Source organism: Agromyces sp. CCNWLW213 (genome assembly GCF_037199545.1).
GTDB lineage: Bacteria > Actinomycetota > Actinomycetes > Actinomycetales > Microbacteriaceae > Agromyces.
In genome coordinates this window covers 225954-282323 of the sequence record NZ_JBBBDX010000001.1, presented here as the reverse complement: position 1 = coordinate 282323, position 56370 = coordinate 225954, and the positions used below count along the sequence as shown (strand labels likewise).

The 56370-nt window shown below is 71.5% G+C and carries 55 protein-coding genes and 1 tRNA gene (2 of these 56 running past the window's edge); 33 read left to right on the top strand and 23 right to left on the bottom strand.

What is annotated here, in order from left to right; translation table 11 throughout:
• On the bottom strand, nucleotides 1–183 hold the beginning of the coding sequence (locus WBQ80_RS01365) for a trans-sulfuration enzyme family protein (protein WP_336570254.1). The gene continues 1038 nt to the left of window position 1, outside the view; 183 of the gene's 1221 nt are visible here — the first part of the coding sequence; it begins with the start codon at nucleotides 181–183; its stop codon lies beyond the left edge, outside the window.
• A gap of 109 nt (nucleotides 184–292) precedes the next feature.
• Here WBQ80_RS01365 and WBQ80_RS01360 point away from each other — a divergent pair, with 109 nt between their 5' ends.
• From WBQ80_RS01360 to WBQ80_RS01350, 3 genes are all read left to right on the top strand, one after another.
• Nucleotides 293–769, top strand: a complete 477-nt coding sequence (locus tag WBQ80_RS01360; protein WP_336570255.1) for an Lrp/AsnC family transcriptional regulator — start codon at nucleotides 293–295, stop codon at nucleotides 767–769.
• A gap of 196 nt (nucleotides 770–965) precedes the next feature.
• Nucleotides 966–2060 carry a VIT1/CCC1 transporter family protein gene (locus WBQ80_RS01355; RefSeq protein ID WP_336570256.1) on the top strand — a complete coding sequence of 365 codons (1095 nt, stop codon included), beginning with the start codon at nucleotides 966–968 and terminating at the stop codon, nucleotides 2058–2060.
• An 8-nt stretch (nucleotides 2061–2068) separates the two neighbouring features.
• Entirely contained in the window at nucleotides 2069–2821 is a 753-nt protein-coding gene (locus WBQ80_RS01350; RefSeq protein ID WP_336570257.1) for an SDR family oxidoreductase, read from the top strand.
• 55 nt (nucleotides 2822–2876) lie between these two features.
• Here WBQ80_RS01350 and WBQ80_RS01345 read toward each other — a convergent pair whose 3' ends face one another.
• The 5 genes from WBQ80_RS01345 to WBQ80_RS01325 all read right to left on the bottom strand — a co-directional run bounded on the left by WBQ80_RS01345 (nucleotide 2877) and on the right by WBQ80_RS01325 (nucleotide 9884).
• The gene (locus WBQ80_RS01345) at nucleotides 2877–3740 is read right to left on the bottom strand and encodes a DUF3097 domain-containing protein (protein ID WP_336570258.1); all 864 of its coding nucleotides are present in this window, start codon (nucleotides 3738–3740) and stop codon (nucleotides 2877–2879) included.
• Between the two features lie 133 nt (nucleotides 3741–3873).
• Nucleotides 3874–7329: an error-prone DNA polymerase gene (locus tag WBQ80_RS01340; protein ID WP_336570259.1), complete on the bottom strand. Its 3456-nt coding sequence runs from the start codon at nucleotides 7327–7329 to the stop codon at nucleotides 3874–3876.
• Nucleotides 7329–8885: a DNA polymerase Y family protein gene (locus tag WBQ80_RS01335; protein WP_336570260.1), complete on the bottom strand. Its 1557-nt coding sequence runs from the start codon at nucleotides 8883–8885 to the stop codon at nucleotides 7329–7331. Before WBQ80_RS01335 ends, WBQ80_RS01340 begins: the two co-directional genes overlap by 1 nt.
• A complete protein-coding gene (locus WBQ80_RS01330; RefSeq protein ID WP_336570261.1) occupies nucleotides 8882–9631 on the bottom strand; it encodes a hypothetical protein in 750 nt (249 codons plus the stop codon). The genes WBQ80_RS01335 and WBQ80_RS01330 overlap by 4 nt, the downstream gene beginning before the upstream one ends.
• Before the next feature lie 169 nt (nucleotides 9632–9800).
• A tRNA-Leu gene (locus tag WBQ80_RS01325) sits at nucleotides 9801–9884 on the bottom strand.
• Nucleotides 9885–9987: 103 nt separating this feature from the next.
• Between WBQ80_RS01325 and WBQ80_RS01320 the strand changes: the two genes are divergently transcribed.
• Nucleotides 9988–11355 carry a M20/M25/M40 family metallo-hydrolase gene (locus WBQ80_RS01320; RefSeq protein ID WP_336570262.1) on the top strand — a complete coding sequence of 456 codons (1368 nt, stop codon included), beginning with the start codon at nucleotides 9988–9990 and terminating at the stop codon, nucleotides 11353–11355.
• An 82-nt stretch (nucleotides 11356–11437) separates the two neighbouring features.
• Nucleotides 11438–12262, top strand: a complete 825-nt coding sequence (locus tag WBQ80_RS01315; protein WP_336570372.1) for an undecaprenyl-diphosphate phosphatase — start codon at nucleotides 11438–11440, stop codon at nucleotides 12260–12262.
• Between the two features lie 59 nt (nucleotides 12263–12321).
• Here the strand turns inward: WBQ80_RS01315 and WBQ80_RS01310 are convergent, their stop codons facing one another.
• Complete coding sequence (locus WBQ80_RS01310) at nucleotides 12322–13230, bottom strand: PAC2 family protein (protein ID WP_336570263.1); 909 nt, start codon at nucleotides 13228–13230, stop codon at nucleotides 12322–12324.
• A 77-nt stretch (nucleotides 13231–13307) separates the two neighbouring features.
• On the opposite strand from WBQ80_RS01310, the gene WBQ80_RS01305 reads away from it, so the two are divergent.
• The 9 genes from WBQ80_RS01305 (at nucleotide 13308) to lnt (ending at nucleotide 23264) form a co-directional block, all read left to right on the top strand.
• Nucleotides 13308–13982 (top strand): HAD family hydrolase, encoded by a 675-nt coding sequence (locus WBQ80_RS01305; protein ID WP_336570264.1) that lies wholly within the window; start codon nucleotides 13308–13310, stop codon nucleotides 13980–13982.
• On the top strand, nucleotides 13979–14995 hold the full coding sequence (locus WBQ80_RS01300) for a tRNA (adenine-N1)-methyltransferase (protein ID WP_336570265.1): 1017 nt from the start codon (nucleotides 13979–13981) through the stop codon (nucleotides 14993–14995). The genes WBQ80_RS01305 and WBQ80_RS01300 overlap by 4 nt, the downstream gene beginning before the upstream one ends.
• 39 nt (nucleotides 14996–15034) lie before the next feature.
• Nucleotides 15035–15949, top strand: a complete 915-nt coding sequence (locus tag WBQ80_RS01295; protein ID WP_336570266.1) for an FKBP-type peptidyl-prolyl cis-trans isomerase — start codon at nucleotides 15035–15037, stop codon at nucleotides 15947–15949.
• Between the two features lie 51 nt (nucleotides 15950–16000).
• Nucleotides 16001–17020 (top strand): helix-turn-helix transcriptional regulator, encoded by a 1020-nt coding sequence (locus tag WBQ80_RS01290; RefSeq protein ID WP_336570267.1) that lies wholly within the window; start codon nucleotides 16001–16003, stop codon nucleotides 17018–17020.
• Nucleotides 17017–18006 carry a helix-turn-helix transcriptional regulator gene (locus WBQ80_RS01285; protein ID WP_336570268.1) on the top strand — a complete coding sequence of 330 codons (990 nt, stop codon included), beginning with the start codon at nucleotides 17017–17019 and terminating at the stop codon, nucleotides 18004–18006. The genes WBQ80_RS01290 and WBQ80_RS01285 overlap by 4 nt, the downstream gene beginning before the upstream one ends.
• A 93-nt stretch (nucleotides 18007–18099) precedes the next feature.
• Nucleotides 18100–18402, top strand: a complete 303-nt coding sequence (tatA, locus tag WBQ80_RS01280) for a twin-arginine translocase TatA/TatE family subunit (protein WP_336570269.1) — start codon at nucleotides 18100–18102, stop codon at nucleotides 18400–18402.
• A 48-nt stretch (nucleotides 18403–18450) separates the two neighbouring features.
• The gene (gene tatC, locus WBQ80_RS01275) at nucleotides 18451–19200 is read left to right on the top strand and encodes a twin-arginine translocase subunit TatC (RefSeq protein ID WP_336570373.1); all 750 of its coding nucleotides are present in this window, start codon (nucleotides 18451–18453) and stop codon (nucleotides 19198–19200) included.
• 12 nt (nucleotides 19201–19212) lie between these two features.
• On the top strand, nucleotides 19213–21642 hold the full coding sequence (locus WBQ80_RS01270; protein ID WP_336570374.1) for a DEAD/DEAH box helicase: 2430 nt from the start codon (nucleotides 19213–19215) through the stop codon (nucleotides 21640–21642).
• A complete protein-coding gene (lnt, locus tag WBQ80_RS01265; RefSeq protein WP_337282442.1) occupies nucleotides 21639–23264 on the top strand; it encodes an apolipoprotein N-acyltransferase in 1626 nt (541 codons plus the stop codon). Before WBQ80_RS01270 ends, lnt begins: the two co-directional genes overlap by 4 nt.
• Here lnt and WBQ80_RS01260 read toward each other — a convergent pair.
• The 4 genes from WBQ80_RS01260 to WBQ80_RS01245 all read right to left on the bottom strand — a co-directional run bounded on the left by WBQ80_RS01260 (nucleotide 23261) and on the right by WBQ80_RS01245 (nucleotide 25882).
• Entirely contained in the window at nucleotides 23261–23626 is a 366-nt protein-coding gene (locus WBQ80_RS01260; protein WP_336570271.1) for an RNA polymerase-binding protein RbpA, read from the bottom strand. The two genes, lnt and WBQ80_RS01260, sit on opposite strands and share 4 nt — an antisense overlap.
• A gap of 86 nt (nucleotides 23627–23712) precedes the next feature.
• Nucleotides 23713–24468 (bottom strand): glycerophosphodiester phosphodiesterase family protein, encoded by a 756-nt coding sequence (locus tag WBQ80_RS01255; protein WP_336570272.1) that lies wholly within the window; start codon nucleotides 24466–24468, stop codon nucleotides 23713–23715.
• A gap of 8 nt (nucleotides 24469–24476) precedes the next feature.
• Entirely contained in the window at nucleotides 24477–25391 is a 915-nt protein-coding gene (locus WBQ80_RS01250) for an SPFH domain-containing protein (protein WP_442892658.1), read from the bottom strand.
• Between the two features lie 17 nt (nucleotides 25392–25408).
• Nucleotides 25409–25882 carry an NfeD family protein gene (locus WBQ80_RS01245; RefSeq protein ID WP_336570274.1) on the bottom strand — a complete coding sequence of 158 codons (474 nt, stop codon included), beginning with the start codon at nucleotides 25880–25882 and terminating at the stop codon, nucleotides 25409–25411.
• 126 nt (nucleotides 25883–26008) lie between these two features.
• Between WBQ80_RS01245 and WBQ80_RS01240 the strand changes: the two genes are divergently transcribed.
• The gene (locus WBQ80_RS01240) at nucleotides 26009–26776 is read left to right on the top strand and encodes an SDR family oxidoreductase (RefSeq protein ID WP_336570275.1); all 768 of its coding nucleotides are present in this window, start codon (nucleotides 26009–26011) and stop codon (nucleotides 26774–26776) included.
• Between the two features lie 110 nt (nucleotides 26777–26886).
• Here WBQ80_RS01240 and WBQ80_RS01235 read toward each other — a convergent pair whose 3' ends face one another.
• Complete coding sequence (locus WBQ80_RS01235; RefSeq protein WP_336570276.1) at nucleotides 26887–27495, bottom strand: HdeD family acid-resistance protein; 609 nt, start codon at nucleotides 27493–27495, stop codon at nucleotides 26887–26889.
• A gap of 246 nt (nucleotides 27496–27741) precedes the next feature.
• Here WBQ80_RS01235 and WBQ80_RS01230 point away from each other — a divergent pair, with 246 nt between their 5' ends.
• Genes WBQ80_RS01230 through WBQ80_RS01205 form a run of 6 tightly spaced genes read left to right on the top strand, consistent with a single transcriptional unit; the run spans nucleotide 27742 to nucleotide 33745 of the window.
• Nucleotides 27742–29367: a RecQ family ATP-dependent DNA helicase gene (locus WBQ80_RS01230; protein ID WP_336570277.1), complete on the top strand. Its 1626-nt coding sequence runs from the start codon at nucleotides 27742–27744 to the stop codon at nucleotides 29365–29367.
• Nucleotides 29368–29424: 57 nt separating this feature from the next.
• A complete protein-coding gene (locus WBQ80_RS01225; RefSeq protein ID WP_336570278.1) occupies nucleotides 29425–29868 on the top strand; it encodes a helix-turn-helix transcriptional regulator in 444 nt (147 codons plus the stop codon).
• 10 nt (nucleotides 29869–29878) lie between these two features.
• The gene (locus WBQ80_RS01220; protein ID WP_336570279.1) at nucleotides 29879–30295 is read left to right on the top strand and encodes a VOC family protein; all 417 of its coding nucleotides are present in this window, start codon (nucleotides 29879–29881) and stop codon (nucleotides 30293–30295) included.
• Complete coding sequence (locus WBQ80_RS01215; RefSeq protein ID WP_336570280.1) at nucleotides 30292–32676, top strand: excinuclease ABC subunit UvrA; 2385 nt, start codon at nucleotides 30292–30294, stop codon at nucleotides 32674–32676. The genes WBQ80_RS01220 and WBQ80_RS01215 overlap by 4 nt, the downstream gene beginning before the upstream one ends.
• Nucleotides 32677–32725: 49 nt before the next feature.
• Entirely contained in the window at nucleotides 32726–33172 is a 447-nt protein-coding gene (locus WBQ80_RS01210) for an iron chaperone (protein ID WP_336570281.1), read from the top strand.
• A 9-nt stretch (nucleotides 33173–33181) separates the two neighbouring features.
• Entirely contained in the window at nucleotides 33182–33745 is a 564-nt protein-coding gene (locus tag WBQ80_RS01205; RefSeq protein WP_336570282.1) for a dihydrofolate reductase family protein, read from the top strand.
• Nucleotides 33746–34009: 264 nt separating this feature from the next.
• Here WBQ80_RS01205 and WBQ80_RS01200 read toward each other — a convergent pair whose 3' ends face one another.
• A complete protein-coding gene (locus WBQ80_RS01200; protein WP_336570283.1) occupies nucleotides 34010–34345 on the bottom strand; it encodes a hypothetical protein in 336 nt (111 codons plus the stop codon).
• An 86-nt stretch (nucleotides 34346–34431) separates the two neighbouring features.
• On the opposite strand from WBQ80_RS01200, the gene WBQ80_RS01195 reads away from it, so the two are divergent.
• Both WBQ80_RS01195 and WBQ80_RS01190 read left to right on the top strand, forming a co-directional pair.
• Entirely contained in the window at nucleotides 34432–35076 is a 645-nt protein-coding gene (locus tag WBQ80_RS01195; protein WP_336570284.1) for a MerR family transcriptional regulator, read from the top strand.
• Nucleotides 35073–36068: a hypothetical protein gene (locus WBQ80_RS01190; protein ID WP_336570285.1), complete on the top strand. Its 996-nt coding sequence runs from the start codon at nucleotides 35073–35075 to the stop codon at nucleotides 36066–36068. Before WBQ80_RS01195 ends, WBQ80_RS01190 begins: the two co-directional genes overlap by 4 nt.
• Nucleotides 36069–36110: 42 nt before the next feature.
• Here the strand turns inward: WBQ80_RS01190 and dhaM are convergent, their stop codons facing one another.
• Genes dhaM through dhaK form a run of 3 tightly spaced genes read right to left on the bottom strand, consistent with a single transcriptional unit; the run spans nucleotide 36111 to nucleotide 38479 of the window.
• The gene (gene dhaM / locus WBQ80_RS01185) at nucleotides 36111–36827 is read right to left on the bottom strand and encodes a dihydroxyacetone kinase phosphoryl donor subunit DhaM (protein WP_336570286.1); all 717 of its coding nucleotides are present in this window, start codon (nucleotides 36825–36827) and stop codon (nucleotides 36111–36113) included.
• Nucleotides 36820–37467, bottom strand: coding sequence for a dihydroxyacetone kinase subunit DhaL (gene dhaL / locus WBQ80_RS01180; RefSeq protein WP_336570287.1), 648 nt, complete (start codon nucleotides 37465–37467; stop codon nucleotides 36820–36822). The genes dhaM and dhaL overlap by 8 nt, the downstream gene beginning before the upstream one ends.
• Nucleotides 37468–37477: 10 nt before the next feature.
• Nucleotides 37478–38479, bottom strand: coding sequence for a dihydroxyacetone kinase subunit DhaK (gene dhaK / locus WBQ80_RS01175; protein ID WP_336570288.1), 1002 nt, complete (start codon nucleotides 38477–38479; stop codon nucleotides 37478–37480).
• A gap of 223 nt (nucleotides 38480–38702) precedes the next feature.
• Between dhaK and WBQ80_RS01170 the strand changes: the two genes are divergently transcribed.
• Nucleotides 38703–39476 (top strand): MIP/aquaporin family protein, encoded by a 774-nt coding sequence (locus WBQ80_RS01170; RefSeq protein WP_336570289.1) that lies wholly within the window; start codon nucleotides 38703–38705, stop codon nucleotides 39474–39476.
• Between the two features lie 120 nt (nucleotides 39477–39596).
• A complete protein-coding gene (gene glpK, locus WBQ80_RS01165) occupies nucleotides 39597–41111 on the top strand; it encodes a glycerol kinase GlpK (protein ID WP_336570290.1) in 1515 nt (504 codons plus the stop codon).
• Nucleotides 41112–41224: 113 nt separating this feature from the next.
• Here glpK and trpD read toward each other — a convergent pair whose 3' ends face one another.
• On the bottom strand, nucleotides 41225–42277 hold the full coding sequence (gene trpD, locus WBQ80_RS01160) for an anthranilate phosphoribosyltransferase (RefSeq protein WP_336570291.1): 1053 nt from the start codon (nucleotides 42275–42277) through the stop codon (nucleotides 41225–41227).
• Between the two features lie 135 nt (nucleotides 42278–42412).
• Here trpD and ctaE point away from each other — a divergent pair, with 135 nt between their 5' ends.
• From ctaE to WBQ80_RS01130, 6 genes are read left to right on the top strand one after another with little or no spacing between them, the layout of a single operon-like run.
• Nucleotides 42413–43045, top strand: coding sequence for an aa3-type cytochrome oxidase subunit III (ctaE, locus tag WBQ80_RS01155; protein WP_336570292.1), 633 nt, complete (start codon nucleotides 42413–42415; stop codon nucleotides 43043–43045).
• A gap of 47 nt (nucleotides 43046–43092) precedes the next feature.
• Nucleotides 43093–43884, top strand: coding sequence for a cytochrome bc1 complex diheme cytochrome c subunit (gene qcrC, locus WBQ80_RS01150; RefSeq protein ID WP_336570293.1), 792 nt, complete (start codon nucleotides 43093–43095; stop codon nucleotides 43882–43884).
• Nucleotides 43885–43914: 30 nt separating this feature from the next.
• Nucleotides 43915–44991, top strand: coding sequence for a cytochrome bc1 complex Rieske iron-sulfur subunit (gene qcrA, locus WBQ80_RS01145; RefSeq protein WP_336570294.1), 1077 nt, complete (start codon nucleotides 43915–43917; stop codon nucleotides 44989–44991).
• Nucleotides 44988–46595 carry a cytochrome bc1 complex cytochrome b subunit gene (gene qcrB / locus WBQ80_RS01140; RefSeq protein ID WP_336570295.1) on the top strand — a complete coding sequence of 536 codons (1608 nt, stop codon included), beginning with the start codon at nucleotides 44988–44990 and terminating at the stop codon, nucleotides 46593–46595. Before qcrA ends, qcrB begins: the two co-directional genes overlap by 4 nt.
• A gap of 31 nt (nucleotides 46596–46626) precedes the next feature.
• Complete coding sequence (locus tag WBQ80_RS01135; RefSeq protein ID WP_336570296.1) at nucleotides 46627–47481, top strand: methyltransferase domain-containing protein; 855 nt, start codon at nucleotides 46627–46629, stop codon at nucleotides 47479–47481.
• A gap of 20 nt (nucleotides 47482–47501) precedes the next feature.
• The gene (locus WBQ80_RS01130; RefSeq protein ID WP_336570297.1) at nucleotides 47502–48161 is read left to right on the top strand and encodes a methyltransferase domain-containing protein; all 660 of its coding nucleotides are present in this window, start codon (nucleotides 47502–47504) and stop codon (nucleotides 48159–48161) included.
• Nucleotides 48162–48221: 60 nt separating this feature from the next.
• On the opposite strand, the gene WBQ80_RS01125 is transcribed toward WBQ80_RS01130, so the two are convergent.
• The 5 genes from WBQ80_RS01125 to WBQ80_RS01105 all read right to left on the bottom strand — a co-directional run bounded on the left by WBQ80_RS01125 (nucleotide 48222) and on the right by WBQ80_RS01105 (nucleotide 53420).
• Nucleotides 48222–48665, bottom strand: a complete 444-nt coding sequence (locus WBQ80_RS01125; RefSeq protein ID WP_336570298.1) for a cytochrome c oxidase subunit 4 — start codon at nucleotides 48663–48665, stop codon at nucleotides 48222–48224.
• The gene (ctaD, locus tag WBQ80_RS01120; RefSeq protein WP_336570299.1) at nucleotides 48666–50402 is read right to left on the bottom strand and encodes an aa3-type cytochrome oxidase subunit I; all 1737 of its coding nucleotides are present in this window, start codon (nucleotides 50400–50402) and stop codon (nucleotides 48666–48668) included.
• A 6-nt stretch (nucleotides 50403–50408) separates the two neighbouring features.
• Entirely contained in the window at nucleotides 50409–51302 is an 894-nt protein-coding gene (gene ctaC / locus WBQ80_RS01115) for an aa3-type cytochrome oxidase subunit II (protein ID WP_336570375.1), read from the bottom strand.
• A gap of 198 nt (nucleotides 51303–51500) precedes the next feature.
• Nucleotides 51501–51851: an iron-sulfur cluster insertion protein ErpA gene (gene erpA / locus WBQ80_RS01110; RefSeq protein WP_336570300.1), complete on the bottom strand. Its 351-nt coding sequence runs from the start codon at nucleotides 51849–51851 to the stop codon at nucleotides 51501–51503.
• Between the two features lie 117 nt (nucleotides 51852–51968).
• A complete protein-coding gene (locus tag WBQ80_RS01105; RefSeq protein ID WP_336570301.1) occupies nucleotides 51969–53420 on the bottom strand; it encodes a dipeptidase in 1452 nt (483 codons plus the stop codon).
• A gap of 40 nt (nucleotides 53421–53460) precedes the next feature.
• Here WBQ80_RS01105 and WBQ80_RS01100 point away from each other — a divergent pair, with 40 nt between their 5' ends.
• On the top strand, nucleotides 53461–54039 hold the full coding sequence (locus tag WBQ80_RS01100) for a DUF3043 domain-containing protein (protein WP_336570302.1): 579 nt from the start codon (nucleotides 53461–53463) through the stop codon (nucleotides 54037–54039).
• A gap of 20 nt (nucleotides 54040–54059) precedes the next feature.
• On the opposite strand, the gene WBQ80_RS01095 is transcribed toward WBQ80_RS01100, so the two are convergent.
• Entirely contained in the window at nucleotides 54060–55205 is a 1146-nt protein-coding gene (locus WBQ80_RS01095) for an alkaline phosphatase family protein (protein ID WP_336570303.1), read from the bottom strand.
• Nucleotides 55206–55280: 75 nt separating this feature from the next.
• Between WBQ80_RS01095 and WBQ80_RS01090 the strand changes: the two genes are divergently transcribed.
• Nucleotides 55281–56370 carry the start of a DNA gyrase/topoisomerase IV subunit A gene (locus WBQ80_RS01090; protein WP_336570304.1) on the top strand. 1379 nt of this gene lie beyond the right edge of the window, so the window shows 1090 of its 2469 coding nt (coding positions 1–1090); its start codon is at nucleotides 55281–55283; its stop codon lies off the right edge, out of view.

Below are 56370 nucleotides of genomic sequence, written 5' to 3'. Positions count from 1 at the left end.
CGAGCGACCCTCGGTGAGGCAGCCGCCCGTGGCGAGCTGCTCGTACGACAGTCCGCCGGTCTCGACGTCACCGAGCGGGTTGGTCGTGGAAAGATCGATGGAGGGCACGTGCGAGCCCTGCTCGCGGACGCCCTCCATGCCGGCATGGACGGCGCGGGTCTCGAAGTTCGACGACGATGTCATGCCAGCAGGCTACAGATTCTATCGCTCGCAGGCGTTCGTCGTGAAGATGCTTGCGGAATTACTGTACTACACGCAGAATCTTCACAATAGAAGCGAGAGGATCCTGCCCATGGCGCAGAAAGCCGAACTCGATCGCGTGGACCGCGCACTGCTGGCGGCGCTGTCGAAGAACGCACGTGCCTCCGGCGCGGCGCTGGCCGCCGAGGTGGGCGTGGCGGAGTCGACGGTGTCCCTCCGCCTCCGGCGCCTGCAGAGCCTCGGCACCGTGAAGGGGTACCGCGTCGACGTCGACCTCGCCTCCCTCGGCGTCTCGCTGCAGGCGCTCATCGCGATCCGCCTCGTGAAGCACGATCGCAGCGAGATCGACGCGTTCCGCAATGCCGTGCCGCACCTGCCGGGCGTGCTCGGCGTCTTCCACGTCGCCGGTGCCGAGGACTACCTGCTCCACGTCGCGGCGCGCGACGCCGAGGAGCTCCGCCAGTTCGTGCTCGCGCACCTCACCGGGCACCCCGCGGTCGCCCACACCGAGACGAACCTCATCTTCGAGTACGCCGACGGGGACGGCTGGCAGTCGCTCGTCGGCTGAGCGGGCGGCGTGCCCGCTTCGCCGGGGTGACTCCGTGGCCGCTTCGGCGGTCCGAAATGCTGCCAATCCCGACCCCGGACGCGTCGTCGCGCCGCCCGCGCCGCTAGCCTTTCGGAGGCCCCGCGGGGCCGACATGCGACGAGGCGGGCGCCGGACCGGGAGGTCGCGACCGTCGCCCGCGAACGGATGGAGCTCGATGACCACCCACCAACCGCAGAGCACCCCTGCCGACCGGGCGCGCTGGAAGCGCTACCTCGCAGACGAACGCGCCGAGGCCGCGGTCTACCGCGAACTCGCCGCGCGCCGCGAGGGCGAGGAGCGCGAGATCCTGCTCGCCCTCGCCGCCGCCGAGGGACGCCACGAGGCGCACTGGCTGGCCCTGCTCGGCGGCGATGACGACGGGATGCCCCGCGCCGACATCCGGACCCGCCTGCTCGGGGCGCTCGCGCGCCGCTTCGGCTCGATCTTCGTGCTGGCCCTGGCTCAGCGCGCGGAGTCCCGGTCCCCGTACGCCACCGACCCGCACGCGACGGCGGCGATGGCCGCCGACGAGCGCATCCACGGCGAGGTGGTGCGCGGGCTCGCCGCCCGCGGTCGCCGTCGCCTGGCTGGGACCTTCCGTGCCGCGGTCTTCGGGGCCAACGACGGGCTCGTGTCGAACCTCGCGCTCGTGCTGGGCATCGGCGCGACGGGCGTGCCGGCACCGGTCGTGCTGTTCACGGGCATCGCGGGCCTCCTCGCCGGCGCCCTGTCGATGGGCGCCGGGGAGTACGTGTCCGTGCGATCGCAGCGCGAACTGCTCGAGGCATCGGCCCCCGACCCCGGTGCCCGCGAGGCGCTCGTCGACCTCGACATCGACGCGAACGAGCTCGCGCTGGTGTACCGCGCGCGCGGCATGGCCGAGCAGGACGCCGTCGAGCAGGCGGCCCTCGTCATCGCGCGCGTGCAGGCGGCCGGACGCACGCCGGCACCGACCGACGCGATCGGGGTCGTCGAGCACGACGACGAGGCCGTCGGCACCGGCATGAGCGCGGCGATCTCGAGCTTCCTGTTCTTCGCCTCGGGCGCACTCATCCCGGTGCTGCCGTGGATCTTCGGGATGTCCGGGACCGCGGCGATCGTCACCGCGACGGTGCTCGTCGGCATCGCGCTCCTGCTCACTGGAGCCACGGTGGGCCTGCTCTCGGGTGCGTCGCCGCTCCAGCGCGCCCTTCGGCAGCTCGGGATCGGGCTCGGCGCCGCTGCCGTGACCTACCTGCTGGGGCTCGCCTTCGGCACCACGATCGGATAGGAGCAGGCATGTCGCGACCGGTCGCCCTCATCACCGGCGCCGGGCGGCGCAACGGGATCGCCTCCGCCATCGCGCTCGCCCTCTCCGCCGACGGGTGGGATGTCGCGTTCACGTACTGGCGAGCCTACGAACGTCGCGTGCCGCTCGGCGGCGACCCCGACGCGGACCCGGCCACCCTCGTCGACGAACTCGAGGCCGCCGGATCGCGAACGCTCGCGATCGAGGCCGACCTCGCCGACCCCGCGGTTCCGGAGCGCGTGGTCGCCGAGGCGGGCGGTGCGCTGGGGCCCGTGCGGGCGCTCGTCCTCTCGCACTCGGAGAGCGTCGACAGCGGGATCCTCGACACGTCGGTCGAGAGCTTCGACCGCCACTTCACGGTCAACGCACGAGCGGCCTGGCTCCTGATCCGCGCGGTCGCCGGACAGGCGCCCGACGACGGCGGGCGGATCGTCGCCCTCACGAGCGACCACGTCGTCGGGAACATGCCGTACGGCGCGAGCAAGGGCGCCCTCGATCGGATCGTGCTCGCCGCGGCCGGCGAGCTCGCATCCCGCGGCATCACCGCCAACCTCGTCAATCCCGGCCCCGTGGACACCGGCTGGATGGACGACGCGACGCGCGCGGCGCTCGTCGCCCGGCAGCCGACCGGTCGCCTCGGAACGCCGGAGGACGTCGCGCGGCTCGTCCGGTTCCTCGTGTCGTCCGAGGCGGGATGGGTGACGGGTCAGCTGCTCACGACCGACGGCGGATTCTCGATCTGAGCGCCGGGCCGAGCGACGCGCCGCCTCCGCCGGACGGAGGTCGCGAGCCGGCCGGTCATTCCGAGGCCGTCACGAAGTCGATGAGCTCCTCGACGCGTCCGAGGAGGGCCGGCTCGAGGTCGCCGTAGCCGCGCACCCGGCCGAGGATGCGCTGCCAGGCCCGCGCGATGTCGGCCTGCTCCTCGTTCGGCCAGCCGAAGGCGGCGCAGACGCCGTGCTTCCACGAGGTGCCGCGCGGAACGGTCGGCCACGCGTCGCGTCCGAGGCGCTCGGGCTTCACCGCCTGCCAGATGTCGACGTACGGGTGGCCGACGACGAGGACGTTCCCGCGGTGTCGGCCGCGCATCACGCCGTCGGCGATCCGCTGCTCCTTCGAGCCCGGGACGAGGTGATCGACGAGCACGCCCACCCTGCGCCCCGGACCGGGCCGGAACGCATCGAGCACGTCCGCCAGCACGTCGACGCCCTCGAGGTACTCGACGACGACGCCCTCGACGCGCAGGTCGGCGCCCCAGATCTTCTCGACGAGCTCGGCGTCGTGCCGCCCCTCGACGAAGATCCGGCTCGGCAACGCGACCTTCGCCGGCCCCGCGTTGGTCGCGAACGAACCGGACGCCGTGCGCAGCCGGCCCCGGGGCGCGTCGGCCTTCGGGGCGACGAGCCGCACGGGCTCGCCGTCGACGAGGAACCCGTGGCCCAGGGGGAACATCCGCGTCCGGCCGTGGCGGTCCTCGAGGGTCACCGTCTGCTTCTCGACTCCCACCACCGCACCGCAGTATCCGTCGACGGCGAGCTCGACGACGAGGTCCCGTGTGGCCGAGACCTCCGGAATCGTGCGGCGTCCCGCGGCGCGCCAGTCTCCGGCGAGCACGTCGGCTCCGTAGCGGTCGGGTCCGGATGGGTGGTCGGAGGCAGTCACCGCACGAGGTTAACGGAGCCGCCGGCGCCAGCCTGGACGACACGACGTCGTCGCACGCACGGCTCCTCCGGCGTCGCCCTCGAGGCCCGGTCGCCGCACGGCGTCGCGCCGAGCTGCGCCGCGGCATCCGTCGTCAGCGGAAGTCGCGCGACCGGTTCGAGGTCGACACGGTGAGCGGCTCGAACCGGTCGGCCACGAGGTTGACGACGCCCTCGCGGGAGCGTTCCAGGATGCCGCGGACGACCATCGCGGGCGCCTCCCGGGCGATCCGCCGGTACCGGCTCCAGACCCCGACGCTGGCGATCACGTTGAGCGTGCCGGACTCGTCTTCCAGGTTCATGAACGTGATGCCGCTCGCCGTCGCCGGCCGCTGCCGGTGCGTCACCACGCCGCCGACCTCGATCCGGCGACCCGACTCGGCCTGCTGCAGGCGGTCGATGCGCACGACCCCGCGCTCGTCGAGCCGGTCGCGCACGTGCCGGATCGGGTGGTCGTCGGGGGAGATGCCGGTCGCCCAGAGGTCGTACACGACCTGCTCGGCGTCGTTCAGCATCGGCAGCAGCGGGGGCTGCACGACGACGACCGCCCCAGGCAGGTAGTCGGCGCGATCCTGCGCGGCCTCGCCCGCGAGCCACAGCGCCTGGCGCGGCTGCAGGTCGAAGCACTCGAACGCGCCGGCCGCGGCGAGCGCCTCGAGCTGCGTCGCGTCGAGGTCGGCGCGCCGTGACAGGTCGGCCATGTCGCGGTACGGTCCGTGCGCGTCGCGCTCGGCGACGATGCGCTGGGCGACCTTCTCGCCGATCGAGGTGACGTCGGCGAGGCCCAGTCGCACGGCGAACGCGCCGTCGCGTCGGTGCTCCGCCGAGCGGTCGGGCGCCGCTCGGTCGAAGTCGCCCACGGGCGGCTGGGTCGCGTGGGCGCAGCCCGGCATGCCGGTGGGGCGACGGATGCCGCGTGCCCCCGCCGCGGCATCCGTCGCCGTCTCATCGTGGTCGTCGCCATCGACCGGCTCGAGCCCCGCGTGCACGCCCGACCGTGCGAGGTCGGGCCGGCGCAGCTCGACGCCGTGGCGGCGCGCGTCGGCCGTGAGCGTGTGCGGCGAGTAGAACCCCATCGGCTGCGCGCGCAGCAGCGCCGCGAGGAACGCCGCCGGGTAGTGCAGCTTCAGCCAGGAGCTCGCATAGACGAGCAGCCCGAAGCTGATGGCGTGGCTCTCGGCGAAGCCGAAGTTGGCGAACGCCTCGATCTTCTCGTAGATCGAGTCGGCGACGTCGGGCTCGATGCCGTTGCGGGCCATCCCCTCGTAGAGCTTCGCGCGCAGCCGCTCGATCTTCTCGACGCCGCGCTTGGACCCCATGGCGCGACGCAGCAGGTCGGCATCGGCCGCGTCGCAGTCGCCGACCGCGACGGCCATCTGCATGAGCTGCTCCTGGAACAACGGCACGCCGAGCGTGCGTCGCAGCACGGGCTCGAGCTTCGGGTGCAGGTAACTGATCGGCTCCTCGCCCGTGCGGCGGCGGATGTACGGGTGCACCGCGCCGCCCTGCACCGGGCCGGGGCGGATGAGCGCGATCTCGACGACGAGGTCGTAGAAGCACCGCGGCTTCAACCGGGGGAGCGTGCCCATCTGCGCGCGAGACTCGACCTGGAAGACCCCGATCGAGTCGGCCCGGCACAGCATGTCGTAGACCGCCGGCTCCTCCTTCGGGATGGTCGCGAGCTCCCACTCCTCGCCGGTGCACTCGCGCACGAGGTCGAACGTGTACTGCAGCGCCGCGAGCATGCCGAGGCCCAGCAGGTCGAACTTCACGAGCCCCATCCACGCGCAGTCGTCCTTGTCCCATTGCAGGACCGTGCGGTGCTCCATGCGAGCGTGCTCGATGGGGCACACCTCGCCGACGGGCCGGTCGGTGAGCACCATGCCGCCCGAGTGGATGCCGAGGTGCCGCGGGAACGTCAGCAGCTGCTCGGCGAGTTCGACGACCGCGTCGGGGATGTCGTGGTCCTGCGTCTCGACGACGGCGCCCCAGCGCTCGACCTGGCGCGACCACGCATCCTGCTGCCCGGTCGAGTAGCCGAGCGCCTTCGCCATGTCGCGCACGGCGCCCTTCGGCCGGTAGCTGATGACGTTCGCGACCTGCGCGGCGTTCTGGCGGCCGTACTTGCCGTAGACGTACTGGATGATCTCCTCCCGACGGTCGGAGTCGAAGTCGACGTCGATGTCGGGCTCCTCGTCGCGCAGCGACGACAGGAACCGCTCGAACGGCAGCTCGTAGAAGATCGAGTCGACCCCCGTGATGTCGAGCACGTAGCAGACCGCCGAGTTCGCCGCCGAGCCGCGACCCTGGCACAGGATGCCGCGCCGCCGCGCCTCCTGCACGAGGTCGTGCACGATGAGGAAGTACCCGGGGAAGTCCTTCTGCTCGATCACGTCGAGCTCCTTCGCGAGCCGGTCGCGCACGGAGTCGGGCAGCCCCGGATAGCGTCGCTCGGCGCCGCGCCACACGAGCTCGCGCAGCCACGACATGGGCGTGTGCCCCTCGGGGACCTCCTGCCGGGGCAGCTTCGGCCGGGCGCTGCGCAGCCGGAACGACAGGTCGCGCGCGAGCGTCACCGAGTGGGCGACGGCGCCGGGGTATCGGTCGAACCGCGCGAGCATCTCGGCGCCCGAGCGCAGGTGCAGGCCGTCGGTGGCGGGCAGCCAGCCGTCGAGCTCGTCGAGGCTGCGCCGCGCCCGCACCGCGGCGAGCGCCGACGCGAGCCGGTGCTCGCCGGGGGTCGCGTAGTGCACGGCGTTCGTCGCGAGCACCGGGAGGTGCGCTCGGGCGGCGAGCTCGGCGAGCTCGTCGTTGCGCACCTGGTCCATCGGGTCGCCGTGATCGGTGAGCTCGACGACCACGTGATCGCGGCCGAACAGGGCGACGAGCCGGTCGAGCTCGCGCCACGCGGCATCCGCCCCGCCCTCGCCGGCGAGCGCCCGACGCACCGCACCCTTGCGACACCCCGTCGAGACCACCCAGTGCCCGTCGGCGCGCGCCGCGAGCTCCTCGAGCGAGTAGGTCGGCCGGCCCTTCTCGCCGCCCGCGAGCTGGCCCGCGGTGATCGCCGACGCCAGCCGGTGGTAGCCCTCCTCACGCCCCGCGAGCACGAGCAGGTGGTCGCCCTCGGGGTCGGCCGCGCCCATCTGCGGCTCGGTGAGCCCGAACGACAGCTCGGCGCCGAAGACCGTGTCGAGCCCGGGGTACGCCTCGGCGGCCTCGGCGAAGCGCACGACGCCGTAGAAGCCGTCGTGGTCGGTGATCGCGATGCCGCTGAGCCCGAGCCGGTGCGCCTCCTCGACGAGTCGCTCGGGCCCCGACGCGCCGTCGAGGAAGCTGAACGTCGAGTGCGCGTGCAGCTCGGCGTACGGCACGATCGGCCCGGCCGGCCGCTCGTCCGCGCCCTCCGACGGGCGGTACGGATGCCGCTTCCGGCTCCATCCCGGGCTGTCGCCGCCATCGGCCACGACCTTCGAGCCGCCCGGCCGCTGCCGGTCGGAGAGCCGCCGCTCGAGCTCGGACCACGGGATCTCGGGGTTGTTCCAGCCCATCAGTCGTACCTCGCCTCGGCCCACCAGCCGTCGGCGTCGCGCACGAGCAGCCACGCGCAGCCGTCGTGGTCGACGACCTGGAACCGGTGCACGCGACGGGCCCGCTCGGCGTCCCACCAGCGCTCGACGACGGGCCAGGGCCCCGCCCACGCGCGCACCGGCGCGGGCCGCCCCGCGCCCACGGCGAACGAGGCGGGCGGCGCCGAGACGGCCCCGCGTGCCTCGACGGCGACGGGCGTGCCGTCGTCGTCGACGAGCGCCACCGGAATCCGCTCGCGGAACACGCTCGCGGGCGCGAGCGCCGGCAGGCTGCCTGGCCATGGCGCCTCGGCCGCGGTGCGCTCGGGGGCCCGGTCGCCCCACGGCACGAGCACCTGCCGGTCGGCGAGCATGCGTCCGCCGCCGACCGCCGCGGTCACGACGCCCTCGTGCCCGAGCATGCTCTGCACGCGCGTGAGCCCGTGGTGCACGCGCTCGTCGGGCCCGCCGCCCCACAGGCCCGCCTCGTGGTTGCCGGTGGAGTCGACGCGCTCGGGCACGACGCGCAGCCGCACGATGGGGGAGTCGAGCCCGGCGTCGGCGGTGCCCGCGCCCTGCAGCTGCCATCGGACGCGGTCGACGACGTCGGCGGGAGTGAACCAGTGCGGATGCAGCCAGCTGCGGCTCGAGTGCCCGCCACGCTCGTCGTCGAGCTCGATGCGGATGCCCGTGCACACGAGCCGCACCGCCCGCATGCGCTCGATGAACTCGTCGGCCCGCACCCGGAACGCGAACGCGAGCTGGTCGATGCGGTCGAGCGGCGGCTCGAAGTGCTGCTCGACCTCGAAGTCGGGTGGGGGAGTGCGCGGGGCGACCCGCGACTGCTCGCGGCCCGCCGCGCGGTCGTGGGCGAAGGCGCCCGCGGCACCGAAGCGCCGCCGCACGTCGTCGTCGGGCAGCGCGGCGAAGTCGCCGAGCGTGCGCACGCCGAGCCGATGCAGCAGCGTGGTCGTGCGCGCGTCGACCACGAGCGCCACGGGCAGCGGCGCGAGGAACGCGGCCGACCCCCCGGGCGGCACGACGTGCACGGGTGCCCCCGATCCGGCACCGGATGCCGCGCGCGCCGCCTGCTCGGCCGCGAACGGCCCGTCGGCCACCCCCACCCGGGCGCCGACCACGCCGAGCCCCGCGGCCGCGTCGAGCAGCGCCCGCGCGGCGGCCTCCTCGCCGCCGTAGTACCGAGCCGGGCCGCGGGCGCGCATCGCGAGCGTGCCCGGCCGCACCACCTGCACGCCCGGCACGATGGCCTCGATGCCGCGCACGACCGGCTCGAACGCGCGGTGGTCGAGCGCTGCATCGTACTCGAGCACCGTGAGGGCGGTCGAGCGGTACTGCGCCTCGCGGAGCTTGAGCCCGCGCGCCACGCCGTCGCGTCGGGCTGACATGGAGCACGAGTGCACGAGCCCCTTCTCGGTGAGCGCGACGGCCAGGGCGGGGTCGACGCCGTGCTCGCGGCATGCGGCGAGCACGGGCCAGTCGGGGCACCACAGCACGATGGTGCGCACGGCGGCGCTCACGACGCCCTCGCCGTGAAGTCCGGCCGGTGCACGACGGATGCCGCGCCCGTGCCGACCGCGTCGGGCGCTGCCTCGACCGCAGCGAAGTCCAGGTCGCCAGCCGGAAGGCGCAGGCGCCGGCGGCTGCCCCGGCCGATTTCGCCGCGGCCCGTGACGCGGACGACCACCTCGCGCTCGGCCAGGTGCCCGTGGCCCCGGTCGAGCCCGGTCCACTCGCTCCGCTCGAGCTCGAGCCGCGCGTCGCTGCCGGGCCATTCGCCGTCGACGAGCAGCAGGGCGCCGCGCTGCCGCAGCCGCGCCGCGAACCGCGACGCCTCGGCGGGCGCGAGCCGCCCGGTGGGGCGCACGGCGACCACGGGGATCACGTCGGCGAGCGCCGCCGCCACCGTGAGCCACTGCCGGCCCGGATCGGGCACGAGCACGAGCCGCTCGAGGTCGATGCCGAAGCACGCGGCCGCCTCGACGCCGAACTCGGGGATGCCCGACACCGCGACCCAGCGGCCGCTCCGCGATGGGCCGACGAGCGCGGCCATGAGCAGCGTGATCGATCCCTCGACCTGCACGACCGCGCCCTCGCGCAGGGCGCCGCCGGGCAGCACGGCGGCGAGCGCCGGATGCGTCGGCACCGCCCGTGAGGCGAGCCGCGTGGCCTGCATGCCGCGGATGCGAGCCTGCAGCTCCTCGACCCGCTCGACCCGCCCCGCGGCCGCTGCCGGCGCCGTCGGCGCGGATCGGGGAGCGGTCATCGTCACCACTCAATGTTCGAACACATGTTCGAATACGGCAAGTCCCGGATGCCACGCGTCCACATGTGTCGAGCACCGGATCGCCCCGGGCGAGGGCGAGGATGGACCGCGGCGGGCCCCGGAAACGCGAGAAGGCCGGATCCGAAGATCCGGCCTTCTCGACAACGCGTGCGCGAGGGGGGACTTGAACCCCCACGCCCGTTAGGGCACTAGCACCTCAAGCTAGCGCGTCTGCCATTTCCGCCACCCGCGCGTTGTCTCGACCCCTGATCGCTCAGCGGCCGTAGAAGACATTAGCACGGTTTCCGCAGGGGGTTGAACACCGCCGACCAGGCCCCGGCGCTAGCGTGGAGGCCATGTCCGAGACCCCTCCGACCGACGCCCGACCGCCATCGACGGCGACCCCCACGGGAACCGCCGGCGGTCCGCCGGACGGCCTCGACGAGACCGCGATCATCGCGCGCGACCTCATCCGCTTCGACACCACCAACCACGGCGAGGGCCGCTCCAACGGCGAGCGGGAGGCGGCGGAGTACGTCGAGACGCGACTGCGCGCGATGGGCCTCGAGCCCGCCCTGTACGAGTCGGCGCCCGGCCGCGCGAGCGTCGTCGCGCGCGTCCCGGGCGCGAACCCCGGCAAGCCGGCCCTCGTGCTGCACGGCCACCTCGACGTGGTGCCCGCCGACCCGCGCAACTGGAGCGTCGACCCGTTCGGGGGGGAGATCCGCGACGGCATGCTCTGGGGTCGCGGCGCAGTCGACATGAAGGACATGGACGCGATGATCATCGCCGCCGTCGGCGACATCCTCGCCGAGGGCCGACTGCCCGAACGCGAGCTCGTGCTCGGATTCTTCGCCGACGAGGAGGCCGGCGGACTGTACGGCGCGAGCTGGCTCGTCGACGAGCACCCCGAGCTGTTCGCCGGCGCGACCGAGGCGATCAGCGAGGTCGGCGGATACTCGATCACGGTCGGCGGGCAGCGCGCGTACCTGCTCCAGACGGGGGAGAAGTCGCTCGTCTGGGTGCGCCTCGTCGCGCACGGCACGGCCGCGCACGGTTCCCGCCTGGTGGGCGACAACGCCGTCACGAAGCTCGCCGAGGCCATCGCGCGCATCGGCCGCCGCGAGTGGCCGCTGCGGCTCACCGACACGACGCGCGAGCTGCTCGCGGCGATCGCGGCCGCCGTCGGTGCCGATCCCGAGCAGGTCTCGCCCGACGAACTCGCGCTCGCGACCGGCTCCGCCTCGGGGTTCATCACCGCGACGCTGCGGACGACGTCGAACCCGACGCTGCTCGACGCGGGCTACAAGCACAACGTGATCCCCGACCGCGCGGAGGCGCTCGTCGACATCCGGACCCTGCCGGGCGAGGAGGACGCGGTCCTCGCCGAGATCCGCGACCTCATCGGCCCCGACATCGAGATCCGGACCGTGCACCGCGACGTCGGCCTCGAGGCGCCCACGCACGGTCCGCTGGTCGACGCCGTGACGAGCGCCCTGCACGCGCACGACCCCGGCGCGACCGTCTTCCCGTACCTGCTCAGCGGCGGCACCGACAACAAGTCCCTCTCGCGCCTCGGCATCGCCGGCTACGGCTTCGCTCCACTCCGGCTCCCCGAGGGCATCGACTTCCCGGCGATGTTCCACGGGGTCGACGAACGCGTGCCGCTCGACGCACTAGTCTTCGGTAGGCGGGTCCTGCGGGACCTGCTCCTCTCGTACTGACGTCCTCGTCTCGAAGACGCTCCGACACTCTCGACCACGACGGTCCCGTGCCCTCCGCCGTCCCGGGGGGCGGAAGGGCGACATCCAGTTGATCGAAGCGATCATCCTCGGCCTGGTGCAGGGCCTCACCGAGTTCCTGCCGATCTCCTCCAGCGCGCACCTGCGCATCCTCGGCGAGTTCCTGCCCAACGCGTCCGATCCCGGGGCGGCGTTCACGGCGATCACGCAGCTCGGCACCGAGGCGGCCGTGGTCGTCTTCTTCTGGCGCGACATCGTCCGGATCATCCGGAACTGGTTCGCCTCGCTCGCCGGCCGCGTGCCGCGCAACGACCCCGACGCGCGCATGGGCTGGCTGATCATCGTCGGGTCCATCCCGATCGTGGTGCTGGGCCTGCTGTTCCAGGACCAGATCGAGACGGTCTTCCGATCGCTGTACGTGGTCGCCACGATGCTCATCGTGTTCGGCATCGTGCTGGGGCTCGCCGACTGGGCGGGGGCGAAGCGCCGCAAGCTCGACGAGCTGACGGTGCCGCACGGCATCTACTTCGGCCTCGCGCAGTCGCTCGCGCTCATCCCCGGCGTCTCGAGGTCCGGGGGCACGATCACCATGGGGCTGCTGCTCGGCTACGAGCGGGCCGCGGCGGCGCGGTACGCGTTCCTGCTCGCCATCCCGGCCGTGTTCGGCTCCGGCTTCTACCAGCTGTTCAAGAGCTGGGGCGAGCCGGCGGTGTACGGGCCGCTCGAGACGGCCGTGGCGACCGCGGTCGCGTTCGTCGTCGCCATCCTCGTGATCGCGTTCTTCATGAGCTACATCTCGAAACGCAGCTTCCTGCCGTTCGTGATCTACCGCATCGTGCTCGGCGCGACGATCTTCGTGCTGCTCGGCACGGGCGTGCTGGAGCCCTAGCCCGGCGGATGGCGCCGCGCGAGTCGTCGCCGTGCGGCTGCCGCGCCGGGCCGGCCGGGCTAGGCGCCGTCGCGCGGCCGCCACGGACCGCCGCCGGGCTGGTCGCCGCGGCGGCGCAGGTACCGCTCGAACTCCTGCGCGATGGCCTCGCCGGAGGCCTCGGGCGCGTCGGCGGCGTCGCGCGCCTGCTCGAGCTGCTGGATGTAGCCGGCCATCTCGTCGTCGTCCGACGCGAGCGCGTCGACGCTCGCCTCCCACGCCTGCGCCTCGTCCTCGAGCGAGCCGCGCGGGATGCTGAGGCCGGTCAGCTCCTCGACCTTGCCGAGCAGCGCGAGCACGGCCTTCGGGGAGGGTGCGTTGTGCACGTAGTGGGGGACCGACGCCCAGAGCGACACCGTGGGGATGCCGACGCGCTCGGCCTGGTCGGCGATCACGCTGAGGATCCCGACCGGGCCCTCGTAGGTCGAGCGCTCGACGCCCAGTGCCGCGCGCACCTCGGGGTTCTCGCTCGAGGCGAACACCGCGAGCGGGCGCGTGTGGGGCGCGTCGGCCAGCATCGCCCCGAGCAGCACGATCCCCTCGATGTCGGCCGACAGCGCGGCGTCGATGAGCTCGGCGGCGAAGCCCTTCCAGGTGCGCGCGGGTTCGGCGCCGAGGAGCACGTGCAGCGCGTCGGCGCCGGGGCCCGTCACGCCCTCGTCGTCCGGTTCGGCGGGGATGCCGCTCGGTCCGAGGATCGCCGCGCCGGGCCAGGAGAGCCGGCGCGTGCCGTCGGCCTCGGCCTGGATCGTGGGCCGCGTGAACTGGTAGTCGAAGTAGAGCTCCGGGTCGACCGCGGCGACCTCGACGAGGGCGAGTCGTTCGGCGAGGAGCCGGGCGGCGCCGGTGGCCGCCTCGCCCGCGTCGTTCCACCCCTCGAATGCGACGACGAGGAGTCGTCCGCCCTGGAACCCGGTCGGCTGCTGCACTCGGTTCGCCCCGCTTCCCGAGCCCGGGACCTCCGGGCTCACCTCCACAATAGGCCGTGCGGATAGAATCGCCGGTTGTGACCCCAGCCCTCCCCGCCGCCGTCCTGTGGGACATGGACGGCACCCTCGTCGACACCGAGCCGTACTGGATGCGAGCCGAAGGCGAGCTCGTCCGCGAGTTCGGCGGCTCCTGGACCGACGAGGACGCGCTGCAGGTCGTCGGGGCCGGCCTCTGGGAGGCGGCGGCGGTGTTCCAGCGGGCCGGCGTCGACCTCGACGCCGACACCATCGTGGCGCGACTCACCGCTCGCGTCCGCGAGCAGCTCGCCGAGCACGGGGTGCCGTGGCAGCCCGGGGCGCAGGCGCTCCTGAAGTCGGTCCGCGACGCGGGCATCCCGACCGCGCTCGTCACCATGTCGGTCCGGTCGATGGCGGAGGACATCGTCGCGGCGATCCCGTTCGAGGCGTTCGACCTGCTCGTCACGGGCGACGAGGTGTCCGAGCCCAAGCCGCATCCCGAGCCGTACCTCACGGCCGCCGACCGGCTCGGCGTGGCCATCGGCGAGTGCGTCGCGATCGAGGACTCGGTGCCGGGCCTCCGCTCCGCGGCATCCGCAGGCACCGTCGCCATCGGCGTGCCGCACATGGTGCCCCTCGACCCGGCCGCCGCCCACGTGATCTGGGACTCGCTCGACGGACGGACCGTCGACGACATCGCCCGGGTCGCGGCATCCGCGAGGGAGACCGCATGAGCCGCGGCGAGGCAGGCGGGCCGTTCCGCGCCGGCGACCGCGTGCAGCTGACCGGCCCGAAGGGCCGCCTGCACACGATCACGCTCGAGCCGGGCAAGCTGTTCCACTCCCACAAGGGCGCGATCGCGCACGACGACCTCATCGGCCTGCCCGACGGCTCGGTCGTCGCGAACCAGGTCGGCGTCGAGTACCTCGCGCTGCGGCCGCTGCTCAGCGACTTCGTGATGTCGATGCCGCGCGGCGCCGCGATCGTCTACCCGAAGGACGCCGCGCAGATCCTCGCGCAGGCCGACGTCTTCCCCGGCGCGACCGTCGTCGAGGCGGGCGTCGGCTCGGGCGCGCTGTCGCTCTGGCTGCTCCGTGCCATCGGTCCGCAGGGCCGCCTCATGTCATTCGAGCGCCGCGAGGAGTTCGCCGACGTCGCCCGCGGCAACGTCGCGACCTTCCACGGCGAGGACCCGGCGAACTGGTCGATCACCCTCGGCGACCTCGCCGAGGCGCTGCCCGGGCAGGCGTCCGAGGCCTCCGTCGACCGCGTGGTGCTCGACATGCTCGCTCCGTGGGAGTGCATCGACGCCGTGTCCACCGCGCTGAAGCCCGGCGGCGTGCTGCTCTGCTACATCGCGACCGTGACGCAGCTCTCGCGCGTGGCCGAGGCGATCCGCGCGACCGGCCGCTACACCGAGCCGCAGGCGAGCGAGACGATGGTCCGCGGATGGCACGTGCAGGGCCTCGCGGTCCGGCCCGACCACCGCATGATCGCCCACACCGGGTTCCTCCTCACGGCTCGCCGGCTCGCGCCCGACACGGTCCCGCCCGAGCGCAAGCGCCGACCGTCGAAGACCGAGTTCAGCGACGAGGACGTCGAGGCCTGGACCCCGGGCGCGCTCGGCGAGCGCAACGTGAGCGACAAGGTGCTGCGCAAGCGCGCGCGGGCGGCCGATGCCGCGGCCCGCCATTCGCGCCGCGACGACGACTCCCGACCCGACACCGAGGCGGCCGACGCCGACTAGGCTGTCTGCGCCCGTTCCACCCAGACGAAACGAGGACCCGTGCGACTCCCGCTCGCGCTTCTGGCCACCGCGACCGCCCTCGCGGTCGCGCTCACCGGCTGCACCGCGGCACCCGACCCCGAGGCGAGCGCCGGCCCGTCCTCCGACCTGATCGAGGTCGAGGGCGAGTTCGGCGAGACCCCCCGGGTCGACTTCCCGACGCCCGTCTCGCCGTCGGCGACCCAGTGCACCGAGGTCATCGAAGGCGAGGGCGACCGTCTCGTCACCGGCCAGCAGGCGCTCGTCGGCCTGGCCGTCTACAACGGGTCGACCGGCGAGGAGATCGACGTCACCGGATTCGGCGACGAGGACCCCGTCCCGATCCTGCTCAGCGACGGCGGCCTGCCCGGCATCCGCAAGGGCCTCTCCTGCGCGAGCGAGGGCTCGCGCGTCGTGATCGTCGCACCGCCCGCCGACGCGTTCGGCGAGGAGGGCAACGCCCAGCTCGCCGTCGAGCCCGACGACAGCCTCGTCATGGTCTTCGACGTGCACCGCGCGTTCCTCGTCAAGGCCGACGGCGCGCCCCAGCTCACGCGCGACGGCTTCCCTGCCGTGGTGACCGCACCCGACGGGCGTCCGGGCATCACCGTGCCCGACACGGACCCCTTCGAGGACACCGAGGTCGAGGTCATCAAGCGGGGCGACGGCGAGGAGGTCGGGGCCGGCGACCAGGTCCTCGTGCACTACACCGGCGTGCGGTGGGACGACGGCACCCTCCTCGAGGGGTCGACGTGGGAGCAGGGCGGCCCGACGGCCGTCGTCGTCGGCGACGACGCCGCGGCCCAGGGCAGCCCGCCGTTCGCCGCCTCGCTCGAGGGACGGACGGTCGGCTCGCAGCTCGGCATCGCCCTGCCGGGCGACGAGTCGACGGGCGGCGCGGTGTTCTACGTGGTCGACATCCTCGGCGTCGTGTGAGCGGCGGGCGCGTCATCCGCCCCTCGCACGCCGGTCAGTATGATCGCTGACGTGGCGTCATCCAAGCGCTCGGGGGAGCCGAGGATCCCGGTCGAGGACCGGCTCTTCAGCCTCGTCCTGGCCCTCCTCGCGACCGAGACCGGACTGCTGAAGTCCGAGATCCTGTCGACGGTGCGCGGCTACGCCGAGCGCTACGACGACCGGGGCGGCAACGCGAACCTCGAGCGGCAGTTCGAGCGCGACAAGGACGAGATCCGCGACCTCGGCATCCCGCTCGAGACGATCGAGTCCCCCGACCGCCCGGGCGACAACCAGGCGCTCCGCTACCGCATCCCGAAGGGCGACTACGACCTCCCCGTCGACGTGCGGTTCACGCCCGACGAGCTCGCCCTGCTCGGCCTCGCGGCCGAGGTGTGGCGCGAGGCGTCGTTGTCCGCCGATTCGCAGCGGGCGCTCACGAAGCTCCGCTCGCTCGGCATCGAGCCCCGCGAGCCGGTGATCGGGTACGCCCCGCGGCTCCGCGTCCGCGACGCCGCGTTCGAGCCGATCCGGCAGGCGCTCGACAAGCGCCAGCGGGTGCGGTTCCGCTACCTCAAGCCGGGGGAGCGGGAACCGCGCCTGCGGACCGTCGAGCCCTACGCGGTCGTCCTCCACGAGGGGCGCTGGCATCTCCACGGACGCGACGTCGACGTGGCCGCGTCCCGCACGTTCCTGCTGTCGCGCATCGTCGGCGACGTGCAGGCCGTCGCGGGCAAGCCCTTCGACCCGCCGCCCGCCGACGTGCAGGACCGGGCCCTCGCCGACCTCCGGGCCCTGCGGCAGGCGAACGTCGCCGACCTCGCGGTGACGGCCGGCTCCGACGCCGAGGTGCGCCTCGGCAAGCGCGCGGTGCAGGCCGACGACGACGCCGGGGTCATCCGGCTGCACTACACCGACGCGGCCGTGTTCGCCGACGAGCTCGCCTCGTACGGACCGGAGGTGCGCGTGCTGTCGCCCGCCGACCTGCGCGACGCGGTGCGCGAGCGGCTCGCCGCCGTCGCCGACGCCCACCGGGCGAGAGCCGCCCGATGAGCGGGTCGTCGCGCCGCGCCGCGGGCATGCGCGGGCCCGACAAGCTCGTGTTCCTGCTCGCGCTCGTCCCGTACCTGCTCGAGCAGCGCGTCGTCGACGTCGCCGAGGCCGCCGCGCACTTCGGGGTCGGCGAGGAGGAGATCCGCGACGCGGTCCGGCTCATCGCCACCTCCGGACTTCCCGGTGCGACGGGCACCTACCAGCCGAACGACCTCTTCGACATCGACTGGGACTCGTTCGAGGACGACGACGTCATCGTCATCGTCCACCACGTCGCGATCGACGACGCCCCGAGGCTCTCGGCGCGCGAGGCGGCGGCCCTCATCGCAGGCCTGCAGTACCTCTCCGCCTCGCCGGAGAACGCCGGCAGTGCGTCCCTGGCCGCGCTGACGCGGAAGCTGCGGGCCGGTGCGTCCGCAGCGCCCAGCCGCCTGGCGGTCGCGGAGGAGGCTGCGGACGCGTCGCTCGCGGTGGTGCGCGACGCCGTGGCATCCGGTCGCCAGCTCGAGTTCGACTACCTGAACGCCCGCGGGGAGCGCCGGCGGCGCCGGGTGGATCCGCTCCGGATCGCCTCCCTCGGGGCGGACTGGTACCTCCAGGCGTTCGACCACCTGAGGGAGGAGGTGCGGAACTTCCGCATCGACCGCATGAGCGGCCTCGAGGTGGCCGACGAGCCGATCGCCGACCATTCCGACCGCACCATCCCGGAGACCCTGTTCCAGGCGTCCGACACCGACCTCGAGGTCGTCGTCGACGTCGCCCCGGCGACGCTCCCGCTGCTCGCGGACTACCTCGCGGACTCGACCGCCACCGAGGTCGACGGGCGACTGCGCGTCACCCTGCGGCTCGCGCACGTGCACGGGCTCAAGCGGCTCGTGGCCGGCCTTCCGGGCCTCGTCACGGTCGTCGCCCCGGAGGAGGCGCGCGCGGTCGTGGCGGAGTGGGCCGAGGCCGGCCTCGCGGGCTATCCCGACGACGGCCGCTGAGCCCGAGTCCGCGGCGCCGCGGCGGGTGGGATGCGCCGCACGATCGACCGGCTAGACTGACTGCACCATCCCGCCAGAATTGGACGAGCACCTATGTTTGGAAACGCCTTCACCGGTTGGCACGCGCTGATCATCCTGCTGGTGATCCTGCTGCTGTTCGGTGCGCCGAAGCTGCCCGCACTCGCGCGCAGCCTGGGCCAGTCGATGAAGATCCTCAAGAACGAGGTCCGTCCCGACGCCGACGGCGAGCGGACCGACGCGGCCGACGGCACGACGGCGGCCGATGCGCCTGTCACGGGGACGTCGACGGCATCGAACGCGTCGACCGCCACGCCGCCCGCGTCTTCGACGAGCGCCGATCCGGCGAAGCGCACGGACGCCGGCCCGACCGCCTAGCCCGTGTCGGCCGTGAAGGATCGCGGCACCGCGAACCGCGAGAAGCGGATGTCGCTCGGCGCGCACCTCGTCGAGCTGCGCAAGCGACTGTTCATCTCCGCCATCGCCATCGTGCTCGGCGCCGTCGTCGGCTGGATCCTCACCGACCTGTTCATCTGGAACGCCCTGCAGGCGCCCGTCGAGGCGGTCGCCGAGGCCCAGGGCGGCGGCGGCATCATCTTCCCGACGATCTCCAGCGCGTTCGACCTCCGACTGCAGGTGGCGTTCACGGTCGGCATCGTCATCTCGAGCCCGGTGTGGCTGTACCAGATCTTCGCGTTCCTCGTCCCGGGCCTCAATCAGCGCGAGCGCAAGTTCTCCTTCATCTTCCTGGGCTCGGCCATCCCGCTCTTCCTCGCCGGGTGCGCCGCGGGCTGGTTCGTCCTGCCCAACATCGTCAAGCTCATGACCGGGTTCGTCCCCGAGGGGAGCGAATCGCTGCTCACGGCGAAGGAGTACTACGACTTCGTGCTGAAGCTCGTGCTCGCGATCGGGATCGCGTTCGTCGTCCCGGTGTTCATCGTCCTGCTCAACTTCGCGGGAGTCATCAGCGCGGCCTCGATCATCAAGTCGTGGCGCGTGGCGATCCTCGTGATCACGCTGTTCACGGCGATCGCGACGCCGTCGGCCGATGTCGTCTCGATGTTCATGCTCGCGATCCCGATGGTCGGCTTGTACTTCGCCGCATACGGCATCGCGTACCTGCACGACAAGCGGGTGGCCAAGCGCCTGGAGCGGGAGTTCGGCACGCCTGTCTAGGCTGGAGGGGTGATGAGCCTCTCGCCGGCGGAACGCTATGCACTGTCCCGGCAGCAACGGCGCCAGCCGAGGCTGCAGGAGTTCGCGGCGAACCTCTCGTTCGACCTCGACCCCTTCCAGCGCGCGGCATGCGGTGCGCTCGACGAGGGTCGCAGCGTCCTCGTCGCTGCTCCCACCGGGGCGGGCAAGACGGTGGTCGCCGAATACGCCGTCCACCTCGCGATGCAGTCCGGCGACGAGAAGGTGTTCTACACGACGCCGATCAAGGCCCTCTCGAACCAGAAGTACCAGGAGTTCGTCGAGGCCTGGGGTGCGCGCAACGTCGGGTTGCTCACGGGCGACACGAACATCAACTCCGGGGCGCGCATCGTCGTGATGACGACCGAGGTGCTCCGGAACATGCTCTACGCCGAATCGCCGCTGCTCGACCGGCTCGCGTTCGTCGTGATGGACGAGGTGCACTACCTCGCCGACCGCTTCCGCGGCGCGGTCTGGGAGGAGGTCATCATCCACCTCCCCGAGGAGGTGCGCCTGGTTTCGCTGAGCGCCACCGTCTCGAACGCCGAGGAGTTCGGGGACTGGCTCCAGGCCGTCCGCGGCGACACCGACGTCATCGTGTCCGAGCAGCGGCCGGTGCCGCTCGAGCAGCACGTCCTCGTCGGCGGCAAGCTCGTCGACCTCTTCGACTCCTCGGGCCAGGCGGCAACGCACCGGGTGAACCCCGAGCTGCAGCGCCTCGCTCGGGCGGGCGGCCGCTCCATCCGGGGCCGCTCCGAACGCGGTCGCCGCGGCGGCGACCGCGGCCGATTCCACCAGGGCCAGCACGGGGCCGGGAGGATCGACCGGCCCGATGTCGTGGCCCTGCTGCACTCCAAGCACCTGCTGCCCGCGATCGTCTTCATCTTCTCGCGTGCGGGATGCGACCAGGCCGTGCGCCAGGTGCTGCGCAGCGGCATCCGCCTCACCGACACGGCCGAGCGCGACGAGATCCGGGCGATCGTCGAGGAACGCGCGAGGATGCTGCGCGACGACGACCTCGCGGTGCTCGGGTACTGGGAGTGGCTCGAAGGGCTGCAGCGCGGCGTTGCGGCGCACCACGCCGGAATGCTCCCGACGTTCAAGGAGATCGTCGAGGACCTGTTCCAGCGCAAGCTCCTCAAGGTCGTCTTCGCGACCGAGACGCTCGCGCTGGGCGTCAACATGCCGGCCCGGTCGGTCGTGCTCGAGAAGCTCGAGAAGTTCAACGGCGAGGCGCGCGTGCCGATCACCCCGGGGGAGTACACGCAGCTCACCGGGCGCGCGGGCCGTCGCGGCATCGACGTCGAGGGCCACTCGGTCATCCAGTGGGTCGACGGCCTCGACCCCGAGGCGGTGGCCTCGCTCGCCTCACGCCGCAGCTACCCCCTGAACTCCAGCTTCTCTCCCACCTACAACATGGCCGTGAACCTCGTCGACCAGTTCGGCCGCGAGCGCACGCGCCAGGTGCTCGAACTGTCCTTCGCGCAGTTCCAGGCCGATCGCGCGGTGGTCGATCTCGCCCGGACCCTGCGCAAGCAGGAGGAGTCGATGGCCGGCTTCGAACGCGCCATGCAGTGCCACCTCGGCGACTTCGGGGAGTACGCGGGCATCCGCCGCCGCATCGCCGACCTCGAGCGGCAGCAGGCCAAGGGCAATCCGACGCACGCCCAGCGCGAGCGCCTGCAGCGCGAGCTCGCCGCCGAGCGCAAGCGCCTGCGCGCGCACCCCTGCCACGGCTGCGCCGAGCGCGAGCAGCACGCCCGGTGGGCTGAACGCTGGTGGCGCCTGAAGCGCGACCACGACGACCTGAGCCGGCAGATCCGGACGCGCACCGGACAGGTCGCCAAGCGGTTCGACCGCGTGGCCGACGTGCTCGAGCAGCTCGGCTACCTCGAGTCCGACGGCCGGGGCGGCCTGGCGTCGACGGCGGCAGGGCGCACCCTCAAGCGGATCTACGGCGAGCGCGACCTGCTCGTCGCCGAGTCGCTCCGCCGCGGGCTGTGGGACGGGCTCGACGTCGCGGGACTCGCCGCGATGGGCGCCTCCCTCGTGTACGAGCCGAGGCGCGACGAGCGAGGACTCCAGTCCCGGTTGCCGAAGGGACCCTTCCGGGTCGCGTTCGACCGCACCACCGACGCGTGGAGCGAGCTCGACGACGTCGAGCGCGACCATCGGCTGCCCGGAACCGAGCAGCCGGTGCCCACGCTCGCGGCGGCCATGCACGCGTGGGCCCGCGGCGCCGGCCTCGCCGGCGTGCTGTCGGAGACCGAGCTCGCCGCGGGCGACTTCGTCCGCCTGTCCAAGCAGGTCATCGATCTCCTCGACCAGGTCTCGATCGTGGCCGACGCCGAGCTCGGGGCCACTGCGCGGGCCGCCATCGACGCGGTGCGCCGCGGGGTCGTCGCCTACGGTGCGGCCGCATGAGCATGGCCCCGACGCGATCCGATGCCGCGTCCGCGGCATCCGTCGACGCGACGCGGCCCGTCATGCCCCTGTGGGCGGCGCTGCTGGTCGCCGCGCTCGGCGGGGTCGTGTACGACCTCGGGTTCCCCGGCGCGAGCGTGTGGCCGCTCGCCTTCGTCGGCATCGCCATGGCGCTGATCGCGCTCATCGGGCGCTCGTCGTGGGCGGCGTTCCACATCGGCCTCGTGTTCGGCCTGGCCTTCTACCTCACGCACGTCTCGTGGACCTCGCTGTACCTCGGTCCGGTGCCGTGGCTGGCGCTGTCGATCCTGCAGGCGCTGTTCGTGGGCGGGGGAGCGGTGCTCATCGCGCTCGCCTACCGATGGGTGCCGCGTGCGACGCCCTCCCGATGGGTGCGACTGGTCGCGCTGCCCCTCCTCGTCGCCGGGCTCTGGATCGTCCGGGAGACGGCGACCGGCACGCTGCCGTACGGCGGGTTCCCGTGGGGCCGCGCCGCGCTGAGCCAGTCCGAGAGCCCGTTCGCACAGGTCGTGTCATGGGTCGGGTCGAGCGGCCTCGGGCTGCTCATGGTGGCCATCGCCGCGGGCGTGATCGAGTGGGTGCGGCTGCGCGGATGGCGCGACCTGCGCACGGCTGCGCCCGTCGCCGCCCTCCTCGCGGTCGCCGTCGCGGTGCCCGCGTGGCCGACGGTCCCGACCGGCGAGTTCCGCGTCGCGAGCGTGCAGGGCAACGGCCCGTCGGGCTACTTCGACGAACGCGAGCCCGGCGACATCCTCGCGGCGCAGCTCGATGCGACCGAGCCCGTGCTCGATGAGCCGGGGATCGACGTGCTGCTCTGGCCCGAGGGCGGATCCGACGTCGATCCGACCCGCAGCGCGGACGCGGCCCGCGTCTTCGACGACCTCAGCGAACGCATCGACGCGCCGGTCGTCCTCAACACGGTCACCGTCGACGACGAGGAGCGCTTCTACAACACGTCGCTCCAGTGGGAGGCCGGCGCCGGCGCCGTCGACCGGTTCTCGAAGCGGAACCCGGTGCCGTTCGGCGAGTACATCCCGGACCGCTGGTTCTACGACGCGCTGGCCCCCGAGCTCACGGGACTCATCCAGCGCGGCTACTCGCCCGGCACCGAGCCGCCCGTGTTCGACCTCGGCGGCGCGGTGGCCGGTGTGGCGATCTGCTTCGACGTCATCTACGACGGGCTCATCTGGGAGGGGGCGCGCGACGGCGCGGAGCTCTACCTCCTGCAGACCAACAACGCCGACTTCCGCGGCACCGACGAGAACCAGCAGCAGCTCGCGATCGCGCGCCTGCGCGCCATCGAGACGGGCCGGTCGGTCGTGAACATCTCGACCGTCGGCACGAGCCAGGTCATCGACCCGGCCGGCCGCACCGTCGACGACCTCCCTGCGTACGAGGCCGGTGCGATGGTGACCGACGTCGAACTGCGCGAGGGCCTGACGCCGGCCGTGGTGCTCGGCGGATTCGTGCCCACGCTCACGGTGATCGGCGCGCTCGCGGGGCTCGTGCTCGCGGGCGTGCGGGCGGGGGCGGGCCACACGCAGAACGCCCCGCGCCGGACGGGATCCGGGCGGGGCGACGGCGTGCAATCGGCGGGCTAGGCGCCGATCTTCTGCTGGCCGCGACGGGCCCGCAGGTAGTTGAGGCGCTCCTGCAGGAGCTCCTCGAGCTCGGCGCGCGTGCGGCGCTCGAGCAGCATGTCCCAGTGGGTGCGGGCGACCTTCTCGCCCGAGCGGTCGATCTCGACCGGCTTGGAGTCCACGAGCAGGACCGCGGAACCGCCGCAGTGACGGCACTCCCACATCTCGGGGATCTCCGCCTCCGTCGAGAAGGTCATGACCGTCTCGCGTCCGCACGCCTCGCACTGGTAGCTGTAGTCGGCGCGGTCGGCGAACACGACGCCGTCCTCGCTCTGCAGGCTCTGGGCGCCGATGCGCATGCCTCGAAGGCTCCGGTCCGCCATGGCGTACTCCTCTCGATCGTCAATCAGGTATAGACGATCAAGCTGGGCGTATTCTTCCCGGGGGCTGGGGTTTTGCCGGGGAACTCTCAGCTTTGCGAGACGACCCGCAGCGCCAGGTCGGCCCGGTCGGTCACGATCCCGTCGATCCCGAGGGCGAGCAGGCGCCGCATGTCGGCCTCCTCGTTGACGGTCCACACGTGGACCTCGACACCGGCGGCGTGGGCGCTCGCGACGAGCGCGGGGGTGAGCAGCGCCATCCGGCCGACGCGCTCGGGCACCTGCAGGGCCTGCGCGCCCGCGACGGCGCGACGCAGCAGCGACGGGTTCCGGGCGAGGGATGCCGCGCGCGCCCGGAGCACGGACGTGCGGCCCGCCGACGTGACCGCTCCCGGCACCATCGCGCCGAGCCGTCTCCGTCGCGCGTCCGAGAACGCCGTGAGGAGCACTCGGTCGGCCGCAGCCGCCCGGCGGACGGCCTCGACGGTCGCGTGCACCGCGGCATCCGTCTTCACGTCGATGTTGAACCGGACGCCGGGGAACGCATGCAGCACCTCGTCGAGGGTCGCGAAGCCCTGGCCGCCGCCGAGGTCGACCCGACGGAGCTCGGCGACCGGGAGATCGGCGACCCGCTCGCGGCGTCCCGGCGCGACGCGCTCGAGGGTCGGGTCGTGGGCGACGACCGCCTCGCCGTCCGCACTGAGGTGCACGTCGGTCTCGAGGTAGGCGGCACCGGCGTCCACGGCGCGCTCGAACGCGAGCAGGGTGTTCTCGGGCGCGTCGAGGGCGAGGCCGCGGTGGGCGAGCACGCGCGGCGTCGCCGGCTCGAACCAGCGCGAGGACACGGGCGGGATCAGCCCGCGAGGTCGGGCCGCGCGGCCGCGGTGCCGGCGGCACCCTCGCCGGACTTCGGCGTGAACGCGCCGCCGATGCCCTTCAGGGCCTCGGTGAGCTCGCTGGGGATGATCCAGAGCTTGTTCGACGCACCCTCGGCGAGCTGGGGGAGCATCTGCAGGTACTGGTAGCCGAGCAGCTTCGGGTCGGGGTCGCCGCGGTGGATCGCGTCGAACACGGTGAGGATCGCCTCCGCCTCGCCCTGGGCTCGGAGCACGGCGGCCTTCGCGTCGCCCTCCGCCTTGAGGATCGATGCCTGGCGGGCGCCCTCGGCCTCGAGGATCGCCGACTGCTTGGTGCCCTCGGCCGTGAGGATCGCAGCGCGACGGTCGCGCTCGGCGCGCATCTGCTTCTCCATCGAGTCCTGGATGGACAGCGGCGGGTCGATCGCCTTGAGCTCGACGCGCGAGACGCGGATGCCCCACTTGCCGGTCGCCTCGTCGAGCACGATCCGCAGCTGGCCGTTGATGTTGTCGCGGCTCGTGAGCGCCTCTTCGAGGTTCAGGCCGCCGACGACGTTGCGCAGCGTCGTGGTCGTGAGCTGCTCGACCGCGCCGAGGTAGTTGTTGATCTCGTAGGTGGCGGCACGCGCGTCGGTGACCTGGAAGTACACGACCGTGTCGATGGACACGACGAGGTTGTCCTCGGTGATCACCGGCTGCGGCGGGAACGAGACGACCTGCTCGCGCATGTCGACGAGCGGCAGCAGTCGGTCGATGAAGGGCACGAGGACGTTGAGGCCCGGGGACAGCGTCTTGTGGTACCGGCCGAGGCGCTCGACCACACCCGAGTAGGCCTGCGGAACGATGCGGATCGATCGTGCGATCACCACGATCGCGAAGATCGCGATCGCCGCGACGACGACCAGGGTGATGAAGGGACCGATGTCGTTCACGCCGGGGCGCTCCTCTCAATGGGCACGACGACCGCCGTCGCGCCGTCGATGCCGGTGACGAGCACGCGCTCGCCCGCGGCCACGTCCGCCTGTTCGGTGATCGGCGAGAGCCGTGCCGTCCACACGTCGCCGTTGTGCAGCTTGACCTGGCCGCCGGCCGCCGTGACCGTGCGCACCACGCTGCCCTCGGCGCCGATGAGCGCGTCGACGTTGCTCCGGGCCGGGTCGGCGCCGCGCCGCAGCATCCGCAGCAGCGACGGCCGCAGCGTGAGCAGCAATGCGACCGCCACGACGGCCGCCACGATGAACTGCGCCCACCACGGGATGCCGGTCAGACCCGACAGCAGCCCGGCAACGCTGCCGAGCGCGAGCATCAGGAACGTCATCTCGAGCGTGAACACCTCGATGGTCGCGAACACGAGGATCAGCACGAGCCAGGCGATCCACGCGTACTGCGTCAGCACATCCACTTCGTCTCCTTCGGACCCGTGTCGAACCTAGCAGCGCGCGGGTCGCCGGTGGGGGAGTTGGTAGTCTCGGGGACGGCGCGTCCGCGTGACGCGCGAACGCCCCCGCACGCATCGAGGAGCCCCAACGTGACCAACCCGCTCGCCCCCGGATCGCTCGACGGCCGCGTCGCCGTCGTGACGGGCTCGTCCCGCGGCATCGGCGCCGACACCGCGCGCTACCTCGCCGAGGCCGGTGCCGCCGTCGTCATCAACTACCGCAGCAAGGCGCCGCGTGCCGAGAAGCTCGTCGGCGAGATCACGGCGGCCGGCGGTCGCGCGATCGCGGTCGGCGCCGACCTCACGGATTCCGCGTCGGTGCAGTCGATGTTCGAGCGCGCCGTCGGCGAGTTCGGTCCGATCGACCTCCTCGTGCTCAACGCCTCGGGCGGCATGGAGACCGGCATGGGCGAGGACTACGCCATGCGCCTGAACCGCGACGCCCAGGTGAACGTGGTCGACAACGCCCTGCCGCACCTCGCCGAGAACGCCCGCATCGTGTTCGTCACGAGCCACCAGGCGCACTTCATCCGCACGACCCCGACCATGCCCGAGTACGAACCCGTCGCCCTGTCCAAGCGCGCCGGCGAGGATGCGCTCCGCGCCAAGCTCGACGAGTTCGATGGGAAGGGCGTGGAGTTCGTGGTCGTGTCGGGCGACATGATCGAGGGCACCATCACGGCCACGCTCCTCGAGCGCGCCAACCCGGGTGCCATCGCAGCCCGCAAGGAGGACGCGGGCAAGCTCTACAACGTCGCCGAGTTCGCCGCCGAGGTGGCCTCGGCCGCCGTCGACCCGATCCCCGCCGACCACACGCGCTACGTCGGCGACGTCTCCGGGTTCGCGCCCGAGCAGTAGGCCGTACGGCAGCGGGGGGGGGGGGGGGGGGGGGGGGGGGGGGGGGGGGGGGGGGGGGGGGGTCTTCCCCCCCCCCCCCCCCCCCCCGGTCCGCCCGCGAGCAGCCCGACTCAGGCCGAGAGCTGAAGCCCGCGACCGAAGGTGAACGCGCGCACGATCTGGATGACCCCGAGCACGATGAGCGAGATGCCGGTCACCCAGAACAGGATCGCGGCGCCCCAGAGCGGCGAGAACAGCAGCACGATGCCCGCGATCACGCTGAGCAGGCCGAAGAAGATGGACCAGCCCTTCGACGACGAACTGCCGGCCTGCGCGAGCGCGACCGCGCCCTCGATGATCCAGAGGATGCCGACGAGCACCCCGAGGAAGATGCCGAGCACGACGGCACTCTCGCTCGGGCTCGACAGCATCAGGATGCCGCCGATCACGAACAGGACGCCGAGGATGATGTCCAGCGCCCTCGCCCCGCCCGAGAGGCCCTTCGAGAAGATCCCGAGGCCCACGTAGGCCAGGCCCGCGATCAGGAAGTAGATGCCGATCATCACGGTGAGCACGATCGCCGAGTTCTTGGGCCAGAACGTGATGAAGATGCCGGCGATGAGCGCGAGGACGCCCGTGATGCCGAGCGTGACGCGGATCGTGTTCACGGCCGATCTCGTCAGGTCGGCCGAATCGAACGCGAACGCGCTGAAGGTGCTGCTGGACTGCGGGGAGGACATGGCGACGACTCCTTCCGGCACGCCCGGGGTGGCGTGCTCGGGGTCAGCGTATGCCCGCGATTCGCCGGAATCTCGGAGGGAACCGGGTCGGGCTCGGCGTGTCGCCGCCCGCCGGACGTCCCCGTGCGGCCCCGCCGCCGGTCCGCTCCCACGCGACCGCAGCAGGTCCGGCGAGCTCGTGCACAAGCCCCCGCGCGGCGTGATCACATGGGCCAGACTGGGAGCTTCGTGCAGAGAGGGAGTCGCGTGAGCCGAACGACGGACAGGATGCACCGGGTCGCCAGGGAGCGATTCGGCTGGACGCAGCTCAAGCCCGGACAGGAGGAGGCGATCGAGGCCGTCGCGGAGGGCCGCGACGTCCTCGTCGTGATGCCGACCGGCTACGGCAAGTCGGCCGTCTACCAGGTCGCCGCACACCTGCTCGACGGGCCCACCCTGGTCGTCTCCCCGCTCATCGCCCTGCAGGCCGACCAGGTGCGCCACCTCGAGCGCGCCACCGGGGAGGGTTCGGCGGTCGCGGTCAATTCGTCCCGCAGCGACGGCGACAACGCCCGCGCCTGGGAATCGATCGCCTCCGGCGACGCCGAGTTCGTCTTCCTGGCTCCCGAGCAACTCGCGAAGCCCGAGGTGCTCGAGGAGCTCGGAGGCCTCGGGGTGTCGCTCTTCGTCGTCGACGAGGCGCATTGCGTGTCGTCGTGGGGCCACGACTTCCGTCCGGACTACCTCCGGCTCGGCTCGGCGATCGAGGCGCTCGGGCGCCCGCGCGTCGTCGCGCTCACGGCGACCGGATCCGCCCCGGTGCGCGAGGAGATCGTCGAGCGCCTCGGGATGCGGGATCCGCGCGTGCTCGTCGGCGGGTTCGATCGGCCGAACATCCACCTCGACGTCGTGCGCCATGAGGACGCCGAGGCGAAGGAGCAGTCGGTCGTCGACACGGTGCTGTCGGCCGACGCGCCCGGGCTCGTCTACGTCGCCACCCGCGCCGACACGGAGCGCCTCGCCGAGCGGTTCCGGGAACTCGGCCGGCGAGCCGCCGCGTACCATGGCGGGCTCACCGGACGGGTCCGCCGCGAGGTGCACGAGGCCTTCCTCGCCGACCGGTTCGACGTCGTCGTGGCGACGAGCGCCTTCGGCATGGGAGTGGACAAGCCCGGCGTGCGGTTCATCGTGCACGGGGACATCACGGAGTCGCTCGACGCGTACTACCAGGAGGTCGGCCGAAGCGGCCGCGACGGCCGGCCGGCCCGAGCCACGCTCCACTACCGCGCCGAGGACCTGGGGCTGCGCGCGTTCTTCGCGTCGGGGCGTCCGAAGGAGGAGCGCGTGCGTGCGGTCGTCGCGGCGCTCGCCGCCGCCGACGGCCCGCAGACGGCGCGCGGGCTCGCGAAGGACCTCGACCTTCCGACGCGAGCCGTCACGGCGATCCTCAACATCCTGGTCGAGGCGGATGCCGCGGGCTCGGTCGAGCAGGGGACCGTGCTGCGCGACCCGCTCGGGCCCACCGCGGCGCTCGCGCTCGTCGACGAGATGGTCGACCGTCGTCGGCGCGTCGACGAGTCGAGGCTCGCCATGATCCGTGGCTACGCCGAGACGACGCGCTGCCGTCGCGCGTACCTGCTCGAGTACTTCGGCGCCGAGGTCGCCGAGCCGTGCGGGAACTGCGACACGTGCGACAGCGGCTCCGCGCTCGTGCGGACCGAGGCGGTCGACGCGGAGTACCGACCGGACCAGCCCGTGCGGCATCGCGAGTGGGGCGACGGCCGCGTCATGAGCGTCGAGTCGGATCGGGTGACCGTCTTCTTCGACGAGGAGGGATACCGTGTGCTCTCGCTCGACGCCGTGCGGAACGCCGGACTCCTCACCGCCCGCTGACCCGGCTCGGCACCGCGGCGCTGGACACCGACATCGCGAAGTGGCAGCATCGCGCAGGTGAGCAGCAGTCCGGCCGACGACCAGCGCCTGCGAGACCTCGCACGACTCCGCCGGGTGCGCGACCGCATGGATCGCGACTACGCGCAGCCCCTCGACGTCGACGCGCTCGCGCGGTCGGTCAACATGTCGGCCGGGCACCTGAGCCGGGAGTTCCGGCGCGCCTACGGCGAGTCGCCCTACTCGTACCTGATGACGCGCCGGATCGAGCGCGCGATGGCGCTCCTCCGGCGCGGCGACCTCAGCGTGACCGACGTCTGCTTCGCCGTCGGATGCTCGTCGCTCGGCACGTTCAGCACGCGCTTCACCGAACTCGTCGGCGTGTCGCCGAGCTCGTACCGGCGCACGGCGATGCATCCGCTCGAGGGGGTGCCGTCCGTGCTCGCCAAGCGGGTCGCCAGGCCGGTCAGGAATCGAGAAGCCGCGCGCACCGGCCGGCAGTAGCGTGGCGGTCATGGACATCACGATTCAGTACACGTTCCTGCCGCACACGGATCCCGATGCGTCGCTCGCGTTCTACCGGGACACGCTCGGGTTCGAGGTGCGGAACGACGTCGGGTACGAGGGCATGCGGTGGATCACCGTCGGGCCCGCCGGGCAGCCCGGCACGTCGGTCGTGCTCCACCCGCCGGCCGCCGACCCCGGCGTGACCGACGAGGAGCGGCGGACGATCGCCGAGATGATGGCCAAGGGCACCTACGCGAGCCTCGTCCTCGCGACTCCGGACGTCGACGGCGTCTTCGAGCAGGTGGCGGCCACGGGCGCCGAGGTCGCCCAGGAGCCCATCGACCAGCCCTACGGCGTGCGCGACTGCGCGTTCCGCGACCCCGCCGGCAACATGATCCGCATCCAGGAGCCCGCCAGCGCATGACGACCACCTCCACCGAGCGCCCGCCCGTGAACGGGCACCCCGCCGACCGGCACGACCTGATCCGGGTGCAGGGCGCCCGGGAGAACAACCTGAAGGATGTCGACGTCGAGATCCCGAAGCGCCGACTGACGGTGTTCACGGGCGTCTCGGGGTCGGGCAAGAGCTCGCTCGTGTTCGACACCATCGCGGCCGAGTCGCAGCGGATGATCAACGAGACCTACAGCGCCTTCGTGCAGGGCTTCATGCCCTCGCTGGCGCGGCCGGACGTCGACGTGCTCGACGGACTCACCACCGCCATCCTCGTCGACCAGGAGCGCATGGGCGCCAACGCGCGCTCGACCGTCGGCACCGTGACCGACGCGAACGCCATGCTGCGGATCCTGTTCAGCCGGCTGGGACAGCCGCACCTCGGCTCGCCGCAGGCGTTCTCGTTCAACATCCCGACGGTGCGGGGGAGCGGATCGATCACCGTCGACCGCGGCGACGGCAAGGCGGTGACCGCCGAGTTCAGCCAGCTCGGCGGCATGTGCCCGCGCTGCGAGGGCATGGGCACCGTCTCCGACATCGACGTGTCCCAGCTGTACGACGAGCGCAAGTCGCTCGCGGCGGGCGCGCTCACCGTGCCCGGGTACAGCGTCGACGGATGGATGGTGCGCATCTTCAGCGAGTCGGGGTTCCTCGACCCGGACAAGCCCATCCGCGACTACTCCGAGGCCGAGCTCCACGACTTCCTGCACAAGGAGCCGACCAAGGTCCGGCTGCAGTCCATGAACATGACCTACGAGGGGCTGATCCCCAAGATCCAGAAGTCGTTCCTCTCGAAGGACCGCGATGCGATGCAGCCGCACATCCGGGCGTTCGTCGAGCGCGCCGTGACGTTCACTCCGTGCCCCGACTGCGGCGGCACGCGCCTCAACGAGGGCGCCCGGTCGTCGAAGGTCGCCGGCATCAGCATCGCCGACGCGTGCGCCATGCAGATCAGCGACCTCGCCGGGTGGGTCCGGGCCCTCGACGAGCCGACGGTGGCACCCCTTCTGGCGACGCTGCGGCAGATCCTCGACTCGTTCGTCGACGTCGGCCTCGGCTATCTCTCGCTGGAGCGCCCCTCGGGCACGCTCTCGGGAGGCGAGGCGCAGCGCACCAAGATGATCCGTCACCTGGGTTCGTCGCTGACGGATGTCACGTACGTGTTCGACGAGCCCACGGTCGGCCTGCACCCGCACGACATCCAGCGCATGAACCGCCTCCTCCTGCAGCTCCGCGACAAGGGGAACACCGTGCTCGTGGTCGAGCACAAGCCCGAGGCGATCGCGATCGCCGATCACGTCGTCGATCTCGGCCCCGGAGCCGGGTCGGCCGGGGGAGAGGTGGTCTTCGAGGGCACCGTCGAGGGGTTGCGGGGGAGCGGCACGCTGACGGGCCGGCACCTGGACGACCGGGCCAGCCTCAAGCCGTCCACGCGGCAGCCCACCGGGGTCCTCGAGGTGCGCGGCGCGTCCGAGAACAACCTGCAGGACGTCGACGTCGACATCCCGCTGGGCGTCCTCACCGTCGTCACCGGCGTCGCCGGGTCGGGCAAGAGCTCGCTCATCCACGGGTCCGTCGCCGGACGGGACGGCGTCGTGTCGATCGACCAGGCCGCGATCCGCGGCTCGCGTCGGAGCAACCCCGCGACGTACACCGGCCTCCTGGAACCGATTCGGAAAGCGTTTGCCAAGGCGAACGGGGTCAAGCCCGCGCTCTTCAGCGCCAACTCGGAGGGGGCGTGCCCGAACTGCAACGGCGCCGGCGTCGTCTACACCGACCTCGGTCCGATGGCGAGCGTCGCCAGCACGTGCGAGGTCTGCGAGGGCCGCCGCTTCGACGCATCGGTGCTCGAGTACCGCCTCGGCGGACGCGACATCAGCCAGGTGCTCGGGATGCCCGTGTCGGAGGCCGAGGAGTTCTTCGGGGCCGGCGAGGCCCGCCTGCCCGCAGCCCACGCGATCCTGAAGCGGCTGGCCGACGTGGGACTCGGCTACATCGCCCTGGGACAGCCGCTGACGACGCTGTCGGGCGGCGAGCGGCAGCGCCTGAAGCTGGCGTCGCACATGGGGGAGAAGGGCGAGGTCTACGTGCTCGACGAGCCCACCACGGGCCTGCACCTCGCCGACGTCGAGCAGTTGCTCGGCCTGCTCGACCGGCTGGTCGAGTCCGGCAGGTCCGTCGTCGTCATCGAGCACCACCAGGCCGTCATGGCGCACGCCGACTGGATCATCGACCTCGGTCCCGGCGCCGGCCACGACGGCGGACGCGTCGTGTTCCAGGGCACGCCCGCCGACCTGGTCGCGGAGCGGCCGACGCTGACTGGCCAGCACCTCGCCGACTACGTCGGCGCGTGACCTCCGTACTCATCGACCGACCCGAACCACGAACCGAAGGGAGCCGACCATGGCCGAGGCGAAGAAGGCGGCACGCGACGAGGACGTCGAGGGATTCACCGACGCGGAGCGCGCTGCGATGAAGGAGCGGGCCAGGGAGGTCCGCGGGAAGAAGAAGAAGAAGGACGGCACCGCGGACGTGCTCGAGAAGATCGCCGAGATGGGCGACGCGGACCGAGCGATGGCCGAACGCCTGCATGCGCTGATCACCGAGGCCGCGCCGGAGCTCGCCCCGAAGACCTGGTACGGCATGCCGGCGTACGCGAAGGACGGCAAGGTGCTCTGCTTCTTCCAGGCCGCGTCGAAGTTCGACTCGCGCTATGCGACGTTCGGATTCAACGACACGGCGATGCTCGACGACGGCGAGATGTGGCCGACGACGTTCGCCCTGACCGAGCTCACCCCGCGGGCGGAGGCGACCATCGTGGAGCTCGTGACGCGGGCGGCCCGCGGATAGGCCGACGACATGCGGAGACTCTCCTTCGGCATGAACGTCAGCCTGGACGGCTACGTCGCCGCGCCCGGCGACGACCTCGGCTGGGGCGTCCCGAGCGACGAGCTGTTCCAGTGGTGGTCGGACCGCGTGGGCTCGGCGGGCCTCGCGCTGTACGGACGGAGAGTCTGGGAGGGCATGAGCGCCCACTGGCCGAGCGCCGACCGGCAGCCGGGCGCCACCCCGGCGGAGATCGAGTTCGCCCGCCGCTGGCGCGCCATGCCGAAGGTCGTGTTCTCCTCGACGGTCCGCGCCGTCGACTGGAACGCCCGCCTGGTCTCCGGCGACGCCGTCGACGAGATCACCCGGCTCAAGGCCGAGGACGGCGGGCGCATGGACATCGCCGGCGCCACGCTCGCCGCGGCGGCCATGCGAGCCGGACTGATCGACGAGTACGTGCTGGTCACGGCGCCGGTGCTGGTGGGCGGCGGCACGCCGTTCTTCGCGGCACTCGACGACCGGGTGAACCTCGAACTGGTCGAGACCCGGACGTTTCCTCACGGGGTGCGGCTGGCGAGGTACGAGACGAGGCGCTGATCGGCGCGACGGATCGCGTCGAGGACCAGACGTCGGGCCGCGGTCTGTCGGGATCGCACCCGTCCGCTGTTCCGGCTGTAGGCCGATAATGCACATTATGTCGGTTCGGCGGCCACGGGTGCGTTCGCCCGCGGCAGCGGCCGATCCCCCGAGGCGTCTCACCAGGAGATTGCCCGGTCTCGGCACCTTCTCTGCCGCCGGGCTCGAAGTCGCACGCGATTCCCTGAAGCGACCGCATCGTGCAGTCGCTTCACCATGCATCGGCTACGCGCGTTTCTCGGCGCGTCGCCGCATCCTCTCGAGGCGCTCATCGCTCGCCGGCATGCCGAATTCATTGAGCGGACCGCTGGCAGCGGGCTCCGGCAAGCGCTCGTCGGTCGGGCATTCGAGCAGCACGTTCGGCGTGGACTCGTCGATGTAGTGCTCGAACATCGGGTGTCCGCACAGCGGACACGGCTTCTCCCCCGACGTACTGCGATCGTCGGGATCTTCCTGGGCCACCATGGGCGACTCGAACGCCGGGGTCATCACCCGGTCCACGCGGTCGAAGAATCGCGTGAACGCGTTTCGAGTGTCTGGGCCCGCTTCGTCGCGTGCCATGGCGCGATGGTACTCCCCCGCACGGGCCCCGGGCGAGACCGAATATGGACAGTTCCACTATCGATAGCTATACTATCGATATGCGGATGTCGGAGCTCAGCCGGATCACGGGGACCCCCATCGCGACCGTGAAGTACTACCTTCGCGAAGGGCTGCTGCCGCCCGGACTGCGGACGAGCCCGAACCAGGCGCAATACGACGAGGAGCATGCGCGTCGCATCCGCCTCATCCGCGCCTTGCTCGGGCCCGGAGGGCTCGACGTGGCGACCGCGCGCGAGGTCATCGGAGCGATCGACTCCGACCTGCCGCTCCCCCACGTCTTCGGCGTCGCACAGCGCGCGGCATCCGTTCGCATCGACGAGCGCGACGTCGACGCCGCGGCGCTCGAACGCGCCGACGCGCTGCTGGCCGACTTCGCCATCCACCCCGAGAACCCGGGACGCACCGCGGTCGCGGCAGTGCTCCGCGCGTTCGACTCCGTCGGCCAGCGGGATGCCGACGACTGGTACCGCCGGTACGTCGAGGCGGCGCTCGCCGTCGCCGAGGCCGACCTCGACATGGTCGAGCGCCGCGCGACGCGCGACGAGAAGGCTGAGACGGTCGTCGTCGGCACCGCGCTGGGCGATGCGCTGTTCGCCGCCGTCCGACGCGCGGCGCAGGAGCACGTCTCCACCATGCGCTACCAGCCCGAGTCGGCCGACGAGCTCCGACGCACGAGGAGGACGCCATGACCACGACCGGAGCACCCGAGCGGCGCGAGCCGGCTGCACCGGCCCGACCAGCGGACGCCGCCGCGCACCGCCCGCTGCTCGCCCTCGCCGCCGTGATGATCGCCCTGGCCGTCGGGAGCATCGTCGGCCTCGTCGGCGACGACCGGACGCTCCTCGGCCAGCCCATCTGGGCCAAGCCGTTGAAGTTCTCGCTCTCGATCGCGATCTACGCGGTCACGCTCGCCTGGCTCATCGGCCTGACGCGGGGTCGCCTCCGCCGTGCGTCGTGGTGGGCCGGCACGATCAGCGCGATCGCGCTCGTCGTCGAGATGGTCGTCATCGTCGGCGCGGTCGCGACGGGGACGCGGAGCCACTTCAACGTCTCGACGCCGCTCGCGGCGACGGCCTGGTCGGTCATGGCGATCTCGATCGTGGTGGTGTGGGTGGCGACGCTCGTCGTGGCGTTCGCGCTCCTCCGAGCACCGCTCGGCGACGCGGCGCGCAGCCTCGCCATCCGGGCGGGGTCGATCCTGGCCCTCGGCGGAATGGCCCTGGCGTTCCTCATGACGAGTCCCACGGCGGCCCAGATGGCCGACTTCCGAGGCATCGCCGGCGCGCACGCCGTCGGCGTGGCCGACGGCGGCCCGGGCCTGCCCGTGCTCGGCTGGAGCACCGTCGCCGGCGACCTTCGCATTCCCCACTTCGTGGGCATGCACGCGCTGCAGGTCCTCATCCTCTTCGTCATGGCGCTCGAGTGGGCGGCGCGCCGGGTCGCGGTGCTCGCGGACGTGCGCGTTCGATTCGGGTTCGTCGTCATCGCGACCGTCCTCGCCGCTGCGACGACCGCGATCGTGACGTCGCAGGCCCTCATGGGCGAGTCGATCGTGTCGCCGAGCGGGCCGATCGCCGTCGCGACGACGGCGACGTGGTCCGTTGCCGTCCTTGCCGGGGCGACGGTGCTCGCTCGCGGCGCGGCCCGCATGCGGGCGGTGAGCCGCGGCGTCGTGGCCTGATCCCCGTTCGCATGCCGCGACCACTCGGTCGCGGCAGCCGGGTCAGTGCTCGCCGAATCCCGACTCGGCGAGGGCGACGATCGCGTCCACCGCCGCGGCCCCCTCGGGGTCGTCCGATGCGATCTCCACCTCGGCGCCCTTGGTCAGGCCCAGCCCCATGATCGACAGGAGGCTCTTGGCGTCGATGCCGTTGACCGTCACGCGCTGCGGGAACGAGCTCGCGAGCTTCACGAGTTCCGCCGCCGGTCGCGCGTGCAGGCCGTCCGCATTGGTCAGCGTGACCCGACGGACGATCCGCGCCGGCTGGGGCTCCGGACCACCGGCCGGCCCGACGGACGCTCCGTCCGGCGTCCGGCCCGCACCGCCGGCGGCCTCGGCGGCCCGGACCACCGCATCGAGGCCCTCCCCCGACTCGGCGGCGACGGAGGCCGCGACGCCGCCCTCGACGAGCGGGGCATCGGCGATCCGCACCCGGCCGCGCTGGTCGTCGTCGAGGAACTCGAGCGCCGTGTCGGCCGTCATGATGGCCGAGCCGAGATCGCAGAGGACGACCACCCCGGCGCCGCCGTCCGCGGCCCCGATCGCCGAGGTCACCTTCTCGAAGCTCGTGCCGATTCGTCCGTCGTCGGTGCCTCCGGCCGCCTCCAGGCGCACCGTGGGCGCCATCTGCCGGGCGAGCTCGACGAGTCCGGCGGCGAGTCGCTCCGAATGGGAGACGAACACGACGCCGACCCGCTCGGTCGTCGCCGGCTCAGGCACTGGTCCCGTTGGATGCGGCCGCGGCCGCGGCCGCGAGCAGGTAGGCGGTCGACTGCGCGCCCGGATCCCGATGCCCGGCCGAGCGTTCGCCGAGGTAGCTCGCGCGGCCCTTGCGAGCCACGAGGGGTTCGGTCGCCACCGCGCCGGCCGCCGCGGCATCCGCTGCAGCCTGCAGGGTCTCGGCCGCGCTCGCACCGGAATCGGCCGCCGCACGCGCCGCCTCCACGGCCGGCGACCACGCGTCGACCATCGTCTTGTCACCGAGCTCGGCCTTGCCGCGCAGCACGATGCCGTCCCGCCCCGACTCGAGGAGCCGCACGACCGCGGCGGAATCGAGGGACACCTCGCCGCCGACCGCGCCGGACGCCTTGAGGTAGGCCGTACCGTAGAGCGGTCCGGCGGCGCCGCCCACGGTCGAGATCAGCGTCGTCGCGAGCAGCTTCAGCACGTCCGACGGCGTCGAACCCGCCGGGAGGTCGTCGAGCTTGGGCAGCACGGCCTGGAACCCGCGGTCCATGTTCTCGCCGTGGTCGCCGTCGCCGATCTCCCGGTCGAGGGTGATGAGCTCGACGCGGTGCTCCGCCATGGACTCGGCGCTGCGTCGGACCCAGTCGACCGCCCAGGTGATGTCGAGTCCCACCCCGCGCCCCCTACCGGCCCCACCGCAGCGCCGCGGTGTGCACGGGAGCGTCCCACAGCCCGATCATCTCGTCGTCGAGCTTCAGCAGCGTGATCGAGAACCCCTGCATCTCGAGGGCGGTGATGTAGTTGCCGACGAGCGAGCGCTCGATGCGGATGCCGCGCTCCTCGAGCACCTCGGCGGCCCGGCGGTACGCGAGGTAGAGCTCGACCTGCGGGGTGCCGCCCATGCCGTTGACGAACAGCAGGACGCGATCGCCCGACGAGAAGGGGAGGTCCTCGATCACGGGCGTGATCAGTCGGTCGACGAGCGAGTCGGCGGGCTCGATCTTGATGCGCTCACGCCCGGGCTCGCCGTGGATGCCGATGCCGATCTCGACCTCATCCTCGGCCAGGGTGAAGCTCGGCTCGCCCGCGTGGGGAACCGTGCAGGGCGTCAGCGCCATGCCCATCGACCGCGCGTTCGCGTTCACGCGCTCGGCGATCTCGGCCACCTGGTCGAGCGAGTCGCCGCGCTCCGCGGCCGCTCCCGCGATCTTCTCGACGAGCACCGTCCCGGCCACTCCGCGGCGACCGGCGGTGTAGAGGGAGTCCTTCACCGCCACGTCGTCGTTGGTGACGACCGCGCGCACCTCGATCCCGTCGGCCGCCGCGAGGTCGGCCGCCGTCTCGAAGTTCAGGACGTCGCCCGTGTAGTTCTTGACGATGTGGAGCACGCCCTTGCCGCCGTCGACGGCCTTCGTGGCGTTGAGGATCGGGTCGGGCGTCGGCGAGGTGAACACCGCGCCGGGCACCGCGGCGTCGAGCATGCCATGGCCGACGTAGCCGGCGTGCAGCGGCTCGTGGCCGCTGCCTCCGCCCGAGACGATGCCGACCTTGCCCTGCACGGGCGCGTCGGCGCGCATCACGTGGATCGGGTCGGTCGCGACCGTGACGAGGTCGGCGTGCGCGAGCGCGAATCCGGCGACGGACTCGTCGACGACGCGCTTCGGGTCGTTGATGATCTTCTTCACGAAGCGTCCCTTTCCCCTCGGCTGCGCACGCACCGAGCCCCTCGCCCGTCCGCGTCGACGCAGCACTCCCCCGTCAAGCTACCCCCGCCGACGGCACGCGTGAAAGGGCTTCGACGGAAAAGGCGGAAGCCCTTCCCCGCTTGTCCGGCCCGCGAGTAGGGTGGGCGCAGTTCCGCCCCCGGGCGCGGCCCGTCGGGGCACGGCGAAAGGATGGAAGGTCAACGTGGACAATCTCGGTGTGTTGTTCCTCGCCGAACTGGTGGGCACGGCGATGCTGCTGCTCCTCGGTTGCGGTGTCGTGGCGAACGTCGCCCTGACGAAGACCAAGGGCTTCGGGGGCGGGTTCCTCTTGGTGAACTTCGGCTGGGGCATCGCCGTCTTCGCGGGTGTCATCGTCGCCTACGCCTCCGGCGCCCACATCAACCCGGCCGTCACGCTCGGGCTCGTCGCCAACGGAGCGACCGAGTTCGGCAACGCCGCCTTGGGCACGACCGTCGAGGTCGGTCCGCTCAGCGTGCTCACCTACATCGCCGCGCAGATGATCGGCGCGTTCCTCGGCGCGGTGATCTGCTGGCTCGCCTACAAGCAGCACTTCGACGAGGAGCCCGAGCCCGCTGCCAAGCTCGGCGTCTTCTCCACCGGACCGGCGATCCGCTCCACCGCCTGGAACCTGGTCACCGAGATCATCGGCACGTTCGTGCTGGTGTTCGTCGTGATCGGCTTCGGACGCAACGGCGACGCGTCGGGCCTGGCAGCCCTCGGCGCTCTTCCCGTGGCCCTCCTCGTGGTCGGCATCGGCGCCTCGCTCGGTGGCCCGACCGGGTACGCGATCAACCCGGCCCGCGACCTCGGGCCGCGCATCGCGCACGCGGTCCTTCCCATCCGGGGCAAGGGCGGCTCCGACTGGGGCTACTCCTGGATCCCGGTGGTCGGCCCGATCATCGGCGGCGTCCTCGCCGGCTGGGCGGCCATCTTCGCCCTTCCCGTCCTCGGCTGACGCTGCGGAGGGGCCGGTCGCCGACCGGCCCCTCCGCACGTCCCGCGGACCCGCGCGCGGCGTTCGACCCGCGCGATCGAAACAACGCACCACAACGGTACAGAGAGGTACGAATCCGACATGGCCGACTACATCCTGGCGATCGACCAGGGCACCACCAGCTCGCGGGCGATCATCTTCGACAAGAAGGGCTCGATCGTCGCGACGGGGCAGCTCGAGCACGAGCAGATCTTCCCCAAGGCCGGCTGGGTCGAGCACGACCCGATGGAGATCTGGCGCAACACGCGCGAGGTCATCGGGCAGGCGCTCGGCAAGGCCGACCTCACCCGCCACGACATCGCCGCCGTGGGCATCACCAACCAGCGCGAGACCGCGGTGGTGTGGGACAAGAACACGGGCGAGCCGGTCTACAACGCGATCGTCTGGCAGGACACCCGCACGCAGCCCATCGTCGACCGGCTCGCGGCCGACGGCGGCGTCGAGCGGTTCAAGCAGGACGTCGGGCTGCCGCTCGCGACGTACTTCTCGGGCACGAAGATCGTCTGGATCCTCGAGAACGTCGAGGGCGCGCGCGAGAAGGCCGAGGCCGGCGACCTCCTGTTCGGCACCACCGACTGCTGGGTCCTGTGGAACCTCACCGGCGGCACCGAGGGCGGTGTGCACGCGACGGATGTCACGAACGCGAGCCGCACCATGTTCATGGACCTCGAGACGCTCTCGTGGCGGGACGACATCCTCCAGACCTTCGGCGTGCCGCGGTCGATGATGCCGGAGATCCGCTCCTCGTCGGAGGTGTACGGGACGGTCGAGCCCTCGAGCCTGCTCCGCGAGGTCCCGGTCGCGGGCATCCTCGGCGACCAGCAGGCGGCGACGTTCGGCCAGGCCGCGTTCGACAAGGGCGAGTCGAAGAACACCTACGGCACGGGCAACTTCCTCATCTTCAACACCGACACCGAGATCGTGCACTCGCAGAACGGCCTGCTCACCACGCTCGGGTACAAGCTGGGCGACCAGCCGGCGCACTACGCGCTCGAGGGAGCGATCGCCGTGACCGGGTCGCTCGTGCAGTGGCTGCGCGACAACCTCGGTCTCATCTCGAGCGCACCGGAGATCGAGGAGCTCGCGAAGACGGTGGACGACAACGGCGGCGCCTACTTCGTGCCGGCGTTCTCGGGCCTGTTCGCGCCGTACTGGCGGCCGGACGCGCGCGGCGCGCTCGTCGGCCTCACGCGCTACGTGAACAAGGGCCACATCGCCCGGGCGGCGCTGGAGGCCACGGCGTTCCAGACGCGCGAGGTGCTCGACGCGGTCAACGCGGACTCGGGAGTCGACCTCGCCGACCTCAGGGTCGACGGCGGCATGATCGCGAACGACACGCTCATGCAGTTCCAGGCCGACATCCTCGGCGTGCCGGTCATCCGTCCGGTCGTCGCCGAGACCACCGCCCTCGGCGCCGCGTACGCCGCCGGCCTCGCGGTCGGGTTCTGGTCGGACCTCGACGAGCTCCGAGCCAACTGGCAGGAGGACCGACGCTGGGAGCCCAAGATGGAACCCGAGGAGCGCGAGCGCCAACTCCGGCTGTGGAAGAAGGCGGTCACGAAGACGTTCGACTGGGTCGACGAGGACGTCCGCTGACCGGATCCGCCTGCGACATGACGACGGGGTCCCGCTTCGGCGGGGCCCCGTCGTCCTGTCGCGACCCGTGGCCCGGTCGACGCGGCGCGCCTGCGAGCCTCCGTCGGCATCGCCTACTCGCGCGTGGCCGCGATCCAGTCGGCGAGCTTGCGCGCCGCGGCGCCACTGTCGATCGCGCCCTCGGCGACCGCCATCTTCTCGTGGAAGCGTTCGAGGATCGTCCGCTGCATCTGCGACGGGTCGTTGGCCAGCTCGTACGAGACCAGACCGGCCGCGGCGTTCAGCACGACGATGTCGCGGATCGGCCCGCGCGAACCCGCGAAGACCTCGTGCACGACCGCGGCATTGTGCTGCGCGTCGCCGCCCTTCAGCTGCTCGATCCCGGTCCGCGGGATCCCGAGCTCGCGCGGGTCGAGGTCGTGCTCCTTGACGGTCCCGCGCGAGATCTCCCAGATGTGGCTGTGCCCGGTCGTGGTGAGCTCGTCGAGCCCGTCGTCGCCGCGGAAGACGAGCGCGGTCGCCCCGCGTGTCTGGAACACGCCCACGATGAGCGGCACCCGGTCGAGCTGGGCCACGCCGACGGCCGACGCCTCGGGCCGGGCGGGGTTGCACAGCGGGCCGAGGAAGTTGAAGACGGTGGGGATCCCGAGCTGCGAGCGCACGGCGCCCGCGTGGCGGAAGCCGGGGTGGAACGCCGCGGCGAACGCGAAGGTGATCCCGGCCCGATCGAGCACCTCGGCGACGCGCTGCGCCGAGAGCGAGAGGTCGATGCCGAGCGCGCCCAGCACGTCGGACGAGCCGGACGCGGAGCTGGCCGCCTTGTTCCCGTGCTTGATGACCGGCACGCCGGCCGCCGCGCAGACGACGGAGGCCATCGTGGAGACGTTGACCGTGCCGAAGCGGTCGCCGCCCGTGCCCACGATGTCGAGGGCCATCGAGTCGGCGGGCAGCTGCACCGCATGCTCCAGGATGGCGTCGCGGAAGCCGACGATCTCGTCGACGGTCTCGCCCTTCAACCGCAGCGCCACGAGGAATGCGGCCAGCTGCGCCTCGGTCGCGGCACCGGTCATGACCTGCTCCATGCACCACGCGGCATCCGACACGCTCAGATCCTCGCCCTCGAGAAGGGCGTTCAGGACGGCCGGCCAGTTCTGCATCGCGGACATGGATCGATCCTATCCGCGTGGATTCACGGCGGATTCACGGCCCGACGGAAGGCTCGACCTCGGTTCGACATCGCGGATCATGCTGCGAGCACGCCGTGACGTCGAAAATCTCGCCTCCGAATCAGCCATAATGGGATGGTGACGAGCACCTCATTGACGTATCAGGCGAGCGCGCCCGTGATCAAGCGTCCGAACACCGTTGCGGTCGGCACGATCGTGTGGCTCGGAAGCGAGGTGATGTTCTTCGCGGGGCTGTTCGCGATCTACTTCACCCTCCGTTCGACCTCCCCCGAGCTGTGGGAGTTCGAAGCGGGTCGCCTGAACTTCCCGTTCGCCCTGACGAACACGATCATCCTCGTGGCGTCGTCGTTCACCTGCCAGTTCGGCGTGTTCGCGGCGGAGCGCAGCCAGCCCTACCGAACGGGGTGGAAGCCCACCCAGTGGGGCATGGTCGAGTGGTTCTTCCTCACCTATGCCATGGGCGCGATCTTCGTCGCCGGCCAGGTCTGGGAGTACGCGCAGCTCGTCTCCGAGGGCATCGCCCTCGACTCGAACGCGTACGGCTCGGCCTTCTACCTCACGACCGGCTTCCACGGCCTCCACGTCACCGGCGGCCTGCTCGCCTTCCTGTTCGTGATCGGCCGCACCTTCGCCGTGAAGAACTTCGGCCACCGCGAGGCGACGAGCGCCATCGTCGTGTCGTACTACTGGCACTTCGTCGACGTGGTCTGGATCGGCCTGTTCCTCGTCATCTACGTCCTCAGATGACCGCCGAGACGAACGACCCCGCAATGCCCGCGAACAGGAAGAGATCAATGACCCGCTCGAAGCGACGCACCGGTCGCCGGCATCCGCTCGCCACCGCCGCGCTGCTCGCCCTCGGCCTCGTGTTCACCGGCGGCGCGTACGCCGCCTTCAGCACGACCACGGCGCAGGCCGAGCCCTCCCCCACGTCGCAGGAGACGATCGAGGAGGGCGAGAAGCTGTTCCAGGCGAACTGCGCCACGTGCCACGGGCTCGAGGCGCAGGGCACCTCGGAGGGACCGAGCCTCATCGGCGTCGGTGCGGCGTCGGTCGACTTCCAGGTCGGCACCGGCCGCATGCCCATGCAGATGCAGGGCCCGCAGGCGCAGGTGAAGCCGCCGCAGTTCACCGACGAGCAGGTCAAGCAGCTGGCCTACTACGTCGGCTCGCTCGGCCCGGGCCCCGACATCCCCGCCGACAGCCTCGTGAACGGCGGCGGCGACGCGGCCAACGGTGCCGAGCTGTTCCGCATCAACTGCGCCATGTGCCACAACGTGGCCGGCGCGGGCGGTGCCCTCACCGAGGGCAAGTACGCTCCCCCGCTCACGGATGTCTCGGGCGTCCACATCTACGAGGCCATGGTCACGGGCCCGCAGAACATGCCGGTGTTCAACGACCTGAACATCACGCCCGAGGACAAGCGCGACATCATCACGTACCTGCAGTACGTGCAGGACAACCGTTCACCCGGCGGGTTCGAGCTCGGCTCGCTCGGTCCGGTCGCGGAGGGCCTGTTCATCTGGATCTTCGGTCTCGGCGCCATCGTCGCGATCACCGTGTGGATCACGGCGAAGTCCAACTAGGGCCGACCGAAGAAGCGAAGAAGGAGAACCATGGCACAGGACGACCACAGCGGCACTGAGATCGCCGCTGCCGACTCGTCGCACGCCGCGCACGTTCCCGCCGTCAAGACGGGCACCGCACTCATCCCGACGGACGCGTTCGAGAACCCCGGCTTCCCGCCGCACCGCCCGCGCGTCACCGACGAGGACCCGAAGAAGGAGCAGCGCGCACAGCGCACCGTCTATACGCTCTTCTACCTGTCGATCCTCGGCAGCGTCTGGGCGATCGCGGCGTACATGCTCTTCCCGATCGAGGGCAACAACGTCGGCGACGTCCGCCTGAACAACATGTTCATCGGCCTGGGTGCCACGCTCGCCCTGCTCGGCATCGGCTTCGGCGCCGTCCACTGGGCCAAGTCGCTCATGGCCGACGTCGAGCTGGCCGACGAGCGGCACCCGATCGGCGGCAACCCCGTCGCCCGCGAAGGCGCGATCCAGGTCTTCCAGGATGCGGACCGAGAGTCCGGCTTCACCCGCCGCTCGGTCATCCGCAACAGCCTCATCGGAGCGCTGCTGGTCTTCCCGCTTCCCGCCGTCGTGCTGTTCCGCGGTCTCGCCCCGCAGGACGAGAACCCCGTCGAGCTCCTCAGCCACACCATGTGGAAGGCCGGCACGCGACTCACCCTCGACCCGTCGGGCGTCCCGATCCGGGCGTCGGACGTCACGATCGGCAGCGCGTTCCACGTCATCCCCGAGGGCCTGTCCGAGATGCACCACGGCCGGCTCGAAGAGAAGGCGAAGGCCGCCGTCCTCCTCATGCGGCTCAACCCCGAGGAACTCAACGAGACCGAGGAGCGCGCGTCCTGGTCGTACGACGGCATCGTCGCGTACTCCAAGATCTGCACCCACGTGGGCTGCCCCGTCGCACTGTACGAGCAGCACACGCACCACCTGCTCTGCCCCTGCCACCAGTCGCAGTTCGACGTGGCGAACCACTGCGAGGTCATCTTCGGACCGGCTGCGCGGCCACTGCCGCAGCTGCCGATCGCGGTCGACGACGAGGGCTACCTCGTGGCACAGAGCGACTTCACCGAACCCGTCGGCCCGAGTTTCTGGGAGCGCAATTGAGCACCGCAACCACCCAGGCGCCGCAGCGCCGCTCCGTCACGGGTGCCGCGTCGAACTACGTCGACCAGCGCCTCAGCCTCTCGCCGTTCGTTCACACGCTCGGCCGCAAGGCATTCCCCGACCACTGGTCGTTCCTACTGGGTGAGATCGCGCTCTTCAGCTTCCTGGTCATCCTGATCACGGGCACGTTCCTGACCTTCTTCTTCCAGGCCTCCATGGCCGAGGTCGAGTACGAGGGGTCCTACGTCCCGCTCAAGGGCGTCGAGATGTCGGTCGCGATGGCCTCCACGCTCGACATCTCGTTCGACGTGCGCGGCGGGCTCTTCGTGCGCCAGATGCACCACTGGGCCGCGCTGCTGTTCGTCGCATCCATCGGCCTCCACATGCTGCGCATCTTCTTCACGGGTGCGTTCCGCAAGCCGCGCGAGTTCAACTGGGTCATCGGATTCGTGATGTTCATCCTCGCCATGGGCGAGGGCTTCACGGGGTACTCCCTCCCCGACGACCTGCTCTCGGGCAACGGCCTCCGCATCATCGACGGCATGATCAAGGGCTTCCCGCTCATCGGCACCTGGACCTCGTTCCTGCTGTTCGGCGGCGAGTTCCCGGGCACCGCGATCGTGGGCCGCCTCTACACGCTGCACATCCTGATCCTGCCGGTGATCCTGCTCGGTCTCATCGCGGTCCACCTGCTGTACGTGGTCGTGCACAAGCACACGCACTACGCCGCGCCGGGACGCACCCAGCAGAACGCCGTGGGCCCGCCCATCCTGCCCATCTACGCCGCGAAAGCCGGCGGCTTCTTCTTCATCGTGTTCGGCGTGCTGGCGCTGATCGCGTCGATGTTCACCATCAACCCGATCTGGAACTACGGCCCGTACGACCCGTCGCCGGTCTCCGCCGGTACGCAGCCGGACTGGTACATCGGCTTCGCCGATGGCGCGCTGCGCCTCGTGCCGCCGGGCTGGGAGTTCGTGCTGTTCGACCGCACCTGGTCGTTCAACATCCTCGTCCCGGTGACGGTGCTCGGACTGTTCATCGTGACCGTGCTCATCTACCCGTTCATCGAGGCGTGGGTCACGGGCGACAAGCGCGAGCACCACATCGCCGAGCGTCCGCGCAACGCGCCGACCCGTACGGCCATCGGCGCTGCGGGCGTGACCTTCTACGCGGTCCTCTGGGCGGCAGCGGCCTCCGACATCATCGCGACGCACTTCATGCTCACGATGGAGGGCGTGATCAACGCGCTGCAGGTCTCGCTCTTCGTCGGGCCGATCATCGCCTACTTCGTCACCAAGCGCGTGTGCATCGCGCTCCAGAAGAAGGACCGCGAGATCGTGCTCCACGGCTACGAGTCCGGACGCATCGTCAAGCTGCCGGGCGGCGAGTTCATCGAGGTCCACCAGCCGCTCGACGAGTACGAGCGCTGGCGGCTCGTGAGCTACGAGGCGTACGAGCCGCTCATGCTGCGGCCGAACGACCGGGGCAAGATCACGGTCGGCCAGCGTCTCCGCGCCGGCATGTCGCGGTGGTTCTTCGAGGACCGCATCGCGCCGGTGACGAAGGGCGAGCTGGAGGCGGCTCACCACTCGTCGCACCACTGATCTCGACCGCAGTACCATCGGGCACCGGACCATGTCGATCGATTCGACGTGGCTCCGGTGCCCGAACTGCATGGAGCCGCTCTCGACCGTCGATGTCCGCGTCCTGGGGTGCGCCGAGGGTCACCGATTCGACGCGTCGAAGTACGGCACCCTGACGCTCCTTCCCCCGCGTGCACCGCACACCGTGGGCGACAGCCGCGACATGCTCGAGGCGCGCTCGCGACTGCTCGGCTCCGGCGTGTACGACCCCATCGTCCGGGCCGTCGGCGATGCGGCGGCCACGGGCCGCTCCCCCGCCTCCGATCATGACGACGATTCCGGCGCCCTGAGGATCGTCGATCTCGGATGCGGCACGGGCTACTACGCTGCGGGCCTCGCGAGGCGTTTCGCGCCTGCGGCCCTCCTCCTCGTGGACCGCTCCCCCGCTGCCGTCCGGATGGCCGTTCGCACGCTGCCCGGCGCGACCGGCGTGGTCGTCGACCTCTGGCGCCCGCTCCCGATCCGCGACGACGCCGCCGACCTGGCGATCAACGTGTTCGCCCCGAGGAACGCGGCGGAGTTCGCGCGCATCCTGCGCCGTGACGGCCTCCTGGTGATCGTCGTTCCGACGGACCGTCACCTGGCGGAGCTGCGCTCGCTCGGCGGCCTGCTCGACATCCCCACCGGGAAAGCCGAACAGGTGACCGCCCAGTTCGCTGGTGCCGGCTTCGCGGCCGTGTCGCGGACCCCGGTCGAGTATCCGGTGTCGCTCGACGCCGACCAGGTGCGGGCGACCATGGACATGGGGCCCTCGGCGCACCACCGGGCCGACCTCGACCACGCGAAGGGCGACGTCGGGCTCGACGTCACCGTCTCGGTCGACGTGCTCCTCTTCCGGCGGAACTGATTCGAGCCCATACTGTCGGCATGGAGCCGTGCTGCGGTCCACCGAACCCCGACGCCTACGACGCCGTCTTCGATCGACGCTTCGCCGCGCGCGTCGCGCGCCGCTACGGCGCACGCGGTCCGTCCGGCGTCGAACGCCGCCTGCTGGAGTTCCTCGTCGACAGCGGCATCGAGGGGGCGACCGTCCTGGAGATCGGCGGCGGGGTGGGCGAGCTGCAGTTGGAGCTGCTCGCGCGTGGCGCGGCCCGGACCGTGAACCTCGAGCTCTCGCACGAGTACGAAGCCGACGCGACGCGCCTGCTCACCGCCGCAGGCGTCCAGGATCGCGTCACGCGGCTGGTCGGCGTCGACGTGGCCACGGATCCCGTGGCGGTGGACTCCGCGGACATCGTCGTGCTCAACCGCGTGGTCTGCTGCTACCCCGACGCGGAACGACTGCTCGCGGCCGCGGCGGGTCGGGCGAAGCGCACGCTCGCGTACAGCCATCCGAGGCGGAACTGGTTCACCCGGGCGCGAGTGGCACTCGAGAACCGGTTGCGCCGCGAGTCCCTCCGAGGCTTTCGGGCCTACATCCACCGGCCGGAGGCGATGCTCGACGCGGTGCGCGGACAGGGGTTCGCCATCGTCCGCGACCAGCGCGGACTCGCCTGGTCGACGGTCGGGGCGCTCCGGATGCGCTGAGCGCGCCCGGCAACGCACGACGCCCCGGCCGATCCCGGCCGGGGCGTCGTCCGCGCTGACTCAGCGCGCGAAGTTGCCGCGATAGTACTCGTAGACCCACCCGACGAGGGCGATCAGGGCCAGCGGCACCGCGATGAACGTGATCCAGAACCCGACGGCGAGTCCGAGGAACGCGAGGCCTGCCCCGGCCGCAAGGAGGATCGGCCACCAGCTCCACGGGCTGAAGAAACCGAGCTCGGCGTCGCCGTCGTCAATGTTCGCGTCGAGGCGGTCCTCGGGGAGCTCACCGCCCTGCTCCTTGCGAACCCGGCCGAGGTAGAACGCGATGAACGCGCTCAGGATCGCCGTCAGTGCGAGCGCGACGGTCCCGGCCCACTCGGGCCCCGGGCTGAACGAGTTCGCGATCCGCGAGGCACCGTCGATCGACGACCAGAAGGCGTAGACGGCGGCGGCCAGGACGAAGAATCCGGTCAGGACCCAGAAGAGGATGACGTTGGTGCGCATCTACTTGACTTCCTTGGTGTCGGCATCGTAGACGGGAGCCTCGGGCGCGTCCTTCGCCGGACCGATGCCCACGGGGATGCCCGCCTCGGGGTGGTTGAGGTCGAACGCGGGGCGCTCGGAGCGGATCCGAGGAATCGACGTGAAGTTGTGGCGCGGCGGCGGGCAGCTGGTCGCCCACTCGAGCGATCCGCCGTAGCCCCACGGGTCGTTCACGGTCACCTTCGGCGCGCGTCGTGCGGTCAGGTACACGTTGAGGAAGAACGGGATCATCGACACCGCGAGGATGAAGGCGCCGAACGTCGACAGCTGGTTCATCCAGGTGATGTTGTCCTCGGGCAGGTACGAGTAGTACCGGCGCGGCATCGCCACGACGCCCAGCCAGTGCTGGATGAGGAAGGTCGTGTGGAAGCCGATGAAGAGCAGCCAGAAGTGCCACTTGCCGAGGGTCTCGTTGAGCATCTTGCCGGTCCACTTCGGCCACCAGAAGTAGAAGCCCGCGAACATCGCGAACACGACGGTGCCGAAGACGACGTAGTGGAAGTGCGCGACCACGAAGTAGGTGTCGGAGACGTGGAAGTCGAGCGGCGGCGACGCGAGGATGACGCCCGTGAGCCCGCCGAACACGAAGGTGATCAGGAAGCCCAGCGCCCAGATGAGCGGCGTCTCGAACGTGATCGAGCCACGCCACATCGTTCCGATCCAGTTGAAGATCTTCACGCCCGTCGGGACGGCGATGAGCATCGTCATGAGGGCGAAGAACGGCAGCAGCACCGAGCCGGTGACGTACATGTGGTGCGCCCACACCGACACCGAGAGCGCCGCGATGGCGATGGTCGCGTAGATCAGCGTCTTGTATCCGAAGATGGGCTTGCGGCTGAAGACCGGGAAGATCTCGGACACGATGCCGAAGAACGGCAGCGCGATGATGTAGACCTCTGGGTGCCCGAAGAACCAGAACAGGTGCTGCCAGAGGATGACACCGCCGTTCTCGGGATCGTAGATGTGGGCGCCGAAGATGCGGTCGGCCGACGCCGCCAGGATCGCCGCGGCGAGGACCGGGAAGGCCATCAGGATCAGGATCGACGTGACGAGCGTGTTCCACGTGAAGATCGGCATCCGGAACATGGTCATGCCCGGCGCGCGCATCGTGATGATCGTCGTGATGAAGTTCACGGCGCCGAGGATCGTGCCGAAGCCGGACATGCCGAGGCCGAGCATCCAGAGGTTGCCGCCGATCCCCGGTGAGAAGGTCGTCGAGGCCAATGGCTGGTAGGCGAACCAGCCGAAGGATGCCGCGCCCTGCGGCGTGAAGAAGCCGGCCACCGCGATGAGCGAGCCGAAGTTGAAGAGCCAGTACGCGAACGCGTTCAGCCGTGGGAAGGCCACGTCGGGCGCGCCGATCTGGAGCGGCATCAGGACATTGGCGAAGCCCGCGAACAGCGGCGTCGCGAACATCAGCAGCATGATCGTGCCGTGCATCGTGAACAGCTGGTTGTACTGCTCACGGGTCTGGACGATCTCGAGGCCGGGCTCGAACAGCTGGGCGCGGATGATGAGCGCCATCACGCCGCCGATGAGGAAGTAGATGAACGAGGTGATCAGGTAGAGGTACCCGATGACCTTGTGGTCGGTGGAGGTGATCCACTTGACCAGGATGTTGCCCTTGCGCTCGACCTTCGAGGCGCCGAACGGCTGCGACGTCGCGCTGGGGCGAGCCGGTGCGGTTGTGGTGCTCATCGCGGCTTACTCTTCCTCTTTCAGTTCGGGCGCGCCCGTGCCGGGCTTGTTCTGGTTGCGGTCGTACTCGGTCGACAGCTGGCCCTCCTGGCCGGCGTCGCGGAGCGAGTCGATGTAGTCCTCGTACTCGGACTCGGAGACGACCTCGACGTTGAAGAGCATGAGCGAGTGGTACTCGCCGCACAGCTCGGCGCACTTGCCGGCGTAGGTGCCCTCGCGCTCGGGAACGAAGGACATGTAGTTGGTCTTGCCGGGGAACATGTCCTTCTTGTAGAGGAAGTCGACCACCCAGAACGAGTGGATCACGTCGCGAGCCTCGAGGGCGATCTCGACGTTCGCGCCGACCGGCAGCACGAGCGTCGGCAGCTCCTCCTGCTTGACGGATCCGGCCGGCCCCTCGTCGTCGAGCTGGGCCTGGATGCCGGCGGAGTAGACGTCCTCGTTGACGTAGTTGAAGTCCCACGCCCACTGCTTCGCGATCGCCTCGATCTTGACGTCGACCTCGTCCTCGGCGAAGCGCTCCTCGATCGCCGCCTGGTCGCGCGCCGTGAAGGCGAAGAACCCGAGGACCAGGATCAGCGGGACGACCGTGTAGAACACCTCGATCGGCATGTTGTAGCGCAGCTGGACCGGGAGTCCGGTCTGGCCCTTGCGACGCCGGTACGCGATCACGGCCCAGATCGTCAGGCCCCACGTGATGACGCCGACCACGAGCAGCACGATCCACGAGGTGACCCAGAGGCCCGAGATGCGCTCGGCGTGGTTGGTCGTGGGCGGCTCGCCCTCGACGAACCCGGGGAGGAATCCGTTCAGCTGTGCCTGCGTGCATCCGGCGAGGACGAGGCTGAGCGTCGCTGCGATCGGAACAGCAGCCCATCGGAGACGGCGATTGTGGCGCACCGGTGACCTTTCGGGAGACTCGAAGGCGCTTCTCATCGAAGCGCATTGATCGGACCTAGCCTACTCCGAACCGGCACCCGGGTCGTGCACGCTCGGCTCGCATTCAGCGAGATGTGCGACGAAACGACGGACCGCCGGCGGAAAATGCGGAAGGGAGACCCGCCGGAGCGGATCTCCCTTCGCGGGAACGGGTCGCCGTCAGTGGAACGAGTCGCCGCACGCGCAGCTGCCCTGCGCATTGGGGTTGTCGATCGTGAAGCCCTGCTTCTGGATGGTGTCCTCGAAGTCGATCGTCGATCCGTCGAGGTACGGCACGCTCATCTTGTCGACCACGACCTCGACGCCGGAGAAGTCGACCACGGCGTCGCCGTCGAGCATCCGCTCGTCGAAGTAGAGCTGGTAGATGAGTCCGGAGCATCCGCCGGGCTGCACCGCCACGCGAAGTCGGAGGTCGTCCCGACCCTCCTGCTCGAGGAGGCTGCGCACCTTCGCGGCGGCGGGCTCGCTCAGCTTCACGCCCTGGGCGGCGTCGGTGATCGTGTCGCTCATGTCACTCCTCGGGATGGTCTTCGGTACCACGATTGTACCCGCGCCGGCAGGGCGTCTCCCCCGAGGAGCCCGCGCGGCCGCGGCATCCGTCGGGTGCGGGGCACCGGGGCGACGGGCTCAGCCCGCCGCCCGGGCCTGCAGGCGCGCCAGGAGGGCGGCCTCGGCGAGCACCGCGCGCCGGAACACGCCGAGGTGGAGCGACTCGTTCGGGCTGTGCGCACGCGAGTCCGGGTCCTCGACCCCCGTGACCAGGATCTGGGCCGACGGGAACTCCTCGACGAGCTCGGAGATGAACGGGATCGAGCCGCCCACGCCGATGTCGACCGGGTCCCGCCCCCACGCCTCCGCCATGGCCGCCTTGGCCTCGGCCACGGCCCAGCCGGTCGTGTCGACCAGGAAGGGCTGCCCGGTGTCGACGTCGTCGATCGCGAGGTGCGCACCGAACGGCGCGTTCGCGTGCAGGTGCGCGCGCAGCGCCTCGAGCGCCTCCTCGGCGTCCTGGCCGGGCGCGATCCGGGCGCTCACGCGGACCGACACGGTCGGCAGCAGCGTGTTCGACGCGTTCGCGACCGACGGGGCGTCGATGCCCGTGACGGTGATGGAGGGCTGCGCCCAGATGCGCGAGAGGATGCTGCCGCGTCCGATCGGCGCGACCCCGTCGAGCAGTCCGGTCTCGGCGCGGAGCTGCGCCTCGTCGTAGGCCGGCGTCGTCAGCCCGGCCGATCGGAGCCCCGCGACGGCGACGGCGCCGTCGGCGTCCCACAGGGAGTCGAGCAGGCGCACGGTGGCGAGCATCGCGTCGGGCACCGCACCGCCGAACATGCCGGAGTGCGAGGCGTGGTCGAGGGTCGAGACGGTGAGCCGGAACGTGACGTTGCCGCGGAGGGCGACCGTGAGGGCCGGCGTGTCGACGTCCCAGTTGTTCGAGTCCGCGACCACGATGGCGTCCGCCTCGAGCAGGTCGCGGTTCTCGCGGAGGAAGGCGGCGAACGAGCGGGAGCCGAACTCCTCCTCGCCCTCGATGAAGAGCGCGATGCCGAGGTCGAGGTCGTCGCCGACGACCTCGACCAGCGCGCGGACGGCGGCCACGTGCGCCATCACGCCCGCCTTGTCGTCGGCCGCGCCGCGGCCGTACAGGCGGTCGCCGCGCAGGGTGGGCTCGAACGGCGCGGAGTCCCAGTCCTCGTCGCGACCCGGCGGCTGGACGTCGTGGTGCGCGTAGAGGAGCACGGTCGGGCGTCCGTCGCGGGCGGCACGGCGGGCCACCACGGCGGGCTGGCCGAGGGCGGCGCCCTCCTCGGGCCCGACCGCCGCGCGCCGGATGTCGACGACGTCGAAGACGCCGAGTCCGCGCACGAGCTCGGCGACGGCGTCGGCGCTCGCGGCCACGTGCTCGGGGTCGAACGCCGCCCACGAGACCGACGGGATGCGGACGAGCCGCGTGAGCTCGGCGATCGTGGTGGGGAATCCCGCTTCGACCGCCTCGCGGAGCCGGTCGACCACGGCGGTCCGGTCGGAGTCCTCGGCGGGGTCGCGGGCGGGAAGGACGTCGGGTCGCGGGTCGGTCATGCGGGTAATCTTAAGGCGAACCGAATCGACGAGGACTCCCGTGGCAAAGCACCCCAGTACCGACCTCCCCGCTCCCCAGACCGGCGACGGCGACGCCGCGCCCAAGGTCGGCAAGGGCGCCCCCACCCCGACGCGCGCGGAGCGCGAGGCGGCCCGCAGGCGCCCCCTGGTGCCGAACGACCGCAAGGAGGCGGCCCGCCAGGCCCGCGCCAAGGCCGCCGACGCGCGCGAGCGCGCCCGCCTCGGCCTCGCGGCCGGCGACGAGAAGTACCTCCCGGCGCGTGACCGCGGCCCGCAGAAGAAGTACGTCCGCGACTACGTCGACGCGCGCTTCAGCATCGGGGAGATCCTCATCCCCGTCATGTTCGGTGTCATCATCCTGACGTTCGTCCCGAGCTACGAGGTGCAGACGATCGGCATCTTCGCGCTGTGGGCGTTCTTCCTCATCTCGGTGGTCGACGTGATCATCCTGGGCGTCGTCCTGCAGCGCAAGCTCGCGGCGAAGTTCGGCGCCGACAAGGTCGAGCGCGTGCGCTGGTACGCCGCGATGCGCGCGCTGCAGCTGCGTCCGCTCCGCCTGCCGAAGCCGCAGGTGAAGCGCGGGCAGTACCCCGCCTGATCCGGCGGGCTCCGCCGCGGTCACGGGCGCGAGAAGGCTCCCATCCGGATGAGCGGGATGCGCGTCTCGTCGTCGGTCATCGAGCCGTGCTGGCCGATCATCGACTCGCCGCGCCGGTCCGCGTCGCGCCGGTCGTAGTACGCGACGCCGCTCCGTGCGGCGATCAGGACGTCGGCGATGCGATCGCGGTTGCGGGCGTCGACGTCGCCGTACAGCCCGGCCGCCACGGCCTCCTCTCCGGACATCACCCAGGCGCGGGAACCCTCGGCCTCCCGCCATCCGTCGAGCAGCGCGGCACGGGCGTCGTCGTTGAGCCCCGGCTCGAGGACCAGCCCCAGGCATCGCGGCTCCCCCGCGACGTGGCGGACGCCGTCGAGCAGCTCCGGCCGCGAGTCCACGAAGACGTGGCGATGCGCGGGCACGTCGACCATGCCGTGGTCGGCCGTCACCAGCAGCCCGACGCCGCGCGGCATCCGTCGTTCGAAGGCCGCGACTTCGGCGTCGAGCGACTCCAGCGCGGCGATCCAGCGATCCGACTCCCACCCGTGCGCGTGTGCGATCTGGTCGAGCTCGGAGACGTACACGTAGACGAGCGCGGGGCCCTCCTGCACGACGCGCAGGGCCTCCGCGAACCGGTCCGCGACGGTCGCGCCGGCACGGTACTCGGCACCGCGCAGCACGGCGCGCGTGAAGCCGGAGGTCGCGTACCGGGTGCCGCCGATGGCGACGGCCCGGATGCCGAGCTCGGTCGACCGGTCGAAGACGGTGGGATGCGGCTGCCACTCCTCGGGGACCATGAGCTCGTCCCATCCGCTCAGCTGGTTCACGACCCGGTCGTTGCGGCGGTCGGGCACGCGGTAGCCCATCAGGCCGTGCACGCCCGGCAGGACCCCGGTCGCGAAGCTCGCGATCGCCGCCGCCGTCGTCGAGGGGAAGACGGTCCGGATGACGTCGCGCCGGCCCATCCGGCCGACGAGGGTGCGGGCGTGACCCGCACGTGCGGCGAGGTTCGCGGCGCCGAGCCCGTCGACGAGGACGACCACCGCGGACGACGCCGGCGGCAGTCCCAGCTCCTTCGGCGTCCCGGAGACGCTCGCGAGCGCGGCACCCAGGACCGCGGTGAGCCGCGGGGCTCCGTCGGCGGGGACCGGTAGCATTGCAGGCATCGCGCCCAGTCTGGCACAGGCCGGGCGCGGTCCCCGTTCCCCCGCGCGCCCATCGCGCCCGCCCAGAGACGACGAATGAGCCCAGGCAAGAACGAGTCCCCCGCCGCCCAGATCGCCGAGCGGATCGACGACGTCGACGTCGCCGAGGAGATGCAGGGGTCGTTCCTCGAGTACGCCTACTCGGTCATCTACTCGCGTGCGCTCCCCGATGCGCGCGACGGGCTGAAGCCCGTCCAGCGGCGCATCCTCTACATGATGAGCGACATGGGCCTCCGGCCCGACCGCGGGCACGTGAAGTCCGCGCGCGTCGTCGGCGAGGTCATGGGCAAGCTGCACCCCCACGGGGACTCGGCGATCTACGACGCGCTCGTGCGGCTCGCCCAGCCCTTCACGCTGCGCGTGCCCCTCGTCGACGGGCACGGCAACTTCGGCTCGCTCGACGACGGGCCGGCGGCCGCGCGCTACACCGAGGCGCGCATGGCACCGCCGGCCATGTCGATGACGGAGGACCTCGACGAGGACGTCGTCGACTTCGTGCCGAACTACGACAACTCGCATCAGCAGCCCGAGGTGCTGCCGGCCGCCATCCCGAACCTGCTGGTCAACGGGGCGAGCGGCATCGCGGTCGGCATGGCGACGAACATGGCGCCGCACAACCTCGTCGAGGTGGTGGCCGCCGCGCGGCACCTGCTCGAGCATCCCCGGTCGACGCTCGACGAGCTCATGGAATTCGTGCCCGGCCCCGACTTCCCGTCCGGCGGCACGATCGTCGGACTCGCGGGCATCCGCGATGCGTACTCGACCGGCCGCGGCTCGTTCAAGACCCGCGCCAGGGTCAGCATCGAGCAGCTCACCGCACGCAAGACCGGACTCGTGGTCACCGAGCTGCCCTACCTCGTCGGCCCCGAGAAGGTCATCGAGAAGATCAAGGACGGCGTCAACGCCAAGAAGATCACCGGCATCGCGGATGTCACCGACCTGACCGACCGCAATCGCGGCCTGCGCCTCGTCATCGGGGTCAAGACGGGCTTCAACCCGCAGGCCGTGCTCGAGCAGCTCTACCGGCTCACGCCGCTCGAGGACGGCTTCAACATCAACAACGTCGCGCTCGTCGACGGCCAGCCGCAGACGCTCGGCCTACGCGAGCTCCTCGAGGTGTACCTCG

Bases quoted from the DNA above. Each gene is read 5' to 3' on its own strand.
- WBQ80_RS01320 (WP_336570262.1), top strand. From the start codon at position 9,988: ATGTCCGAGACCCCTCCGACCGACGCCCGACCGCCATCGACGGCGACC.
- glpK (WP_336570290.1), top strand. From the start codon at position 39,597: ATGGCCGACTACATCCTGGCGATCGACCAGGGCACCACCAGCTCGCGG.
- WBQ80_RS01235 (WP_336570276.1), bottom strand. From the start codon at position 27,495: ATGTCCTCCCCGCAGTCCAGCAGCACCTTCAGCGCGTTCGCGTTCGAT.
- qcrC (WP_336570293.1), top strand. From the start codon at position 43,093: ATGACCCGCTCGAAGCGACGCACCGGTCGCCGGCATCCGCTCGCCACC.
- WBQ80_RS01220 (WP_336570279.1), top strand. From the start codon at position 29,879: ATGGACATCACGATTCAGTACACGTTCCTGCCGCACACGGATCCCGAT.
- WBQ80_RS01215 (WP_336570280.1), top strand. From the start codon at position 30,292: ATGACGACCACCTCCACCGAGCGCCCGCCCGTGAACGGGCACCCCGCC.
- WBQ80_RS01350 (WP_336570257.1), top strand. From the start codon at position 2,069: ATGTCGCGACCGGTCGCCCTCATCACCGGCGCCGGGCGGCGCAACGGG.
- WBQ80_RS01105 (WP_336570301.1), bottom strand. From the start codon at position 53,420: ATGACCGACCCGCGACCCGACGTCCTTCCCGCCCGCGACCCCGCCGAG.
- ctaE (WP_336570292.1), top strand. From the start codon at position 42,413: ATGGTGACGAGCACCTCATTGACGTATCAGGCGAGCGCGCCCGTGATC.
- WBQ80_RS01095 (WP_336570303.1), bottom strand. From the start codon at position 55,205: ATGCCTGCAATGCTACCGGTCCCCGCCGACGGAGCCCCGCGGCTCACC.
- tatA (WP_336570269.1), top strand. From the start codon at position 18,100: ATGTTTGGAAACGCCTTCACCGGTTGGCACGCGCTGATCATCCTGCTG.
- WBQ80_RS01340 (WP_336570259.1), bottom strand. From the start codon at position 7,329: ATGGGCTGGAACAACCCCGAGATCCCGTGGTCCGAGCTCGAGCGGCGG.
- WBQ80_RS01300 (WP_336570265.1), top strand. From the start codon at position 13,979: ATGAGCCGCGGCGAGGCAGGCGGGCCGTTCCGCGCCGGCGACCGCGTG.
- WBQ80_RS01125 (WP_336570298.1), bottom strand. From the start codon at position 48,665: ATGCGCACCAACGTCATCCTCTTCTGGGTCCTGACCGGATTCTTCGTC.
- ctaD (WP_336570299.1), bottom strand. From the start codon at position 50,402: ATGAGCACCACAACCGCACCGGCTCGCCCCAGCGCGACGTCGCAGCCG.
- WBQ80_RS01205 (WP_336570282.1), top strand. From the start codon at position 33,182: ATGCGGAGACTCTCCTTCGGCATGAACGTCAGCCTGGACGGCTACGTC.
- WBQ80_RS01360 (WP_336570255.1), top strand. From the start codon at position 293: ATGGCGCAGAAAGCCGAACTCGATCGCGTGGACCGCGCACTGCTGGCG.
- WBQ80_RS01210 (WP_336570281.1), top strand. From the start codon at position 32,726: ATGGCCGAGGCGAAGAAGGCGGCACGCGACGAGGACGTCGAGGGATTC.
- WBQ80_RS01130 (WP_336570297.1), top strand. From the start codon at position 47,502: ATGGAGCCGTGCTGCGGTCCACCGAACCCCGACGCCTACGACGCCGTC.
- qcrA (WP_336570294.1), top strand. From the start codon at position 43,915: ATGGCACAGGACGACCACAGCGGCACTGAGATCGCCGCTGCCGACTCG.
- lnt (WP_337282442.1), top strand. From the start codon at position 21,639: ATGAGCATGGCCCCGACGCGATCCGATGCCGCGTCCGCGGCATCCGTC.
- WBQ80_RS01330 (WP_336570261.1), bottom strand. From the start codon at position 9,631: ATGACCGCTCCCCGATCCGCGCCGACGGCGCCGGCAGCGGCCGCGGGG.
- WBQ80_RS01135 (WP_336570296.1), top strand. From the start codon at position 46,627: ATGTCGATCGATTCGACGTGGCTCCGGTGCCCGAACTGCATGGAGCCG.
- tatC (WP_336570373.1), top strand. From the start codon at position 18,451: ATGTCGCTCGGCGCGCACCTCGTCGAGCTGCGCAAGCGACTGTTCATC.
- WBQ80_RS01355 (WP_336570256.1), top strand. From the start codon at position 966: ATGACCACCCACCAACCGCAGAGCACCCCTGCCGACCGGGCGCGCTGG.
- WBQ80_RS01195 (WP_336570284.1), top strand. From the start codon at position 34,432: ATGTCGGAGCTCAGCCGGATCACGGGGACCCCCATCGCGACCGTGAAG.
- WBQ80_RS01270 (WP_336570374.1), top strand. From the start codon at position 19,213: ATGAGCCTCTCGCCGGCGGAACGCTATGCACTGTCCCGGCAGCAACGG.
- WBQ80_RS01200 (WP_336570283.1), bottom strand. From the start codon at position 34,345: ATGGCACGCGACGAAGCGGGCCCAGACACTCGAAACGCGTTCACGCGA.
- WBQ80_RS01260 (WP_336570271.1), bottom strand. From the start codon at position 23,626: ATGGCGGACCGGAGCCTTCGAGGCATGCGCATCGGCGCCCAGAGCCTG.
- erpA (WP_336570300.1), bottom strand. From the start codon at position 51,851: ATGAGCGACACGATCACCGACGCCGCCCAGGGCGTGAAGCTGAGCGAG.
- WBQ80_RS01190 (WP_336570285.1), top strand. From the start codon at position 35,073: ATGACCACGACCGGAGCACCCGAGCGGCGCGAGCCGGCTGCACCGGCC.
- WBQ80_RS01285 (WP_336570268.1), top strand. From the start codon at position 17,017: ATGAGCGGGTCGTCGCGCCGCGCCGCGGGCATGCGCGGGCCCGACAAG.
- trpD (WP_336570291.1), bottom strand. From the start codon at position 42,277: ATGTCCGCGATGCAGAACTGGCCGGCCGTCCTGAACGCCCTTCTCGAG.